We start from the raw sequence: 57,671 nt of genomic DNA, 5'->3' as shown, positions 1-57,671 counted from the left end.
TCGTGCTAGCATGGGCGCCAGCATGGGCTCAAAATACCACAGTGACGGGTCGCGTGCTCGGTGGAAACGGCTCAGCTCAGCCGGGCGTCACGGTGCTGCAAAAAGGCACTAATAATGGCACTAGTACTGACAATGATGGCCGCTATAGCATTCAAGTGCCTTCAGATGCCGTGTTAACTTTTTCGGCTATTGGCTCGGCTACACAGCAAATCAATGTGAGCGGCCGCACTAGTATTGATGTGCGCTTGCAAGACGCTACCACCGACCTCAATGAAGTGGTAGTAACTGGTTCGCGGGCAACGGAAGGCCGATCTAATATCCTGACTACGGCCCCCGTTGATGTTATTTCGGCCCGCGAGATCAAGGCTTTTGCCCAAACAGATATTTCTCAGGTTCTCACTTACGCGGCACCTTCGTTTCAGTCGTCACGCCAAGCCATTTCCGACGGCACCGACCACGTGGATCCGGCCAGCTTGCGCGGCCTCGGCCCCGATCAGGTTCTGGTGTTGGTAAATGGTAAGCGTCGTCATAACTCAGCCCTGGTGAATATCAACGGTACCGTGGGTCGCGGCTCGGTTGGTACCGATTTGAATGTGATTCCTTTGGCTTCTATCAAGCGCGTGGAGGTGCTACGTGAGGGCGCAGCAGCCCAGTACGGATCCGACGCAATTGCTGGTGTTATCAACATTCAGCTGAAAGATGATACGACTGGTGTGTCGGCCAGTGCAACCGGCGGTCAGCACTACGAAGGGGACGGCGAAGTATTTCAGGCCGACGCCAACGTAGGTATTGGCTTGGGCGGCCGCGGCTTTTTGGATGTCAGCGGACAGTTTTTAAACCGAGGCTACACCAACCGCACCTTTGAAGATACTGCTCCACTTATGTACTTGGGTGGCAATGGAGGCAATTACCCCGGTGGAACGGCGGCCGATACAGAGCAGGAGCGGCGTGACCTGAAAGCGCAGGACGATGCCATTGTTGCGGAGCGGGATTTCAATCGCAAAAACATGCGCGTGGGCAACTCCGAGTCGCGCAACTATGGCGGCTTCGTAAACGCGGCCTATCGTCTTGGTGGAACCGTAGAAGCCTACGTGGCTGGCGGTGTTACGCATCGCACGGGTAAGGCAGCCGGTTTCTATCGTTTGCCCAATCAGCTTACCCAGAGCGACTTGACCATCTTCCCCGATGGCTTCCTGCCCTTCATTAACACTACTATCAACGACCAATCGGCTATTGTGGGGCTGCGGGCTACCGTGGGGGGCTTTTCTGCTGACTTAAGCAATACGTACGGCCGCAATGAGCTCCAATTCGATATCTCGAACACCGTAAACGCTTCGCTGCCCCAAGGCCCGGGCATCCGTAATCCAACGGAGTTTTATGCCGGTAAGCTTAACTTCAGCCAGAACACTACCAACTTAGGTTTCTCGCGCAAATTCAATGGAATAGGCCCGTTGGCGACACTGAACGTGGCTTTTGGTGGCGAGTTTCGGGTTGATCAGTTCGAGATCAGTGCGGGTGAGCCAAACTCCTATATTAACGGTGGCCGCCTGATCGGCACCACGCCTACAGCCTCAGGGTCGCAGGTATTCCCAGGCTATCAGCCGTCGGATGAAGTAGATAAGTCGCGTAATAACGTGGCAGGATATATTGATTTGGAAAGTGATATTACCGAGGATCTATTGGTGCGCCTCGCTGGCCGGGCCGAAAACTACAGCGACTTCGGCTCCAACGTAAGTGGTCAAGTAGCCGCGCGCTACAGCTTTCTCGAAGGATTAGCTCTGCGGGGCTCCTTTGGCAATGGCTTCCGGGCGCCTTCGCTCCAGCAGCGCTACTTCACGAATACCAGTACGCAGTTTGTGAGCGGTCTGCCAAACCAAGTTCTAACTGTAAACAACGACAATCCCATTGTGCGCAACAGCTTCGACGATCCTAACCAAAAAGGATTTGGAGTGGAGGGCCTAAAGCAGGAGAAATCGGTGAATTATAGCTTGGGCGTGACGGCGCGCGTGGCCCGAACCATTACCCTGACCGTGGACGCTTACCAGATTGACATTGATGACCGGATCGTATTGTCGTCGCAGTTTGTACGCGCCAACCCTACGGTAAACACGATTTTGGGAACGCTGCCCGTGAGCAGAGTGCAGTTTTTTGCAAATGCCATTGATACGCGTACACGGGGCATCGACATCGTGGCCAACGAGCGCCTGACCTTGGGCGAGAAAAGCCGCTTGGGCATTACAATAGCAGCCAACTTCACGGAGACAAAAGTGCGCAGCTTCAACAGCTCGTCTTCTACCATCAATAACGACCAAACGACTGGCACGACCAACCTGCAAAACACGCTCTTCGATCGGCAGCAGCGGACTCGTCTCGAGTCGGGCCAACCTCAAAGCAAGATTAACCTATCCGCGAACTATGGTTATGGCATCTTCGGAATCGAGGCTCGGGTGGTGCGCTTTGGTGAGATAAAATTTGCCGACGCTGACCCCGCTCGCGCTGAACTCGTTGATCAGACCTTCTCGGCCAAGTGGATTACGGACCTGACGTTAACGGCCCAGATTCTCCCGCAAGTTGGTGTCTCACTGGGCGCTAATAACTTGTTCGACGTGTACCCCGACAAGTTTCGCCTCCACCCGCGCAACAACCCCAACAACTTCTCAGTTGACCCAGCCACTAGCTTCAACTCGGGCCTCGACAACACGAACCGCAACCGCTTCGTGTATAATGCTGGTCAGTTTGGCTTCAATGGCGGTTACTACTTTGTGCGCCTCAACGTGACGCTACCTACCAAATAACTATCGTCATTCGCTTTAATAACAAAAAAGCCCCCAGATACTATCTGGGGGCTTTTTTTACTGTTAAGCTGTTCTATTTAGTTAGCTGTGGCGCGCTGGTGTTAGAGTCCAGTATCTGGAATAGCTCGTCCAGCTTAGGCGTGAGGATAATCTCAGTGCGGCGATTCTTTTGGCGAGCTACGGGCGTTTTAGCCACATCTACCGGCACGTACTTCGAGCGACCCGAGGCCGTTACGCGCTCCGGCGTAACACCGTTGGTAGTCAGTAAACGCGCAATTTCAGTAGCTCGCAGCACGCTCAGGTCCCAGTTGTCCTGCATACCGGCGGTACCTTTGCTGATCGGTACATCGTCGGTGTGGCCTTCCACTACTACGTTCACGTCGCGCTGCTCTTGGAGCACGGCTGCTAGTTTCTTGAGCGCATCCTGGCCTTTAGGATCCACTTTGGTAGAGCCTGATTTGAACAGTAGCTGCTCGGATAGCGACACGTACACTTTGCCATCCTTGAGCTGCACTTGTAGGTCGCTGTCGTTGAAGCTAAGCAAGGCTTTGCTCACTTTGGCGCGCAGGTCGTTTACAGCTTTATCCTTCTCGGCCAAGGCTTGCTGGAGCTCAGCTAGCCGAGCTTCGCGGGTTTTCAGGTCGGCGGTCAGCTTATCGATTTCCGTCTGGCTTTTGCCTAGTTCCGCCTCGCGGCGAGCCAAGTCCTGAGCTACTTTGCTGTAGTCCGCTGATTTGTCGGCTAGGGCGCGGTCGGTGTTTTTGAGCAGCTTTTCAAAGCTGCTGTTTAGCTCGCCGTACAAGTTTTGGGTTTTGCGCAGCACGTTGCCCGTCTGGGTCGAGTCAGCTACCAGGCGCTTATTATCGAGGCGAAGCTGGGCAAGTTCGTCGCTGGCTTTCTTTAATTCGGCTACGGCTTGGCGCTGCTGGCGCTCCAGGTCGGCTTTGGCTTGCTCGGTGGCCGTTTGGCGGGCGCGCAGGTCATCGTATTTTTTGGAGGCAACGCAGCCGGGCAGCAACGTGGCGGCCGTCAGGCACAGCGTCCCGAGAAAGAGCGTAGAAGTTTTTTTCACAATAGAACGGTGCTTAACAAAGAGTTGGGGGGCAAATTTAACTGCGTGCAACACCCCGCAGCAAGGTAACCATGCCTAGCCCCAACTTCCAACCATTCATCCTTCTGAAGAGATTTTCGACCTATATTTGCCCCCCATAGTTTCCCGCTCCCGTCTCACCCAAAAAACCGCGCATGGCCTCTTATTCTGATCACAGCGCCGACACGCAGGCGTTGCTTCAGCACGAGTGCAAGACGATTGATAAAGGCTTGCTGCACCAGCCCGGCCCCGATTTTCTGGACCGTTGCTTTGTGCCTTCCAATCGGACGCCGCAGGTGCTTCGCTCGCTGGGGCAGCTGTATAATCATGGGCGGTTGAGCGGAACGGGTTATATGTCGATTTTGCCCGTCGATCAGGGAATTGAGCATACTGCCGGTGCCTCTTTTGGCCCGAACCCGATGTATTTCGACCCCGAAAATATCATCAAGTTGGCCGTGGAAGGCGGCTGTAATGCAGTAGCTACCACCTTCGGTACCTTTGGAACGGTGGCCCGGAAATATGCCCACAAGATTCCTTTTCTAGTTAAAATAAACCACAACGAGCTCCTAACGTACCCCAATAAGTTCGACCAGATTATGTTTGGGTCGGTGGAAGAAGCCTGGAACCTAGGCGCTACGGCTGTGGGAGCAACAATTTATTTTGGCTCGGAAGAGTCGAACCGGCAGATTATAGAGGTGAGCCAGGCGTTTGAGCGGGCGCATGAGCTGGGTATGGCCACGGTGCTGTGGTGCTATACCCGCAACAACGCCTTCAAAACCGCTGACAAAGATTACCACGTCTCCACTGATCTGACTGCGCAGGCTAATCACTTGGGCGTCACAATTCAAGCGGATATTATCAAGCAGAAGCTGCCCGAAAACAACGGCGGTTTCCGCGACCTAAAATTTGGCAAAACCCACAAGGCCATGTACGAGAGCTTGTCGTCGGATAACCCGATTGATCTGACTCGCTACCAAGTGGCCAACTGCTACATGGGCCGCATCGGTCTGATCAACTCTGGCGGTGAAAGTCTCGGCGCCGGCGACTTAGAGCAAGCTGTTAAAACGGCTATTGTGAATAAGCGCGCTGGTGGGCAAGGACTTATTTCGGGTCGTAAGGCTTTCCAGCGCCCGTTCGCCGAAGGTGTACAATTGCTCAACGCCATCCAGGACGTGTACCTAGACGGCGATGTGACAATTGCTTAGCGTTTCATAGAGAAGGAAAACGGATGAATGAGGAACTAGCTTTTGAACGTTCTTTTTGTTTAAAATCGCCCCCATTTTCTGATTCTCCCTTCTTTACCCCTCATTTCTCATTATAGAAAGTATGTCCTGGTTTAAGCGCGTAGAGAAAGGCATCGTCACCCCGACGGAGCATAAGAAGGAGACCCCGGACGGCTTGTGGTACAAGTGTCCGGAGTGCAAAACCGTGTCGCCCATGGTAGAGCACAAGCGCCGGCAGTATACCTGCGCCAAGTGCAACCACCACGCCCGCATCGATTCGGCCGAGTATTTCGAGGTTCTGTTCGATAATAATCAGTTCACTGAACTTGACGCCGAGCTGTCCTCCGCCGATCCACTACACTTTGTGGATACCAAAGGCTATCCGCAGCGTATTGTAGCCACTCAGCAGCAAACTGGGCTGCGCGATGCTGTGCGCACAGCACACGGCCAGCTCAATGGCCTCGATCTGGTGGTGGCTTGCATGGACTTTAAATTTATTGGCGGCTCAATGGGCTCAGTGGTAGGGGAGAAGATAGCCCGCGCCATCGACTACGCCCGCCAGCACCGCATCCCTTTCCTGATGATTTCAAAATCGGGTGGGGCAAGGATGATGGAAGCCGGCTATTCGCTGATGCAGATGGCCAAAACCTCGGCCAAACTCGCTATGCTATCCGAGGCCGGCATACCCTACGTTTCTTTGCTCACTGATCCAACTACGGGTGGCGTTACGGCTTCCTACGCTATGCTGGGCGACTTCAATATTTCGGAGCCCGGCGCGCTGATTGGCTTTGCCGGTCCGCGGGTTATCAAGGAAACCATTGGTAAAGATTTGCCTAAGGACTTTCAGAGCGCTGAGTTCGTGCTGGAGCACGGCTTCCTCGACTTCATCGTAGACCGCAAGAACCTCAAAGCGCAGCTTACCGATCTGCTTACTATGCTGCGTCCCGCGCCTGAGGTACTGATAGAAGCGCTGCCTTTACAACATAGCCTCCGAACAGCTGGCACTGCCTGAAGCTGAAGACCATAACATCAAAAAAGCCCCCCAGATGCGTAAGAACATTATCTGGGGGGCTTTTTTAGTTGCCAAACCTGATCAAGGAGTTCCAGCAAGGTTTTTGATAGCACTAGTAATATATTCCACGAACTTTTTCAGTCGAAATGCAGTAAGCAGCACTGAAATCATCGATTACCCATTTAATTTCTGTTTCACTAAGTACACTCTCCCATGAAATCCTCCAACTCAATTCTTTCTCTTTTTCTGGCCTTCACCCTGTTCTTAGGCTCTTGCGCTACGTCGCAGCAGGGCACGGCTACCGGCCCCGATACGTCGGCTAACGGCACAGGCCCCCGTAAGACTGGTACCAGCCGTACGGTGAAGGGTGGTGCCATTGGTGCTGGTGCTGGTGCCGTAACAGGTGCTGTGCTAGGGCGTGTGATTGGTGGTAAGTCGGGTACGGCAGCGGGCGCTATTATTGGTGCAGCCGTGGGCGGTACGGGCGGTGCTCTTATCGGCCGTCGTATGGACAAGCAAGCCGAGGAACTGCAGCGCGATATGCAGAACGCCAAAGTTGAGCGCGTAGGAGAAGGCATCAAAATTACCTTCGACTCCGGTATCCTCTTCGATACGAACGCTGCAACGCTGCGTCAGGCTTCGATGACAGAAATCGACAAAATGGCTGCTACGCTACAGAAGTATCCAGACACCAACATCTTGGTGGAAGGCCACACGGATGCTAGTGGTTCGGACGCTATCAACCAGCCGCTCTCCGAGCGCCGGGCGCAGGCAGTAGCTAACTACACTACTTCTAAAGGTGTAGATGCTTCGCGCATCCAGACCAAGGGCTATGGCTCGTCGCAGCCAATTGCTGATAACACCACCGAAGCCGGTAAGCAGGCTAACCGTCGGGTAGAAATTGCCATCTACGCCAACGAAAAGATGAAGAAAGCCGCCGAAGAAGGCCGCCTATAAGCGCCACGCTTTAGCTGTAAATTGTAGAAAGGCCGCCCATTAGGGTGGCCTTTTTTGCGTAATAGGTAAGCTGAACTGTACATGATATTGTCGCAGCTATTTTGGGCTAACCTAAACAGCCTGATTATCGTTTACCGCTCAGATTATCACCGATTTGATCGGACCACCTAACGAGAAAAATCATGAAAACTCTTCGCGTGTATTTTGCTGTGGCTGCGGCCATGCTGTTTTTAGGAAGTAATACTGCTCTGGCCCAAAGCGACACTCAGCCCGTAAAAAAAGGCTGGAGCCGTAAAGGCAAGGGCGCCGTTATTGGCGCCGGTACGGGGGCTGCGGCAGGTGCTATCATCGCCGGTAAAGGCGACCGGGGCAAGGGCGCCGTTATTGGTGCTGGCGCAGGTGCCGTAAGTGGCGCCTTAATTGGTAAGCGGCGCGACAAGAAGAAGGACCCCGTCCGGCACCGGGAGTACACGAAGAAAGACTAGTTAGACCTTGCCAATTGGTTGTTCTAACAAAAGGCTGCCCCGATGAAGGGCAGCCTTTTTAGTTTCTACCAAAATTAACTCAACTATATTCGCTTCAGAAAAAGCCCTTTACGAGTGCGTAAGGGTACTTTTTTGTGGGTGAATAGGATAGGAGCAGGAGTTTGGCAAGGTGGTTGCCTTTCATCTAGCCATGGAAGGTAATTTATTCCAAACCCTTAACCAGCCTTTTACCAACGAATACCAAAACAAACCCCTTTACATTACATCATGAAAACTTCCCGTTCGTACATCGCCTTTATACTAGCCCTGTTGCTGTTAGGGGGCAATTTCGCCCAAGCCCAAGACACGACCACCAAGAAGCCAATGAGCAAAACCGCTAAAGGCGGTCTGATTGGTGCTGGTGCTGGTGCCGTAGCTGGCGGCGTACTGGGCCGCGTGCTTGGTGGCAAAAACAGCACCGCTGGTGGTGCTATTATCGGTGCAGCCGTAGGTGGTGCCGGTGGTGCCCTCATTGGCCGCCGCATGGATAAGCAAGCTGCTGAACTGAAGCGCGAAATGGCCGGTGCCAAGGTAGAGCGCGTAGGAGAAGGCATCAAAATTACGTTCGACTCCGGTATCCTGTTCGCTAAGAACTCGTCTAACCTGACTTCTACTGCTCAAAGCAATATCGCTGAGCTGGCTGCTACGCTGAAAAAGTACGGCGACACCAACGTACTAATCGAAGGCCACACCGACACGAGCGGTAACGACGCCATCAACGATCCTTTGTCGCAGCGTCGGGCCCAAGCAGTTGCTAACTATGCTCAGAGCCAAGGTGTAGACGCTTCGCGCTTCCAGACCAAGGGTTACGGTTCGCGTCAGCCTATCGCTGACAACTCGACTGAGGCTGGCCGCACGGCTAACCGTCGCGTAGAAGTAGCCATTTATGCCAACGAAAAGCTGAAGAAAGCTGCTGAGCGCGGCACCATCTAAGCTTCGCTGATAGATTCCAAAAAGCCCCCCAGAAACTTTCTGGGGGGCTTTTTTGTGCGCGTATGCATCAATATGCCAGCGGGTGCGCAACCTCAGGTTAGCCCAACCGGTACAACCGGCTATGCCAACTACCTACGAGTCGCCAGCCGCTGAGAAAACGCGTGAGAACCATGCAATTCTAAATGGGTTTTATCCGCCGCTGACGTTGGAAACCCCGCGCCGCTCGCCCATGCGCGAGCTGATATCTACGCTGTTATCGCATCGGACTACCCACCACGATGAGGAGCTAGCCTACGATCGGATGCTGGAGGCGTTCGGGGATTGGGAAGGCGTGATGGCTGCGCCGACGGCCGAGTTGGCCCACGCCGTCCGTACCACGCGCTGGCCCGATACCCAAGCCCCACGCATTCAAGAGATATTGCGCCGAATCAAGGCTGAACATGGCGAGATTACGCTGGACTTTCTGGCAGATTGGCCTACTAAAAAAGGGCTGGCTTGGCTGATGGACATGCCGGGCATTGGTCTAAAAACGGCTTCGCTGGTCCTGCTTTTTAACTTTCATAAGCCTGTGCTGCCCGTGGATACGCACGTGCACCGCATTGCTCAGCGCGTCGGCATGATTCCGCCGAAAGCCTCCGCCGACAAAGCACACCAATTATTACTAGCCCAACTGCCTGCCGATGCGCTGGTGTTACTCAACTTTCACAAGCACAACTACTGGCACGGCCAAAAGATCTGCCTGTTTCTGAAGCCCGATTGCCCAAAATGCCCCCTAAAAGGCTTTTGCAACTACTACCAGGAGCATTACGGCCCCGCTACGCCTGAGGCAATGGCTGCCACGCCCAAGCGCTGGGAAGAAGCCTGGGGCAAGCTGCCGCATTAGTCGTCGTTCATAATGGGCTACCTTTGCCACTATGCGCCTCGTTCGACATCCGGTACTCTGTAATTATTACGTCACCTACCGGTGTAATGCACGCTGCTCATTCTGCGATATCTGGGAAAAACCATCGCCCTATATTCAGTTAGAGGATGTAGCCCAAAACCTACGCGATCTGCAGCGTTTAGGCGTAAACGTGGTGGACTTCACGGGGGGCGAGCCGCTATTGCACCGCCAGATTCATGAGTTTGTGGGCCTCGCTCACGACATGGGCTTTATCACTACGCTTACTACCAATTGCCTGCTTTATCCGAAATACGCGGAGCGGCTGCGGGGCAAGGTGGATATGCTACATTTCTCGCTCGACTCGTCGGAGAAGGAAGTGCATGATAAAGGCCGTGGTGTCGCCTGCTTTGATTTTGTGCTGGAAAGCATCCGGGTAGCCAAAGAACTAGGGGAGCGCCCGGATATCCTCTTCACTGTATTTCGAGAAAATCTAGCTCAGCTAGAGGCCGTGTACCGCGACATTACCCAGCCCAATGGCCTTGTCCTCATCATCAATCCGGCCTTTGAGTACAACAGCGTAGCCACCGGCGAACAGCTGACTACCGCCGAGCTGGACTATCTGTCGGCTTTCGGGCGGCGAAAAGGCGTTTATCTCAACGAAGCGTTTATTCAGCTGCGCAAAGATGGCGGCAACCACGTGTCCAAACCGGTATGCCGGGCCGCCAGCACGACATTGGTTATTTCGCCTAGCAACGAGCTGGTACTACCTTGTTATCACCTTGGGGAGAAGAAATTCCCGATTAATGGGCAGCTCTATGAGTTGTATCAGTCGGGGGAAGTGCAGCAGCTAGCGGCGCTGGAAGGCCGCTTGCCCGCTTGCGAAGGCTGTACCATTAACTGCTACATGCAGCCCAGCTTCGCGGTGGAGACTAGCAAGTATTTCTGGCAGGCCCTGCCTAGCACGTTCAGATACAACTTAGCGAAAGGTACTTGGAAGCGAATGCTCGCTCGTTAATGCACCTGCTCAGGTCGTAGCTGCACCATAAACTGACGCAGGGCCTCGGGCTGCTGTGTGCCAAGTAAGATCCGGTCGCCGTTGTGCAGTTCTAGCTGCAAGCCATAGGAGCCAGCAACGTTGTAAGCATAGTTTGACGTAGAGAGGCCTCGAATCCCCCAGCCGCCATATTCGCCCAGGGGGGAATATTTGCGTACATGGGCACTTTTTACTTCTACCCAAGTTACTCGGCGCCAACTCATTGGATAGAGGCGATAGGAAATGCCTTCTTTATCAAAGTGTGTTTCTAGCCGCAAAAGGGCAAAAACACCCATGGTGAGGATAGCGGGCACCACTAACACTAGCCACTTCAAACCGGTTGGGGCCTGCACCCGATCGACCATAAAGAAGGAAACTAAGCCTAAGGCAAGCGGAATGGCTAGGGCGAGCCACCACCAAGGCCGCCAAAACTCCTGACGTTCGGTAAAAAGGGCGGGCAGGATAGGGGCGTTGGTGGATGGCATGATGAATAGATAAGTAGGCGTCGAATCGGGCCTTAATATTAGACTTTCTTTGTTAATCTTTTAAGCCATTCATCCTACGTATGTCCGCTCTGATTTTGCCCGTAAATAGAATTGCTCCCCAGCTTGGCGCCAATTGTTTTGTAGCCGAGAATGCCACAATTGTGGGCGATGTGATGCTGGGAAATGATTGTACCGTGTGGTTCAATACCGTGCTACGAGGCGACGTGAATAGCATCCGTATCGGCGACAAGACAAATATTCAGGATGGCGCCGTTATCCATTGCACTTATCAGAAGGCAGCCACCACAATTGGGGCGCGGGTGAGCATCGGCCACCGGGCCATTGTGCACGGCTGCACCGTGGAAGACGATGTGCTCATTGGCATGGGGGCCATCGTAATGGACCATGCGGTAGTGGGCGCGGGCTGTATTGTGGCGGCGGGCGCAGTGGTGCTAGAAAATACGCAGTGCGAGCCTGGCTATCTGTACGCTGGGATTCCGGCCCGCAAAATCAAGCCCGTAAGCGAGGAGCAACGCGCCATGATTGCCCGCACCGCCGATAACTATGTGCTGTACGCTAGCTGGTTTCAGCAATAGCCCTATACACTACAAAAAAGCCCCCAGAATATTTCTGGGGGCTTTTTTATGATCCTAACGGGAAGCTGATAGCTTACAAGTTCAGTGCTTCGTCGGCCTCTGCCTCACGCTCGGCGGTGGTAATTACCCGAAGCTGCACTAGCTCCACGGCGCGGCGGGAGCGCTTCAACACCCGGAATTCGTAGTTATCGACAACGGCCACGTCGTTTACTTCCGGGATGTTGCCATAAATCATATTGAGCAGGCCGCCCACGGTTTCGTAGTCGTCACCTTCGGGCAGCGGATAGGGCAAGTACTCGTTGGCATCCGAAATGGCGGTGGAGGTATTCACCCGGTACTCATCGGCCGATACTTTCTCTACCACGGGCACTTCGTTATCGTACTCGTCCTGAATTTCGCCTACTAGCTCTTCGATAATATCCTCGATGGTGACGATACCCGACACGCCACCAAACTCGTCGGAGACGATGGCGATGTGCATGTGCTTGCGCTGAAACTGGCGCAGCAGGCGGTTAATTTTCTTGGTTTCCGGCACGAAGTAAGCCGGCCGCATGATTTTGGCTAGCTCTACCGACTCATTCCGCCGAATCAGCTGAAGCAAGTCCTTCACGTAAAGAATACCCACGATATTATCGATGGAGCCCTCGTACACCGGAATGCGCGAATAGCCCTCACTGTACACGGTTTCGAGTACCTGGTCCTGGGGGCATTTATGTCGATGGCGGCAATTTTGGTGCGGGGCACCATGATTTGCTTCACCATCCGATCATTAAACTGAAAGACATTTTCAATTAGCTCGTGCTCCGAATCCTGAATCTCGCCGCTTTGCTTGCTCTGATCGAGTAGCATGCGAAGCTCTTCGGCCGTATGAACTTCCGAGCCGTGAATGGGCGTAATGCCAACGCTTTTCAGGAAGAAGTTGGAAAGCCCGTTCAGTACCCAGATAAAAGGCCGGAATACGAAGTAGAAGAACTGCATTGGCAGCGCCACAAAGAGGCTGACCGACTCGGGCCGCTGAATAGCGAGCGACTTCGGGGCCAATTCGCCAAACACGATGTGCAGTACCGTAATCACGGCAAAGGACGTGGGTAGCGCGATGCGATGCGCTAATTCAGGGTCGGCCTGAAAGCCAACCGCGTCCATGAAAGCGATAATGATTTGGGAAACAACGCTTTCACCGATCCAGCCTAAGCCAAGGGAGGCCAAGGTGATACCGAGCTGAGTGGCCGAGAGATACGCATCCAGGTGCGCTAGGATGCCCTGCGTTACCTTCGCAAAGCGGTTGCCCTCCTGCGCCCGGATGTCTATCTGCGAGGCGCGTACTTTGACAATAGCAAATTCGGCTGCTACGAAAAACCCATTCGCTAACACTAGCAAAATGGTAAAAAGAATATTTAAGGCCATAGTGTCGGAAACTTCGGCTCACGCGGCCAAGTCTCCTATATAACTACAAAAGTACGAGATTCTGTCCAAGCGGTTCGGGCTCTGGTCATATTAGTGCCTGGGGGGCGAAATCAAGCGGTATAAATGTCGTGCGCAACCTCTATCCGCGAAAGTGTGACACTTCCTACCGAACTTTGTTTGCCTTCGAACTGATTATCATCTTATGCTGCCCCAACGAATCCTGCTCTCTTTGCTCCTCCTCCTGCTCGCCGGCGCGAGTTCGATGGCTCAAGTGCTCACGCCTACGAAGCTTTCTACGGCAGTGAGCCAACCGACCGCCAAAGTGGGCGATGAGATAGAGCTAATCGTGAATGCGAAGATGAGCGACACCTGGCACCTCTACGCCACTGATTTTGACCCCGACCTAGGCCCGACGGTGTTCGCGTTCACCTTCCCGAAAAGCGCAGCCTATGCGGTAGTTGGCAAACCAAAATCAGTAGGCTCTAAAAAGAAGTACGACGAAACGTTTGGCGGCGACATCACTTACTTTGAAAAGACCGGCCAGATTCGGCAACGCATTAAGCTCTTACAACCCGGCCCGCTTACCGTTAAGGCTGAGGTAGAGTACCAAACCTGTACCGACGTAGACGGCCGCTGCATTCCCGGCGATGAAACGCTCACTTTTGGTCCGATTGAAGTTGCTGCCGCCGCCGGTACTGGTGCTGTAGTGCCTCCAGCCAACAATCAATCTGCTACCTCATCTGCCTCTGCCGGGCTGAATGCGGGGGGCAAAACGCTCTCCACTTCAACCGTTGCGCCAACTCAGCCAGAGCCAGCCGCGGACTTGTCGCCTACACCGCCTGCTACGGAAGCCCAAGCAGCGGTGGTAGCACCAGCAGCTTCCGTAACTACTGCCTCTGTAGGCGCTGCGGCTCCCGCTACCGATGCTTCCGGCACGGGTAGTATGTGGGGGTTTGGCGTGTTGGCCTTCTTCTCCGGATTAGCAGCCCTTATCACGCCCTGCGTATTTCCCATGGTGCCCATGACGGTATCTTTCTTCACCGGCGGCACCGACAGCCGGGCGCGGGGCATCATGAAAGCCTTGGTTTATGGCTTGTCCATCATTCTGATTTACACCATCATTGGTGTTATCGTAGCACGCTTACTAGGTGAGGACGGTCCCAATTTTATGGCAACTCACTGGCTGCCTAACCTGATATTCTTTGCAGTTTTCGTAATCTTCGGCCTCTCCTTTCTTGGGCTATTCGAGATTACGCTGCCCAATGCGCTCGTGAATAAAGCCGATGCTCAGGCCGATAAAGGCGGCTGGTTGGGCGTGTTCTTTATGGCTTTCACATTGGTGCTAGTGTCGTTTTCGTGCACGGGTCCCATTGTAGCTACTGTGTTGGGTTTGGCGGCGCGTGGTGAAACCATTATGCCGGTAGTTGGCATGTTTGGGTTTTCGTTGGCCTTCGCCTTGCCGTTTACCCTGTTCGCCATCTTTCCATCCTGGCTCAAAAGCCTACCGCGTTCCGGCGGCTGGTTGAATACGGTAAAAGTAGTGTTGGGCTTTGTGGAGCTTATGCTAGCTCTCAAATTCTTGAGCATGGCCGACTTGGCGTATCACTGGGGCCTGCTCAACCGCGACGTGTACCTCGTGCTCTGGATTGTGCTTTCGGCGTTGCTGGGGCTGTATTTGCTAGGCAAGTTCAAACTATCCCACGACAGCGAAATCACCCATTTAAGTGTGCCGCGTTTGCTGCTGGCCATTCTGGCGTTCAGCTTCATGACTTATCTGGTGCCTGGCTTATTTGGCGCCCCCTTGCCGCTCTTGGCCGGCTACTTACCACCTCAGTCGAATCGCGACTTCACGCTGGCAGCGTCGGGGGGCAATTCTGTAGCTCCACTAGCCACTACCGCTGCCAACAAGATTTGTGAAACGCCTCTTTACGGCGACTTCCTGGAATTGCCCCACGGATTAACCGGCTTTTTCGACTTAGAGCAGGCGAAGCGTTGCGCCATCGCCCAAAAGAAACCCATCTTCATCGATTTCACAGGCCACGCTTGCGTCAATTGCCGCAAAATGGAAGCTACCGTTTGGAACGACCCGCAAGTACTCAAGCGCCTCCGCGAAGACTTTATCGTGGTAGCGCTGTACGTAGACGATAAAAAGGAACTACCCAAAAACGAATGGTACACTTCCCGGCGCGACAACAAGAAGAAAAACACGCTGGGTAAGCAAAACGCCGACTTCCAAATAGTAGAGTACGGCGTAAATGCTCAGCCTTACTATGTATTACTCAACGCCGAAGCCGGCAACCGTCCCTTGGTAGCGCCTGTCGCGTATGAGCCTGATGTAGCCGATTTCCTGAAGTTTCTGGATGCCGGCCTAGCCCAATATCGTCGCCAAACCCAGCCAATGGCCGCGCGGTAAAAGGTAAGCTGATTCATCAAAAAGCCCCCAGAAGTACTTCTGGGGGGCTTTTTGATGAAGCTAAAGTTGGAATAAGTCGTCTGGAAGGGGAATAAAAAAGGCTGCACCCACCCAGATGCAGCCTCTCAATTAAGAACGTACCCACCCAGATACGTCCCGGTACTTCCCTTCCCACTTGTAATCCCCAATCAGCTGTAGAAGAAGGGCTCGAACCTTCACAGAGTAGTTAGCCGGCCGCCGGACCAGTTTTTCCCGAATCTCTACCCCGAGAGAGGAGGGCATGTCTACCAATTCCATCATCCTACAAGATGCTCAACCACCTTTCGTGTTTGATTATGACAAATGTAGTAGAACCTTCCGAAAAGTAAAAATATGGTAAGCTTTATCGATAAAATTTACAGTATTTTTAATAAATGATTAGATTTGTTGCAATCTAATAAATGAAAGACCGCAAAAATGGCCCGTGATTACGAACTTGACGATGTAGACCGCAAGATTCTCGCTCTACTCATCGCTGACGCGAAAATGCCCTACACTGAAATTGCCCGCAAAGTGCATGTGTCCGGCGGCACGGTGCACGTGCGCATGGCCCGCATGGAGGAGCTAGGTATTGTGCTCGGCTCCACGCTCCGCGTTGATTATCAGAAGCTAGGCTATGGGGTAAGCGCTTTTCTAGGGATTTACCTTACTAAAAGCTCCGTGTCGGATAGCGTGGCGAAGCTGCTCAGTAAGATCCCAGAGGTTATTAGCATTCACTACACCACCGGCAACTACGGCTTCTTTGCCCGCATTGTGTGCCGCGATACGCAGCACCTGCGCGATGTGCTCCACGACCAAATTCAATTGATTGAAGGCATTGAGCGAACCGAGACGCTTATTTCTCTGGAGGAAAATCTGAATCGCTCTATTCAACTCCTTTAAGCTCACTGCTGCTCCTAAAGGTGCTGTTAAGTACAGATAAGAGTTGAATTGGATTGATCCTTGCGCCACGACCCTACTTAGCTATTGATAACGACTCTATTTGTCACTTCACCGCGATCCGTGTGTATGAAAGTCCTCCTGGTTGCTGTGTTTCTGACCGCTTGGATAGGGCTGCCGGTGCACACACAGGCACAAACGTTGCCGGCTGTTTACCTGAATGCCCGCGACCAGGAAACCGTACCCGACAGCGCCACCCACTACCGGGTGGTAGACTTGCTAAGTGATACTGAATTTGGCGTGCGCGAGTACTCGCTGGCGGGTACGTTGCTGCTGCGTGGCACGCTCAGCGCCATTGAGCCGCCAGTTCGCAATGGCGTCTTTACGTGGCTTTATCCCACAGGCGCCAAAGCCAGTGAAGTACAGTTTCGTGATAACAAAGCCCAGGGGCTGTTTGTAGCCTGGTACGAAGATGGGCGCGTACGCAGTCGGGGAGAGTATGAACTTGGCGAGCGTGTGGGGCCGTGGCTGAGCGTACACCGAAATGGGCATAAACGCTCGGAAGGCAGCTACGAAAAAGGGGAGCCGCACGGCGAATGGCGTTACTACCACGACAACGGCCAACTAAGCGCCATTGAACGTCTATACACGGGCCGTACCCTTAGCCTGACCTATTATCTACCAGATGGAGCGCTCATAACTGGCGCCTCTCAGAAGCGGCAGCCACCAGAGTTTCCGGGTGGAGAAGCTGCCTTGCTGCGCCATATCGCCCAGGCTACAGTGTATCCTAAAGAAGCTCGCCGACGCAATCTGACCGGACAGGTATTCGTGAATTACACTGTGGGCGAAGATGGCCACGTGGGAGATGTGCACGTAGTACGTGGCTTGTCGCCCGAACTCGACAACGAAGCCCGGCGCGTAATAACCAACTTACCTGCCTTCCGACCGGGCCGCGAGTACAATTTGCCCACTGCCATGACGTTTACGCTTGCCATCAACTTCACGCCTAACTTTACGTTGTTCGGCAACGCTCTGCCGCCCCAAGGACCGCCTAGTGAAGCGCGTGCCAGCAACCCCGACACAAATTTTTAAATACGTGTAAGGAGAATAAAAAAGCCCCCCAAACTAAGTCTGGGGGCTTTTTATATAATAAAGGGGGCGCTTTAAGCTACAGTTACCTGAGCGTCTAGCTTTTGGGCCAACACGTGCTTCGGCACGGCACCTACTTGCTTATCTACGATCTGGCCGTTTTTGAATACGAGCAGCGTCGGAATGCTGCGAATGCCAAACTTAGCGGAGGTTTGCGGATTCGAATCAACGTCGACCTTGCCTATAATAACGCGGCCCTCGTATTCGCCGGCCAACTCCTCCACTACGGGACCCACCATGCGGCACGGACCGCACCACTCGGCCCAGAAATCCACGAGCACGGGCTTATCAGAGTTGATTATTTCTTCAAAATTAGAATCGGTGATCTCAATTGCTTTGTGTCCCATGATAGTAGGGGTTGAATGGTGTAGTTATCTGAGTGCTTACGAGCAAACGGGCCGCAAGGTAGCAGATTGCAGTTCAACAAGCCGCACGCCGGAAAGTTCAGATTGTAAAAATAGCTAGTTATCAAATCAAATAAGGCGGTCATGCAGAGCGGCAGCGAAGCATCTCGCGTGCTGATGGTGGATTACTAATCCAACGAAGCGAGCGAGATGCTTCACTCCGTTCTGCATGACGGTCTGATGAGTTATCTAACCTTATATCAACTGACAAGCGTCCATTTCCATCTCCCGCATCTTGTCGATAAACGCTTTCGGCTCGATCTGAAAGCGGCGTGAGAACATGTCGAATGCCAGTTGCTCGTGCGGCTCAGCAAACTGAATTTCAAGGCGCTTTTTGCCGGGAGAGGCGTGAATGGCTTCTTCGAGGCGGTCAATCATAGGGCCGGTAACCGTGCGCAGATCTAAACGAACGCGGACGCCGTTAGCCATCTTCTCTGTTACCTCGTTGAGCTGTTGCATGTTCATGATTTTCAACTCCCATTGATCTTCAGTGCCGTAGCGCAGCGTCATTTTGCCGCGCACAAACATGGGCGGCACCTGATCATTGGCGTAATTGCGGGGGTTGATGATGGGCGCGAAGCGCGTGTACTCGTCGCGGAACAGGGCTAGCTGTAAAGACGAATCATAGTCTTCCAGCGTAAAGGCGGCGAAGGACTGGCCGTTCTTGGTGGTGCGGAAAGCTACGTTGGTAATCAGTCCGGCTACGTTGACTTCACGGTTCTTATACGCGTCGAGCTTTTCTAGAGAACACGTGCAATAGGAGTCAATTTCGAGCTTGTAGTTATCGAGTGGGTGGCCAGAGAGGTAAAAGCCCACCACTTCCTTTTCCCGCCGCAGCTGCTCGGTATTGGTCCAGGGCTCCATATCTGCCACTTTGGGCAGCGGCGCCGCCACGGCACCGAAAGCACCCGCACCAAATAAGCTGTGCTGAGCTGATTCCTTAGCAGCTTGGTGCTGCTGGCCCATGCGCATGGCCTTCTCAATCAGGTTCTGGTCGCCGGAGGGTGCTTCGATGAACTGACGGCGGTGGTAGCGCTCAAACGAGTCGAAGGCGCCGGCTTGGGCCAGGCTCTCGAAGGTTTTCTTATTAACGGCCCGCAGATTTACACGCTTCGCGAAGTCGAACACGTCGTTATAGGGGCCATTTTTCTCGCGCTCCTGCACCAGTTCTTCCACGGCAGCTTCGCCGGCACCCTTCACCGCGGCCAGGCCAAAACGGATTTTGCCCTCCTGGTTTACGTTGAACTTCATGATACTCTCGTTCACGTCGGGGCCCAGTACCTGCACACCTTGCTTGCGGGCTTCCTCGATGAAGAAAGTCACTTTCTTGATGTCGCCCATGTTGTTGGTGAGCACTGCCGCCATATACTCAGCGGGGTAGTTGGCCTTGAGGTACCCCGTCTGGTAGGCTACCACCGAATAGGCAGCGGAGTGGGAGCGGTTGAAGCCGTAGGCCGCAAACTTCTCCATCACGTCGAAGACCTCGGAAGCTTTCTTCGCCGGAATGTTGTGCAGCTTTTTGCAGCCCTCCACAAACTTCTCGCGCTCCTGGGCCATCTTTTTCAGATCCTTCTTACCCATGGCCCGGCGCAGCAAGTCGGCACCACCGAGGGAATAGCCCCCCAGAATCTGTGCGGCCTGCATAATCTGCTCCTGGTACACCATGATGCCCTGCGAGTAGTTCAGGATGGGCTCCAATAGTTCGTGCGGGTACTCTACCTCCTCGCGGCCGTGCTTGCGGTTGATGAAGTTCGGGATGAACTGCATCGGGCCCGGCCGATACAGGGCGTTCATGGCAATCAAATCCTCAATGTTGGTGGGCTTGAGGTCTTTGAGGTACATGCGCATGCCCTCCGACTCGAACTGAAACGTGCCGATGGTGTCGCCGCGCTGGTAGAGGGCGTAGGTTTTCTCGTCGTCGAGCGGAATGTCGTCGATGTCGATCTTGACGCCGTGATTTTTCTCAATCAGGCGCATCGCGTCCTCAATGATGGTCAGGGTTTTGAGCCCCAAAAAGTCCATCTTGAGCATGCCCGCCGACTCAATCACTTTGCCGTCGAACTGGGTGATGAGCAGCTCCGATTCCTTGGACGTGGATACCGGAATGTACTTGGTGATGTCGTCGGGGGCGATGATGATGCCGGCGGCGTGGATGCCGGTGTTGCGCATGGAGCCTTCGAGCTGCTCGGCGAGGCGCAGAATCTGGCCTTTCAGGTTACCCGGCGAGTCGTCGCGCCGAATCATGTCCAACTCCTGTACTTCGGCAAACGCCTTGGCCAGCGTGGTGCCTACTTGCTCAGGCACCATCTTGGTCAGCTCATTGGTCTGGGGCAGTGGCAGCTCTAAGGCCCGCGCCACGTCCTTGATCGACGATTTGGCGGCCATGGTCCCGAAGGTGATAATCTGGGCTACCTGGTTGCGACCATACTTATCTACCACGTAGTCAATGACTTTTTGACGATTCACGTCGTCAAAGTCAATGTCAATATCGGGCATGGAAACCCGCTCCGGGTTCAGGAAACGCTCGAACAGGAGGGAGTACTTAATGGGGTCAATGTTGGTGATGCCCACACAGTAAGCCACCGCCGAGCCCGCCGCCGAGCCCCGGCCCGGACCTACGGCTACGCCCATGCTTCGGCCTTTGTTGATAAAGTCCTGCACAATGAGGAAGTAGCCCGCAAAGCCCATCGTGCTGATAACGTTCAGCTCAAAGTTCAGGCGCTCCTCTACCTCAGCCGTGCGCTCGGAGTAGCGCGGCTTAGGACCTGAAAAGGCCCCCAGGAATGTAAGGTGACGCAGATAGGCGTCGGCGTTGGCGTGCTCGGGCGGAATGGGGAAGTTGGGAAGCAAAATGTCACGCTGGAGCTTGGGCGGCGTGATTTTGTCAACAATTTCGTTGGTGTTGTCAAGTGCCTCGGGCACGTCATGGAAGAGGGCTGCCATCTCAGCCTGGCTCTTGAAGTAGAACTGGTCGTTGGGGAAGCCGAAGCGGGAGCGGGGGCGCGGCATCTGCATTTCCTCGTCGATGCGCTGGAGCTGCCGGCGCACGGCATCGTCGCGGCCGTGGTCGCGGCGCACGTTTTCGAGGGTGTCATAGATGACCTTTTTGTCGCCGCTAACCAGGGTGAAATAGTTGGTCTGGAAGTCGCCGACGGGGATGCTGTGCTCGTCGCCGGTATTCACGCAGAGCAGCAGGTCGTGGGCGGCAAAGTCGGTTTGGTCGACGTAGTGCGAGTCATTGGTGCAAATGACCTTCACGTTGTACTTCAGCGCCCAGCGCAGCAATACTTGGTTGATATCTTCCTGGCTTTTGCCGGTGTTGTCGATGTTCTGGATACCGTGGCGCTGGATTTCGATGTAATAGTCGTCGCCAAATACATCGAGCCACCACTTGAAAATGGCTTCGGCTTCAGTTTCGGTTTTCCAGAGAATGGCTTGGGGCACTTCGGCGCCAATACAGCAGCTGGTGGCAATCAGGCCTTCACTGTATTGCAGCAAGAGCTCTTTATCAATGCGCGGCCACTTGGAATACAGGCCGTCGATGTAGCTCATGGAGCAGAGCTTGGCCAAGTTCTGGTAGCCGGCTTGGTCCTTGGCTAGTAGCAGTTGGTGGAAGCGCTGGTCTTTGCTTTCCTTGCTGAAAATCTTCTTGTGGCGGTCTTCTACTAGGTAAAACTCGCAGCCGACGATAGGCTTTACATTGTATTTACTGGCCTCGGCTACGAAGTTGAAGGCACCGAACATGTTGCCGTGGTCGGTGAGGGCTACGGCGGGCATACCATCTTCCTGCGCCTTTTTCATGAGCTTGCCAATGCTGGCCTGGCCGTCGAGCAGGGAGTATTGGGTGTGGCAGTGAAGGTGAGAAAACGTAGGCATGGCAAGTATTTTAAGCGGACAAGAATCTAGTAAAGATACCCAGCTCTGATCGGAGTTGGAAGCTGAATTCGGCCGTTGCCTGATTTACAGCTAGATAAAATGCCCCCCAGATCGTCGCGCAAGTGGCGGCAAGCACGTAGCTTGCAACCTAATTGTAGTTGAGTTGGTTTGCCTGGCAACTCAGGTGCTACCCAGAGGCGCAATTCCGCGTAAACTAGCGCTGGACATTCGCAAGAATCTATTTTCCATATGAAATCACTTCCCGCCGTCCTCACCGACCCGGTTTATCAAAAGCCTGCTGCCTACTCGTGGTTGGAAACGCAGTTGTTGAAGGTTTGCCAGGATGAGCGTGACTTGCCGTTTGCGCGGCTGCTATTCAATATTGCGCTCACGCTTATTCCGCTGGCCATTCTGCTGTATATCCCGGGCCTGCCGAATTGGATTTGGTGGTCGGCAGCGGTGCTATATCATTTTTTGAACAACGTCACCTTTAAGGGCCCTTTCGGCTTAATGCTGCATTGCGTATGCCATCGCCCCCTGTTCAAAAAGCAGCATGATTGGCTGAATATGTGCATTCCGTGGGTGATTGGGCCATTCTTCGGCCAAACGCCAGAGACGTATTATACCCACCACATGGGTATGCACCACGCCGAGAACAACATGCCCGAGGATACCAGCTCCACCATGAGCTACCAGCGCGACTCGTTTTTTGGCTTTCTACAATATTTAGGCGACTTCGTTACCGTTGGTATTTTTCGCCTGCTGTCTTACTTCGACCGCAAAAAGAAGAAGAAGTTCTACTTCAAATCGATTCGGGGCGAGGTGGCTTTTTTCGCGTGGTGCATTGGTTTGAGCTTCGTGAATTTCCCGGCTACGTTCGCGGTGTTTATTCTGCCCTTCATCATCTCACGAGTGGTGATGATGCTCGGCAACTGGACACAGCACGCCTTCGTGAACCCGATTGATCCGGCTAATGCCTACCATAACAGCGTAACGTGCCTGAACACCAAGTACAACCACAAGTGCTGGAACGATGGCTACCACACCAGCCACCACGTACGCCCCGCCCTGCACTGGACCGAGCACCCCAATCATTTTCTGAAAACGCTGCCCAAATACGTGCAGAACGATGCCATCGTGTTTGAAGGCATCCATTGGCTACACCTCTTCGCCTGGCTCATGACCAAGCGATATGACCTGATGGCCAAACACTTTGTGAACGTTGGCGACCGATATAAGAACGACGAAGAGATTATTGAAATGCTAAAATCACGGACCGTTCGCTTTTCCGAAGAAGCAACGTTAGCCTATAACTGAGCAGAAAGCAGATTTTACTCCAACAAAAAAGGACGGCGCTGAGCCGTCCTTTTTTGTTGGAGTAAAATCTGCAACGACCTACTTTGCTGCACGAATTGTCAGGACTTCTCCTGGCCGCACGTTGAAATCAGGCTTGCCATTCCACTCCATAATCTGCTTAATCGTGACGCCGTACTTGCGGGAAATGGCGTACATCGATTCGCCAGCGGCGACGGTGTGGCGTATGAGGCCCGCGGTAGCTGGTGTCGGCGTGGCTGTTGTTGCTGACTTGGCTGGGGTCGTCGTTGGTTGAGGTGTCGCTGGGCTGGGTGCAGCTGGCGTAGCTGGCTGTGGTGCGGGTGCAGCGGCTGTGGGCACCACGCGTAGTACCTGTCCTAAGCTAAGGGCCGCCGTGGGGGGCAAATTATTCCACGCTGCCAAGTCAGCGGGGCGCAAACCATAGCGCCTAGCTATGCTATACAGCGACTCGCTTTTTTGCACGATATGCTGTCCGCTACGGGGCACATCCAACACCTCAGTAGCCTCGGCAACGACTGGGCTTGTTGGGGCCGGACGGGGTGAAGGGGTAGTGACGGCTGGAGCCGGTTTGGCGGGAGCTGATTTAGTCGGTGCTGGTTTGGAAGACGCAGGCAAATCGCGGAGCACTACTTGGCTAGGGTTTTTTACCACAGGCTCAGCAGTGGTAGCCGTGTCAGCCGTGGACGTGCGGGTGGTGTCTTGTACTTGGCTGGGGGGCAAATTCTGGCTGGACGTCTGAACTGTATCCGTAGCCGCGACTTTTACGGGTGTGGTTGGCTGAGGCTTTACTCGGCTCGTATCCGGCGTGGCAGTCGTGGGGGGCAAATCTGCTGCTTCCGTGGTCACTGGAGTTGCGCTAGGGGCCGGGGTATCAGCCGCAACCACTATACTATCTACCTGGGGCTGTTCTATAATGGACGTCTGCTCAACGGGTTCGGTTGGAGTAGATTCCACTGGTGTCTTCGTTGTAGGCGTAAGAATGCGCCGTGGGCTGGTCGGCGCCGGCTGTGGCGTCGTTGTGGAAGCTGTAGCTGAGCTACTTGCCGGGCGCTCGAAAGCAGCCAAAGCGCGCTTGTCCTGGCTATCCACATACTCCACGGCCACTTCGCGCGGCCGCGTAAACTGGAGCCACAGCATCCGGCCGGGCCGCAATTCTTCGGTGCGGCGCATGCGGTTTTTAGCCAAAATAGCTTTTGTGCGCATCCCGTATTTCTGCCCTACTGTCGTTACGGTTTCACCGGGCTGCGCTACGTGGTACTGCACCGATGACTTATCCCGCTTCTTCTGCACGAAATAGGGTTGGCCTACTACCACGTTGTCGAACGCATACAAATCATTGTATTGCATGAAGCGCCGCATCTTCAAATTGGCCCGTTGCGCCAAGCTTTCCTTCGTGTCGCCGGGCAATGCCACAATGGCGCGCAGGCCGTTTATGCGCACAAAATCAGCGTTTTCGGGGTCTATTTCGGGCTGAGTTAGCAACTGTCCGGCGGTGGCAGTGCGCTGATTGGCGAGTAGGGCGGTGCGCTGCAACTCATCGGTGATAGGCACCAGCACCGTATAGGCTTTGCCGGCTGGTACGGCGCTGCCCCAGGAAAGCCAATGGTTATGGCGAGCCAGCTCGTCGGCATCGGTTTGGAGCGTTTGAGCTATAGAGGCGAGCTGCTGGCCGGGCTGCACCGGAAACTCCTGCAGCACCATAGGCGGCTTCGGATTCTGGCCCACGGCGGGTTCGTAGGCTATTTTGTGCGCTAAGAAGGTAAGAATGTACGGGTGGGTCTTTTCGGAAATCTCCATTTCCGTCGCGTCCACGTCAGTTGGAAGGGTGTAGGGCTTGGTGCCGGTCAGGCCCAGGTTGTAGCTGAGCAGTGTGTTTACCCAGTTGCGATACGTGGCATTATTACGCTTTAAATACGCGGCCGCGCCGCGGGAGGAAGCCACAATGTGTTTGCGCTCGTCCACGGTGCCATCTACCTGCACGCCTAGCTCCGTCGCTGACTCGCGCTTGAACTGCCAATACCCCACAGCATCGTGAATAGATTGGGCTTCGCCCTTCAACCCGCTTTCCTGCAAGGCTAGATAGCGGAAATCCAGCGGAATGCCCTCGGCCTGAAAAGTGCGGTCAATGAGTGGAAAGTAGGCGTCGGCCAGGTCAACACGGGCCTGAAAGGAGGGTTGATAGCGGCGCAAGGCATCCACTTTTTGCTGTACTGCCTGCCGGCCACCAGTTGTCAGGCGCAGACGCATGCCTCCAAAAGCAATCTCGGAAGGAACCGTTACGGCCTGGGCACTGACCAGCAAAGGCAGTATCCACAACAGAAACAGAGATATTCTTTTTTTCATCAGATACTAAATAACACAATCAGTAACGCTCGGCTACGCAGTTTATCTTACAAAGAAGGCAAATCTGCGGCGAAAATATGTCGTTGGCTTCCCTGAGCGACCCTGTAGAAGTAGGCTATAATTCACCAAAAAGCCCCCAGTAGCCAATGCCGACTGGAGGGCTTTTTCTTAGAGCCAGGACTGATTAGCGCGGTACGCCGTCGCCGCGGCGCTCCATCCGCTCACCCGCACCGCCCGTGTTGCTCATGGCGCTGCCGTTACGCAGGTTGTAGGTGAACATAATCATGAAGTAGCGCTGCAAAATATCCGTGCGGGTGTCCTCGATGTAGGCTTCCGTGACGTTGCGCTGAATGCTGCGGTTCTGGCCCAGCAAATCGAAGGCGTAGAGACGAATTTCGCCGCGCTGCTTTTCGAATATCTTTTTGCCGATGCTGGCATTCCAGAGCGCATATTGCTGGTTGAAGCCCGCTGCCAAGCCGCCGTTATAACGGTGTGTAACGTCGGTTTGCAGGGTGAAGCCGTTGCCCACAATCCAGTTAAAGCGGAGCTGACTGTTTTGCGTGAAGTAGTTGGTGTTGAGCTGCGTACGGGCCGTGTTACGGGCTCGGCTGAAGTTGGAGTTAGACGAAACCGTAAAGTCCAGCCGCTCGCTGATGTTGCTGCTTATTACCGCGCCCAAGCCCAGAGTAGGCGTCTGAGAATAGTTGATAACGTCGTTGATCAAGCCGGGCGTGCGGCTGTAGCCAGCCGTAGCGTTCAGGTTCAGGTTCGACTTAATAAAGCCCACCGGCAGCCCGTAGCTCAGCACACCCCGAAAGTTGTATTGCTGCCCCAAGTTGATAGGCCGCGTTAATTGCCCCCCAGCGGGCAGGCGTACCACGCCGCCGTTTAGCTGTAGTTCTGTGTCTTCAGTGGCAATGAAAGTGCTGTTGGTGATATAGTTATCCGTGAAATTGCCGAGTAGCAACGCAAAGAAAGTAGTCGACTTCTCGGGCTTCGCAGCTGAGTAGCGGATGGTGGCCGAGTGCTGGGTTTGCTGCTCCAGCGCGGGGTTGCCGGTGGTGAGCTGCAAGGGGTTGGCGTTGTTTACCACTTCCTGCAGTTGCCCAATGGATGGCGGAGGCGTGTTGGAGCGGTAGTTAAAGCGCAGATTCTTCTCCCGCGAGAAGTTGTAGCGCAGCATCGCGTTGGGCAGGAAATTATAAAAAGAGCGGTTTAGGCTGGTAGTCAGCGGAAATTCCTGGTCGCTGCGCAAGTCAGCTTTCTGGCCCGTGGCCCCCACCATAACCTGTAAGTCTTTCGTTTGGTGGCGGAAGCTGACGCCTACGCCCTGCGTGAGGTAAGTGTTGGTGAATACATTGCTCAGCGCTGGGTTCAGCTCGGCGTACTCACCAACGTCGTCCACAAAATCGAAGGTACGCTTGTCCGAGTCATTGGGCGTGTAAGCCAACGTGTAGTTGAATTGCAGCAGATCCTGCTTGGTCAGTGGCTCGGTGTACTCCAGGCGCGTGCCCAAGTTCCAGCCACTTTGCTCCAGAGTCGAAAACTGGTTCAGCGAATCGGTTTCGGAGAGGGTGAGCAGGTTGTTGTCGCCCTCCCGCTGATTGTAGTTGAGCGTCGCATTAACCGACATCGTGCGCCCCGGCTTGCCGAAGCGGTGGCGATAGAGCAGATCATTGCTCGAGTTGATGCCCGTGAGGGCAGAACGGTAGTCGCTCAGCACGTTGCTGCTGCTTTCGCCGTCGGCGGCCGTGAAGCCATCGAGGTTGCTGGTGCCTTTGTTCTGCTGAATAGACAGGCGCGGTCGGAAAAGGATCGAATTCGCCGAGTCTATTCGGTGCTCCAGGCGCAGATTAAAACGGTGGTTGATGTTGCGGCTGGTCGCCAGCGAATTTTCCGAATATGTTTGGTTAGCGGCTCCGTCGGAGAGGGCAAACTGGCGAAATAGGTTGGTGTTGGCCCGATTCTCCGACAAGTTGAAGAAGTAGCTGCCTGTCACCTGCGTTTTCTTGTTCCACACATCGGAGTAATTGAGGCCGATGGCGTGCGTGGTGGAAATGCCGCCGCTGGGGCTCACTAGAAAGTCGCCGGCGTTGTTGCCGCCACCCCCGGGGCCACCGCCGCCGCCTGGGCGTCCGCCGCCCCCACCGCCAGGCCGTCCGCCGCCTCGGTTGCCGCCGCCACCGGAGCTGCTGGCTACACCCAGCAAATCGTCGGTGGCAAAATTCTGCTCGTTGATGTTGTTCGATTGGGCTACTACCGAAAAGCGACGGTCGCCCTCAAACGAGTTGTAGTTACCACTCACGCGGTAGCGCTCCGGCCCGGCACCAGCCACAAATCGCCCAAACTGACCGGTTTTGAACTCCGGCTTGGTCACGATGTTGATGGTTTTCTCGGTGTTGCCGTCGTTGAAGCCCGAAAACTGCGACTGCTCGCTTTGCCGGTCCAGCACCTGAATTTTATCAATCATCTCGGCCGGAATGTTCTTCAGTACTGCGTCGGGGTCGTCGCCGAAGAAGGGCTTGCCATCCACCAAGATCCGCTGCACATTCTCGCCCTGGGCCTGTACGCGTCCATCCTGCACGGTTACGCCCGGCATTTTGGTCACCAGGTCCTGAGCATTGGCATCGGGGTTGGTTTTGAAAGCGCGGGCGTTAAACTCGGCCGTATCGCCCTTCTGCACCGCGGCGGCCGCGCGGCCGGTCACTTCTACTTCACCTAATTTTATTTGATTGGAACCCAGCAAAATGCCCCCCAGCACCACCGGCGCGCCGGCTACCGTGACGGGGCGACGCTGAGTTTGGTAGCTGACGAAGGAAATGGTGAGCAGATACCGGCCCGGCGCAACCTCGCTGAAGGAAAAATTGCCCCCCGGATCGGTGGCTACGCCTTGCTTGGCCGAATCGGGCAGGTGGATGAGCAGTACGTTGGCGCCCGGCAGAGCCGATTGGTCGGTGGCATCCAGCACGCGGCCACTCACGGTTTGGTTTTGGGCGAAAACAGTGGTTGCCGTAAAAGTCAGCCAGAAGCTGAGTAGCAGGCGTAGCGCCTTTCTCATAATCGATAGATCAGGGGTAATGCGGGCGTAGACGTCCCAGGAGGACGAAGGTTTAATCAGAAATTAAAAAGACCTTCATTTTGCTCATATAGTAGAGGCGTAACTACTAGCTTCTTCAACAAAAAGCCCCCCATATGCTATCTGGGGGGCTTTTTTATAAGGATTGAAACGGATTAAAAAAATCTGCTGACCTCAACACTTAGTTAACCGATGAAGCTTACCGTTGATGTTATAGTTTGCGCAAGAGCAGCAGTCCGTCGCGGAGGGGCAGGAACACGTTTTCTACTCGTGTGTCGGTTTGAACTTTGTCGTTGAAGGCCCGTACCGCGTGCGTATCCTTATCAGCGGGCTTTACGGAGTAGGAGGGCAGGACTTTGTCGCCCCACAGCACGTTGTCGATCAGCAAAAAGCCCCCCGGCCGTACCTGGTCAATAATCAGCTCGAAATACACATCATTATTGATTTTGTCGGCGTCGATGAAAACCAAATCCCAGGTTTCAGTGAGCGTGGGCAGCACGATGCGGGCATTGCCGATGTGTAGGTGAACCCGATCGGTAAGGTTGGCGGCGGCTATGTACCGGCGAATGCGGCTTTCCAGTTCCGGGTTGAACTCAATGGTGTGCAATTCACCCTCGGGCGCTAAGCCTTCGGCCAGACAAAGCGCCGAATAGCTCGTGAACGTGCCAATTTCGAGAATGCGCTGGGGCCGAACCATGTGGCTGATCATGCTTAGCAGCCGGCCCTGCAAGTGACCCGATAGCATGCGAGGGGCCAATACCTGCACGTGCGTTTCGCGGTTGAGGCGGCGCAAAAGCTCTGACTCGGGCGTGGTGTGGGCTTCGGCGTACTGGTGGCGTTCGTCGTCGGGGGTCACAGTTGGAGCTGCTTTTGGGTGATTTCGTGGGCAATATCTCGCTTGAGGTCGCGAGCAGCGCGGGCTTCCTTCGAGGGCTCAAAATAGCGACGCATCAACGTTGAGGTAATTAGCAAGGCTAAGCTGATAGCGCTAATGCCCGTCACGATTAAGTAGGTAATCACGCCGCGCTCATACGTTTCATGGATAAGCATAAAGGCAACCCAAAAAATAGCCATTAGCACCCCAGTAAGCGTCCAGAAGAGGCGCTGAATTTTGCTGGTGGCTTTTACCAAGCGTGGCTTGGCGGGGAGTTTCCACACAAACCAGGCAATAGCTACCAAGCCGATTACGGAGGAAATGTATTGCAGCCACCGATAAAGCGTGAGTGGTCCCACGCGCAGGTTCAGGAAATCGATGCCTACTGTAATAGGACTATTGTTGTGCGTGAAGGCATCCCAGAAGATGTGCGACAGGCTACCAATCAATACGCCCAGAATGAGCCGCTTGCTCCACAGGTTTCGGAGGGGCCAGGGTTGCTCCGATAGTTGACCTAGTCGTGCCCTCAAAAACGAAGGCAGGCTGCGAACCAGCGGACGCTTCACCACCAAATGAAACAAGCCAGCAACTAGTAAGCCCAGTGGCAGATCGAACCAGAATATGCCGACCCACGTGTGGCCGTAGGAACCATAAGGCTTTAAGCGTAGGAAATACTCGAAGTCGGGAGCCATGCTGCCTAGCACTAACCCCGTAACGGACAACCAGCGGCGGGTTTTGGCTAACAAAGGCAATACAAGCGCCGGATGCGAAAGAGTAAAGGGCATTCTGAAGCAATTAGTAACGAAAGGAAAGCACAAGCATATAGCGTACTTAAATATCCGCGGCTGAGTTGGGGGCGCCTTCGGTTAATGGCATTCTTTCCAGCTTAAAGCGCCAGATGCTGAAACCCGATTTGCCCGTTTCCTGCCAATACGCCGTGGTGCGGTACAGGCCATCATACCGGTAGAAAAAATGCCCCCCAGCCTGCTGTATACGGCGCACCACGCGCACGGGCAGGCCGGTAGTACAGTTGCGCGCTAGCTCTAGGTTGGCGCCGGTCAGGGTTTGATCCGCTACTTGTTGGCCAGAAGTGCTGCTGCGCCCACCCTGGCCCGTGTAGAGGATGACGTGGCCCAAGTCCACGTCATCCTCATAGCCTTCGGCTAATACAATGGATTCGGCGCCTAAGCCGCTCCGCGCTCCAATGCCAGCGCGGGTGGGGCGGTGCACGCCAGAGGCACTCAGCTCCAGCCGATTCAGGAACTCGTAGCCTTCCTGAAAACCGGCAACGGCTCCAAACGTGGCAGGCTGCTTGGCCATCCTAGTGCTTTACTCGGGCACGTACTGCAGCACGCTCAGATTGTCTTCACGCAGCACGTCGTTAGCCAGTTCACTCAGTTCGAGGGCGGTGATGGCGCGAATACGGTCGAAAATCTCGGTGAGGGGTTCTACGCGGCCAATGTCGAGGGTGCTTTTGCCCAGGAGTTGCATCAGGCCGCTATTGCTTTCCTCCGACATCGCCAACTGGCCCATCAGCTGCTCTTTGGCTGTGTGCAATTGCAGAGAACCCAAGGGCTTTTCGCGCAGAATTTTTAGCTCCTTTTGCACTAACGCTAATGTGCGCTTCACCTGTTTTTTCTCCGTGCCGAAGTAAATGCCGAACAAGCCCGTGTCGGTGTAAGGCGAATACGTGGCGTCGATGGTGTACACCAGACCATATTTTTCGCGCACACCTAGGTTCAGGCGAGAGTTCATGCCAGGGCCGCCGAGAATGTTAGTTAGCATGAAAAATGGAATGCGGCGCGGATCTTCAATCGCATACGCCGGGCCACCAATCAGGCAATGCGCCTGCGTAATAGGCTTGCGCTCCAATTGCTCTACCCGTTGATAAGAAGAAAAGGGCGTACGCGGCCGGGGACCCAAGCGGGCAGGCAGCGGTGCCAGGTATTTTTCGGCCAAGCGCTTCACTTCCGTAAACGGCAGATTACTCACGGAGCTAAATACAAGCCGGTCGGTGCGGATATTATCGGTCAAGAACTGGCGAAAATCCTGCTGCTGAAAGCCCGAAACGCTCTGGCGAGTACCCAGAATGTTGTGGCCCAAGGCATGATTTCCAAAAATAACGGCGTCGAAGTCGTCGATGATGGCGTCCTCGGGAGCGTCGTGGTACATGGCCATTTCTTCCAGAATTACGCCGCGCTCCTTCTCAATCTCGCGCTCCGGGAACACGGAGTGAAAGGTGAGATCGGTGAGCAGCTCGAAGGCGCGCTCGAAGTGCGTGCTGAGCAGCGAGGCGTAAAAGCAGATTTTCTCTTTCGTGGTGTACGCGTTCAATTCGCCCCCCACGGTTTCGAGGCGGTTGAGAATATGGAAGGAGCGACGCTTTTCGGTGCCTTTGAAGGCCATATGCTCCCAGAAGTGAGCCAGGCCTAATTGGTGCAAGTCCTCATCGCGCGAGCCAATGTCGAGCAGGAAGCCGCAATGCGCGATTTTGGTGTGCAGTACTTGTTTGTGCAGCACGCGGATGCCGTTGGGCAACTCGTGCGAATCGTAATCGGCCATTTAATACGGGCTTGGAGTCTTGAAAACTGCAGAGGGCAACATGGCTAAACGTAACCACAATTTTGCCCCCCAACTAGTAATAACCAGCTATGGGCTCGACTGGTTTCCTTCTATTTTCTGGATGGTGAGAAGGAGCGCAAAGGTACAAAAAAGCCCCCCGCAACGAAGTTCGTTTGCCTTAGTGCTGCGCCGCAGCCCACGCCTCGGCCTCAGTCAGTGCCTCGATGAGCTGCTGGGTTTGAATGCCGCGGGCGCAGTAAAAATGGCCTAGGGGGCATTTTTTGTAGCCATGCAAGCCGCAGGGCTGACAATCCAACTGTTCCTCGATCTGCACCACCCGCGAAAACGGGCTCAGGGGTCCGAAGCCAAAAAACGGCACTGTAGAGCAGAAGACGGCACATGTAGGCGCGCCCATCGCGGAGCACAAGTGCATAGGCGCCGAGTCGTTCACGTAATTAAGGACGGCTCCGCGCATCAGCGCCGCCGATGCCAGCAAGGGAAGCTGACCCGCCAAGTTTACGACGCCCGCCCGGCCGCTTTCCTGGCGCAGGCGCTCACACACGGCGCTGTCGGGGGGCGCACCCAACAGGTACACACTATAATGAGGAGGTAACGCGCGAAGCAGTTTCAGCCATTGCTCCTCCGGAAACTGCTTCGTAAACCACACCGACGTGGGCGCAATGCAGACATAAGGCCCACGACTCACATAGGAGGCCACGATAGCCTCATCGGCGGGGGTGGGGAAAAGGCGGGGAGGGGTAAGTGGGGCTTCCGACTCGGGGTAGAGCAGATGAAGGTTGCGCGTTACCTCATGAATTCCTTGGCCCATGAGGTGGGGCGTAACTTGAGTAAAAGCGAACGAAAGCGGATTTTTGTCGAAGCCAATACGCTTGGGGGCACCCGAAAAAGCGGTAAGGAAACCCGTGGAGGCAAAGCGCTGCAACGTGATAACCCGCTCGTAGTCGCCTGCTCGGATGGTGCGCAACAAGCGCCACAGGTCGCGGTATTTATGGTTTTTCTTGTCCCAGATTAGCACATCGCGCACATGTGGGTGCTGCTCTATCAGGCCCTCGTTGCCTTTGCGGACCAAAAAATCGACGGGCGTATTCGGTTCCGTTTGGCGTAGGCGTTCCAGCAAGGCCGTGGCCAGAATAACATCGCCAATAAAAGCGGTTTGAATAAGTAGAATGGCGCGGCGCGGGTGCGACTTGGGCGGCATCAGAAACGGAAAGGAGCGAATATAGCGGGGGGCGAAAATACCCAAGCTACCATAGGATACAAGCTTATGGCAGACCCTCGAAGACCATATTTGTGATTTTAGGGCTATAACACCAAATAGCCTGCCTAAAGTGCAGTGCATGGCCGAGAAAGAGTACCACCGCCGACCTGATGCACCAGCCTATGTGAAGCCGGAGGAAAAAAGGATCGAATAAGGCGCGTTTTTCGCAAAAAAGCCCCCCGAAAACTTGGGGTGGCCCCCGAGCTTCTTCACGTGACAAAAGGCGAGGTATGCGGCCTTGGGCTCATTCTCCTAACTTGCAACCGCGCCCCGGCGCCTACTATCTTCCTCCCAACCCTTGTCCGTCCTATGCGTTACGGTCCCCTTGATCCCCAGCTTTTTATTGAAAACCGCCGCAATTTTGTGCAGCAGCTGCTTCCGGCGTCGTTGGCCATTTTTCACGCCAACGACACTATGCCTACTAATGCGGACGGCACGATGGCGTTTCGACAGAATAATGACCTATTCTACCTTTCCGGCGTCGATCAGGAAGAGAGTATCCTGCTTTTGTTTCCGGATGCCAAGCTGCCCCAACACCGCGAAATCCTGTTTTTGAAGGAAACCAGCGAGCATATTCTCATTTGGGAAGGCTATAAGCTCACAAAGGACGAGGCCCGCGCCAACTCCGGTGTTCAGACCATTCTGTGGCTCGACAGCTTCCAGCAGGTGCTGCACGCCCTTATGAATGAGGCGGAGAATGTGTACCTCAATACCAATGAGCATATTCGGGCGGTGGTCGAAGTTGAAACCCGCGATGCTCGCTTTATTAAGGAGATAAAAGCGAAGTACCCGCTCCATCAGTACCGCCGCGCGGCGCCGCTGTTGCACCATTTGCGAGCCATCAAGAGCCAGGAGGAAATCCGGCTGATGCGCGAGGCGGCCAATATTACGGAGAAGGCGTTTCGCCGTTTGCTGGGCTTCGTGAAGCCCGGCGTGTGGGAATACGAGATTGAGGCCGAGATTCTGCACGAGTTTGTGCGCAACCGCTCGCGCGGGCCGGCTTACGGTAGCATCATTGCCTCGGGTGCCAGCGCCTGCATTCTGCACTACGTGAGCAACGACCGTCAGTGCCAAGATGGCGACGTGCTGCTGCTCGACTTTGGGGCCGAATATGGCAACTACGCCGCCGACCTTTCGCGCAGCATTCCCGTGAATGGAACGTTCACCAAGCGTCAGCGTGATGTATACGAAGCCGTGCTATCTGTCATGAAGTTTGCCACCTCGCACCTCGTGGCCGGCAATAATATAGAGGACTACCACGCCGCCGTGGGCCGGCACATGGAGCAAGAGCTAATTAAGCTGGACTTGCTCAACGAGGCTGATGTTCGGAACCAAGACCCAGCCGCGCCGCTCTATAAAAAATACTTCATGCACGGCACCTCGCACTACTTGGGGCTTGATGTGCATGATGTGGGGGGCAAATACCGCACGTTTGAGCCGGGCATGGTGTACACCTGCGAGCCGGGCATCTACATTCGGGAGGAAGGTTTGGGCATCCGACTGGAGAATGATATTCTTATTACCCGCAGCCAGCCCGAAGACTTGATGGCATCCATTCCGCTGGAAGTCGCCGACATCGAGCGCCTCATGGGTAGGTAAGAACTCAGCTAGCTGCATTGAGGCTCAACAGCATCAAAAAAGGGGCGCTCCTAGGTGGAGCGCCCCTTTTTTGATGCTGTTTCAACAGGTAAAATCAGTTTTTTTGAAAATTAAAAAAGATAAATATTCCTTTGCTGCCGCATAGGCAAGCCTGAAAATCAGGCGGAAACGCTGTTTCGGTGGAAATAAGTTCAGAAAAATGCCCCCCATTTGAGGTCCTGACAACAACCTTATTCGTAATGGAAAGTATAGGCAGTCAGTTAAGGCTCTTATTCAACCCCGAATAAGCTGCTAAAACCAAAGAAAATGTTTTCACCTAACCTGTATGCTATGAGACACCTTCTAGCAAAATCTGCGGTCTTGGGATTAGCGCTGCTAGCAGCGGCCCCCGAGGGTCACGCTCAAAGCGCGGACCGCAAGACCGGCATTAGCCTTTACGGCAGCACCCTGCAATACCACGGCGACCTGGGCTCGGAGTGGTTCAAGTCCAACAAGATCGAAGGCGGGGGCGGCATCACCCTGTCCCGCTACCTCACCCCGGGCATCGACCTGGGCTTGTCGGCCAACTACGGGGACATGAAGTTCTCCACCAAGGACCCGTTGCGGCTGCCCATCCGCCGCTTCGACGCGAACGTGACCACGATTGGGGTACCCATCAAGTTCAAGCTCAACAACGGCTGGGCCTTGAAAGAGGACGCCGTGTTTGCCCCCTACTTGAGCCTGGCGCCGGGCTTGATGATTGCTTCGTCGGATAAGTTCATCAACACGGGTGTCGGCGGGGAAACCTTCCAAGGCAACAAGGACCACTACGCCGCTTACCTGCACGGGGCAGCCGGTATCGCCCTGAACTTCTCACCTTCCTTCGGCATTTTCGTGCAGACGGGCCAGATCTACGCCCTGACCAACACGATTGACAACGTAGACGAAGGCGATCTGAATGACCGCTACCTCCAGCACTCGGCCGGTATCACCTACAACTTTGGCAAGCCCAAAGATGAGGATATGGACGGTGTGCCAGACCGCAAAGACAAGTGCCCCGCCACTCCAGCCGGCGTAGCCGTGGATGAAGCTGGTTGCCCATTAGATGGTGACGGCGACGGTGTACCGGATTATCAAGACAAGTGCCCCACCGAGAAAGGCTTGGCTAACCTCGAAGGTTGCCCAGACCGTGATAACGACGGTGTACGTGACTCTGAAGATGAGTGCCCAGACCAAGCTGGTACGGCTGCGCTCCGTGGTTGCCCTGACGCTGATGGCGACGGTGTAGCTGATAAGAATGATACTTGCCCTGATACCCCTGCCGGTACGCAAGTTGATGCTACAGGCTGCCCTGTAAACGTTGACCAAGACGGTGACGGTGTTCCAGACAACGTTGATAAGTGCCCTGGCACCCCAACTGGCGCTACTGTAGACTCTACTGGTTGCCGCGTGATTGACCCTGCTTTGATGGAGAAAGTACGTCCTGTACAGTTCGAAACCAACAGCACGGTGATTCGTCGCCAGTCGTATGGTACGCTTGACAACATGATCAAGATCCTAGATCAGTACCCCGAGTACAGCCTGCGCATCGCTGGTCACGCTGATAGCCGTGGTACCAACGAGTACAACCAAGCTCTGTCGGAGCGTCGTGCGGCTTCGGCCAAGCGTTACTTCACCGGCAAGAAAGTTGATCCGAACCGTGTTACTACGGTAGGCTTCGGCGAAGATCAGCCCGCTGCACCGAACACTTCGGCTGCTGGTATGGCTAAGAACCGCCGCGTAGAATTCACCTTCGAGTTCTACATCCCAAGCCAGCCTCAGCCATAATTGCTGATCGGCTTTAGCCCCAAAAAGCGGCGGACCCACTGGGTTCGCCGCTTTTTTTGTGCCTAGCTGCTCCTAAATGCAGCGCGCTATTATGAAAAAGCCCCCAGAAAGTTCTAGGGGGCTTTTTCTAGTTGTAGAAATCTTGGCCATTTAGGTCTGGTTTCTTCTAGTAAAATATGGGTATTGATTACAATGTCTGCTAAACAACACCCTACCCTGATGAATCCATAGAAGGGGGACTCCGGTTGGATGTACAGAAGTCTTCTAACCTCCAGCTTTTACGAAGTGTCTATCGTGGTAAGCTGGCATGCTTTAAATAATAGACTACTAGAGGTTTATTGGGCTGGGCATTGCACCATCACCAATGAGGATCAGATGGTGTAGAAACTCGAATTGTCGCGTTTCTACACCGTTCATAGAAGGGTTATGCAACTGTTCATGATAGTATAGATAATAAAAAAGCTCCCCAGACTAAGTCTGGGGAGCTTTTTGGGTATAAAAAGAGATAATTTCTATTGGGTCAGCTCTCCAACGGCGCCGGGCAGGAATTTTATAAGCTCATCAACCTGGGAGCGCGTAAAGTTGCCGGATACGGCTATCAAGGCAAACGATTCGGGAACGGCTTCCACGTTGCCGGTAGCAACCAACTCTGGCACCCGGTCGCCTTGCTGGCGGATAGCATAGCGCGTGATGGTAGTGCGGGCCGAATCGGCGGATACGGGAATGGAAGTGTATCGCTCGCTGGCCAGCAGGCCGTCTACTTCCTTATTGAGGCCAGCCGCTACCAGCCGCTGGGCCCGATCGGTGGTAGGCGTGAAAGTGAGCATGCGAATTTCGCGCACCGATGTTAGCGCCTGCGCCAGTTCATTATTGCCCCCCAGTTTGCCCAGACGGGCCAGCAACAGACGGGTAGTGAAGCCCGCCGACAGGGTAGTGGCTTTAAAGCCGGACCGGTTCTCGTATTTACGAAAAAACTCCGCTACCGTGCGGGCTGGGGTTTCGGGGCCGCTTGTGCGGCAGCTTACGGTGAGGGCGAGGCCGAGTACGGCGACCAACGAAAGCAAACGTAGTTTGGTATACATAGGGAGGAGCAAAGGTGGTTTGGCTCCCATACGTAGCTTGACGGTGGCCCGTTCAGGTGGCGCTGTTAATCGAAGGAAACAGTGTTGAGAAAAAATACGTCGCGACCTCCACCCCGGGGAGTGCGCACATATTGGTAGCCAAAGGCTAAAAAACGGCTGCCATACCACGCTTGCATGCCCTCATAATTAGTGCTGCTCAGCTTCTCCTTTACCTCTGGGTTGACCGTCTGCAACGGCACCACTAAGTCATTAGGAGTGGGTAAGCTGCGGTCAATTATTTTGTAGTGGATGTTTTCTTCTTCCAAATACGTCATCACAAGGCGTTGGCCATCGGGCATGGGCCGCAGCCGTACTGTTTCCTCCAGCTCATACGATTCCACGTCTTTCAGTACGAAGGTGTTGTCCCAGATTAGGTTGCCGCGCCGGTCGAAGCCGCACACAATGGCGTGGGTCGTATGATAGCCGTCGAACTGCCGGTAGCGGGTGCCTACCATGCCGGGACCGTAACTGTCGCTGCGGTAGCGCGGATAATACACTTCCGCTACCAGCACGTAGCCGTTTTGGAAAGGCAATAAGTCATGCACAAGCAGTCGGTAGCGCAGCGGCAACTCCCGATTGGCGGCGCGGCGCTCCTGACTGCGCTGCCGAATACGGGCTGCTCTGGCGGGCTTTAGGTAATCGAAAAAGTGCTTTAGACGCGTAAAATCATAGAAGCGCAGAGATTGGCGAACGCCGGTTGGAGTAGTGCCGGCCGTGAGATCAGCCGAAAAAATGCCCTGAGAATAACGCGGGTCGCGGAGGGTGTACGTGCCGGCCAGCATCCGGTCGGAGCTGTCGCCGAGGCTGACTTGGGCAGTAATCAGGCTGCGCTCACTTTCGGTTTGGACAAATTCGGAGTTCAGCAATTCACCCTCCGACGAAAGCTGTTTTAGCTGCAAGCGCGATTTAACCCCGTTCGACTGGCGCATAATTACTTCGGCGCGCTTGGTAGCGGAGTCGGTGAGGAAGGTGAGTTCCGTGGTAAGTGGCTCGTACACAGAAGGCAGCAATTGGTGTTTGCCGGTTTTCATATCCAGCTTCACTACCGTCATGTGCTGATCCAGGAGTACCGTCACAAACAGATTGCCCGCCAATACTTTTTGATCCAGCACATCGCGCGTCACCTCCGTATCGAATTTAACAAGGCTTACATCACCGGTGCGACTATCGAGACCAGCCGCTAACAAGCGCTCCGGCGCGTAGCGCGACTGAAAAAGGGCGTACACGGCCGTGGCCTCAGCACTCATCAGCTTGAACTCGTACTCAATCGGAATATCGAGATTCCGCGCGCCCAGATCCTTCAGCTGGTGGTCAAATTTGTGGAAGGTGTAGCTGGTGCGCGAGCCAATAAAAACGTCTTTCTCCACCAGCATCACCACGCTGCTGTCCTCGGGAATGGCCAGTACGTGCACATCCGTATCATACTGAGTAAAAGGTAACTCCAGGCGGGTAGGCTGACTAGGAACGAGGGAAGGCTCGGGCGCCTGGGCAAGCACTGGCTGACCCGCTATTGCTAGAGCCATAATTCCCAGCCACACGACTATTATATTTTTCATAGCTGACATACGCCCTATTCGCTGTGACGCTTAGTAAGATACGACGAAGACGGCATAAAGTCACGTGGTCCAGTTAGTTGCCGGGGGGCTTTTTTTGCGTGATTACGCTGGTAATAAAAAGCCCCCCAGCCCACGCACAAGAGGAAAGGCCAGCTCTACGGATGGTAGACAGGCTTTTTTGCCGAAAATATGGTTCAGTACTTAGCTGCCCAACTCCAGCACAACATCAAACTCCTCGCTGCGCAGCGGCATCACCGACAGGCGCGACTGGCGCAAAAGGCCAATCTGGCTCAGGCGCGCGTCGAGCTTAATGGCGGCCAACGACACAGGTTTAGGTAATGGCTGGTGCGGACGCAATGCCACGGCTACCCAGCCGCTTTCGGGTGGGGCGGTAGCATCGGGGGCGGCGGGAGCAGCTACCTCAGCCATGCCGACCACAGTTTTGTCGGTTACGCTGTGATAGAACAGAACAAGGTCGCCGGGCTGCATCTGTTGCAGGTAATTGCGCGCCTGAAAGTTGCGGACGCCAGTCCAGTCGGTGCGCCCGTCGCGCACAAAGTCAGCCCAGGAATAGGCCGTAGGTTCGGATTTAACAAGCCAGTAATTCACTTCAAAAAACTAAGTCAGCTGGAGATTCAGGAAATACAACACGCAAAAAAGCCCGGCAAAAGACGCTCTAAATTTCTTTAGAATGGCTTTTGCCGGGCTTTTTTGCCCCCCAACAGTAGTCGGAAGGTGCTTAGCGCAGGCGCAATACAACTAGCTTGTCGTTCTCAACGCGCAGCACGCGCAACCGAAAGGGAGGTCGCAGCTCCGCGTTTTCGAGCGTCATCGTCAGGATATCCTGGTTTTCCTTCATGGGTTCCCAGCGACCAATATGCGCCTCTGGGGCATCGGCCGGACCAAACGTGTAGAACATAAACTGGCCATCCTTATCAAAGCGCAGCCCATCCAGATAAATAGGGCCGTAGCGGGGCACGCTGGGGGGCATTATATAGCCCTGGGGCCGGTAAATAACGGTATCACCGGGCCGGGCCTCATGCGAGTTATACCAGGAGCGACCGTAGAGCGGCCCCGTAGGTCCCTCTGGGTTTAGCTTCATCAGGTCGCCTACGTTTTCAGTACAGGCCGCCAATACCAGTGCTACAAAAGCGGTTAGGAGCGTAAGAGTAAAAATGCGCATAATTGAAGATAGAATAGAACAGTACTAGGAGGCGCAAGCTGAACGAAAGGTTGCAAGCCTATTGTGGCAAGCGACGAACTTTCAATAAATCTTTGTCCAGCGACACAATTTCGAGCCTGTAGCCGGGCTCTTCTTTATTATCGGGGGTAATGCGTAGTACCGTCTCACTTTCGGCCTTCCACTGGCCTTTATGCCCTTCGAGGCCATCGGTGGGGGCAATGTCGTACTGCGTGAAGAGACCATTATGCTCGAAGCAGAACCCCGTGCGGCCGCGCGAGGGACCAAACGAATACGTATTAGGCCGATATACTTCCACATCTTCCGTGTCCTCCTCGTGGGCGTGCAGCCAAGTGCCTTCAAGCAAGCGCAACTGCGGCGACTTGCGCGGGTCGGGTTTGCACGTTACGGCCAGCAGCAACACACTCAGGCAGCAAAGCAGAGAAAACAGGCGCATGACAACGGCGTAAGAGTGGGAAATGGACTTGTAAATTAGTGGCTTCTATTTCACCATCAATAGTTGTACCCGAAAACACCCGTTGCCTTTATTAGCCTATATTATTTAAAACATAATATTTCCCAACACTGTACCTTTACTTTCCTTCTCCATCCCCCGCTGGGGGGCAAATTCTGCTTCTGTTTTGGACAATCGCGCCCTGATTCGTGCCTTCCGCCTTGCGGCCTCGCTGCTGGAAGTGCACGATGAAAACCCATTTAAAATTCGGGCCTACGAAGGCACCGCTGCTGCCCTCGAACGCCTAGAGTTTTCGGTGGCCGAAGTAGAGCGCACCGGCCTGCCCGACCGCACGGGTCTGAGCAAAACTGCCGCGGCTCGCGTGGCCGAAATGCTGGACACCGGCTCTTTCGAGGAACTGACGCGTCTGCTCAGCATCACGCCGCCCGGTGTGGTGGAGATGCTGAATATCAAGGGCATCGGCCCAAAAAAGATTCGGGCGCTGTGGCGTGAGCTGGGCGTCGAAAGCCCCGACGCGCTGCGTGCCGCCGCTGAGCGTGATGAGGTAAGTAAGCTCAAAGGATTTGGCAAAAAAACGCAAGACGCCATTCTGCAAGCCCTCGAATTCAATGACCAAAGCCGGGGCAAGCTGCTGTATCCGCAAGCCGAAGAGCTAGCCGCCGATTTGGTTGCCCGCTTGCAGGAGGAACTATTTACGGAGTCGGTAGCGGTAGCCGGGGAAGTACGCCGACGCCTGGAGGTAGTGGAAAATGTGGTGCTGGTAGCCGCTACTACCCAGCCAGAAAAAGCACATAAGCTACTAAACTCCCTGGATGGCCTTACCGCCGACCCCATGCGCTCGGGCCCTTTTGCGTGGCGCGGGACTGCTACAACCTCCGGTGTAAAAGTGGAGGTGCTGCTAGTGGCAAAGGAAGATTTCACAAATCAACTCTTTCTGTTGACGGGTGCCGAGGCGCATTTGTCTGAAATATTTGCCCCCCAAGCTGCGCATGGGCAGCCGGCTACGTTGCGGCAGTTGCTGAAAAAGGAGCGATTCTACCAAGAAACGGCCATTTACGAAAAAGCCGGACTGCAATACGTAGAGCCTGAATTGCGTGAAGGCCTTGGTGAGCTAACATTAGCCAAAGAGCACAAACTGCCCAACTTGCTGGAAGATGCCGACCTGCGCGGTAGTGTGCACAACCACAGCAACTACTCCGATGGGGCGCATACGCTGCGTCAAATGGCCGAGTTTCTGCGGGATGAAGGCTACGAGTACCTGGGAATTTGCGACCACTCGCAGGCCGCGCACTATGCCAACGGCCTCAGCCCGGAGCGCGTGCGCCAGCAGCACCGCGAAATAGATGAACTTAACAAAGAACTGGCCCCCTTTCGCATTTTTAAGGGTATCGAAAGTGATATTCTCGGCGATGGTGCTTTAGATTATCAACCCTCGGTGCTGGCCTCGTTTGACTTTGTCGTGGCCTCCGTGCATAGCAACCTCAAAATGGATGAGGCCCGTGCTACCACGCGCCTGCTTCGGGCCATTGAGAATCCGTATTGTACGATGTTGGGCCACCCAACCGGGCGGTTGTTACTTCGCCGCGAAGGCTACCCAATCGACTATAAGGCTGTTATTGATGCCTGCGCTAAGCATCAGGTTATTATTGAGATTAATGCTAATCCGTGGCGGCTAGATCTAGACTGGCGCTGGGTGCGCTATGCCCTCGATCAAGGCGTGAAACTGAGTATCAACCCTGATGCGCACCACACCAACGGCTACGCGGATATGCGCTACGGCGTGTTTATGGGGCGCAAAGGTGGCCTGACGAAGGAAATGACGTTTAATGCCATGTCGCGGGAGGAAGTAGACACGTACTTTGCCCAACGGAAAGCCAAGATTAAGCCGGCCGAAGAATTCAAAACGACTTTGTTTTAATGGTGGCTCGGCTGCCGTTAAATAGCTTATGAAAATTCTTGTTCTGCGCTTCTCCTCTATCGGCGACATTGTGCTGACAACGCCCGTGGTGCGGGCGCTGAAGCAGCAGGTGGCGGGTGCGCAGGTGCATTTCTGTACCAAGCCGGCTTATCGCAGTATCATCGAGCCAAATCCGTATGTGGCTAAGGCGCATTACCTTACGGGCTCACTCACGGACTTGGTAAATGAGCTGAAAGCCGAGCGTTTCGATTACATCATTGATTTGCATAATAATCTGCGTACCCGTTTGCTGAAGCTGCGGTTGGGAATACCTTCGTCGAGCTTTGACAAGCTCAATCTGCGCAAATGGCTGTTGGTGAACCTAAAGATAAATACCCTACCACAGCAGCACATTGTAGATCGCTACTTAGCTGCTGCCGCGCCCTTGGGCGTGCGCAATGATGGTCAAGGCTTAGATTACTTTATTCCTTCCAAGGATAAAGTGAGCCTTAATACGCTTCCTGTCGGCTTTCAGCAAGGCTATGTGGCCTTTGCTATTGGGGCGCAGCATGCCACCAAGCGCCTGCCCGTCGACCGGATCATTGAGTTATGTGGGTTGTTGCGCCGTCCAGTGGTATTGCTTGGCGGGCCTGAGGACGAAACGACGGGTCATGTGGTGGAACTGGCCTTTGCCAAGCACGCAGCGGCCTCGCCGCCACTCGCGCGGAAAGTGCCCGACAGCCCTTATTATTTTCCTTCGGAGGCCAGCATTGCTAAAGCGCCCCACACTATTATTTATAACGCCTGCGGGCAGTATTCGCTCAACCAATCGGCCTCTTTGGTACAACAGGCGCAGCTAGTAGTGAGCCACGATACGGGTCTGATGCACATTGCGGCAGCCTTTAAGAAAGAGATTTTCAGCATTTGGGGTAATACGGTGCCGGAGTTTGGCATGTATCCTTACCGCACCGAGTTTCGCATTCTGGAAAGGCCAGGGCTCTCGTGTCGGCCGTGCTCTAAGATAGGTTATGAAAAATGCCCCCAAGGCCATTTTAAGTGTATGCGCGAAATTCAATTTGACTTGGATTTGCCCCCCACGCGCGATGGGCGTTGATAGAGTGTTTGCTGGCAACTAACAGGGAGCGTAGGAATGCGAACATGGCCTCTGAGGGCTATATCCTGAAGCTGAATAAAAAAAGAGGGCGATATACGAATATGTTGTTTTAAAAGTTGCAAAGAAGTTGTTGATTTGCCGATAAAACCATATTCTAACCTTTCCTCTTTTACTTCATTTATGCGCCTTTTTACGCTTGGGGCTCGCGCCCTCACGCTGGTTGTGCTGTCCTTATGTACAGCTTGCGGTCCTAACATTTATCTGGCGAACGACTTTCGCTCTTATGCCCCTAAACACAAAACGGTAGCCATTCTACCCGCTTCCGTGACAATGCAACTGCGCCCCAACCAAGCACGCAATACGACAGCGGAGCAGCAGCGCGACCTGGAATACAAAAGTGGTATCGACTTTCAGGAAAAAATCTATGCGTGGTTGTTGCGTCGGAGCCAGCAGCGCGGCTATACAGTTCAATTTCAGGACGTAACGCAAACCAACGCCAAACTGCGTGAGCTCCAGATTCCGTACGAGGAATTGCGTACGCACTCTGCCCAAGAACTTGCTAAAGTACTCGGCGTTGATGCTGTATTGACTACCAGCGTACGCACCACCAAGCCCATGAGCGACGGTGCTGCCTTGGCTGTGGGTGTATTGGTAGGTGCTTGGGGCGCCACCAATCAAGCCAACATTACCGTCAATATCCACGAATCGGACGCCGGTAAGCTGCTGTGGAAGTACGACTACGTAGCTGCTGGCTCGGTAGGAAGCTCGACGGAAGGTATGGTGAACATGCTGATGCGCAATGCTTCGAAGAAGTTTCCTTACACGCCCAAATCCTAAGGTGTAGTAAATCTGACATTCGTGTCAAGAATAGGAGGGCTGCTTCTGTCATTGGGTGGGAGCAGCCCTCTGTGCTTATAGAACTTTATCGCAGTGAGATAATTGAAGGAGAAAAAGAGTAAATTTTAGCTCTCCTACCTATTCCTAGTACTATGGCTGATAGTTCTGTTAAGTCCGTTCTTGTGAAAGTTGGTCCTGATGCTCTGCTAGCTGATGTGCAGGCCGGACGCCATACGTTTGTGCTGGATGAGCCCGAAGGGGTAGGTGGCGAAGACCGAGGACCAACGCCGTACGATATGTTGCTCGCGGCGCTGGGAGCCTGCACTGCTATCACCCTGCGCCTCTACGCCGATCAGAAAAAGTGGCCTCTGGAAGCTATAGAAGTTCGCTTACGCCATCAACGCGTGCATCGCACCGACTGCGAGCAGTGCGAACAAGAAGGCCAGATGCTGGAGGAAGTAGAAAAGGAATTGCGGCTCGTGGGGCCACTCACGCAGGAGCAGCGCCAGCGATTAGAGATAATTTCGCAGAAGTGCCCCGTGCAGAAAACCCTGATGAGTGGCTTGCGCATCAGAACTCAACTGGTGCCCGAAAGCAACTGATTCCTCTTCTAAAACCATTTTTATGGAAGCTAAATCGCCTTGCGCTCATCTTGGTAGCTTAACAGCGATTATCAAGGATGAGCAGTACATCTGCCCCGAATGCGTAGCCCAGGGCGACGAGTGGGTACACTTGCGCGTATGCCAGACTTGCGGCCACGTGGGCTGCTGCGACAACTCCAAAAACAAGCACGCTACTCGCCATTTCCACGCTACCAATCATCCCGTCATCACCTCCGCCGAACCCGGTGAGCGGTGGGCCTGGTGCTACGTTGATAGCGCGTTTGTTGAGTATTAACCTATTATTTATAACGTGCTTGAAAACGGACTTGACCAATACGGGCAAGAAAAAAGCCCCCCAGACAACGTCTGGGGGCTTTTTTCTTCAAATAAAGAAACTAGTTGCTGATCTTATCGAAGCCGCAGTAGCTGTGCAGCGCTTTTGGCAAGTGGATGCCGTCCTCAGCCTGGTTGTTTTCCAGCAAGGCAGCTACAATACGAGGCAATGCGAGGGCCGAACCATTGAGTGTATGCAGAAGCTGAGTTTTGCCACCTTCAGCACGGTAGCGCAGCTTAAGGCGGTTAGCCTGGTACGTTTCAAAGTTACTGGCCGAGCTTACTTCCAGCCATCTGCCTTGGGCGGCGCTCCATACTTCGAGGTCGTAAGTGAGGGCCGACGTAAAGCTCATATCGCCGCCGCAGAGGCGTAGCACGCGGTAGGGCAATTCCAGCTTTTGCAGCAGGCCCTCAATATGGGCCCGCATTTCCTCCAAAATAGTGTAGCTCTGCTCAGGTAAGGCTATTTGGACGATTTCTACCTTGTCGAATTGGTGCAGGCGGTTGAGGCCGCGCACATCGGCACCCCAAGAGCCAGCTTCGCGCCGAAAGCAGGGCGTGTAGCCCGCATTGCGAATGGGAAGCTTATCGGTGGCAATAATCTCGTCGCGGTAAAGATTGGTAATGGGCACCTCGGCCGTCGGAATCAGGTAGAGATTGTCCTGCGCGTCGTGGTACATCTGGCCATCTTTGTCGGGCAATTGGCCCGTGCCGTAGCCCGAGGCCTCATTTACCAGAATGGGCGGCTGCACTTCAAAATAGCCGGCCTCCCGCGCTTCATCCAGGAAAAAATTGATAAGCGCACGCTGTAAACGCGCACCTTGCCCTTTATATACCGGAAAGCCAGCGCCACTGATTTTGTTGCCCAGCTCGAAGTCGATGATGTCGTATTTCTTAATCAAATCCCAGTGGGGGAGGGCCGTGGGGGCAAATCTGGCTTTGTGCCGTGCTCTAATACCACTTCATTCTCCTGCGGAGTACGGCCTGCGGGCACGCTACTATGGGGCAGATTGGGCAGCTTGAGCAGTAGCTGCTGTAAAGCAATTTCTACCTGTCCTAACTCGTCAGCGTGGGTTTTGATATCGGCTTTGAGGCTCGCAGTACGGGCTTTCAGGTCTTCGGCTCCGGCTTTGTCGCCGCTCTTCATCAAGCCACCAATTTGGCGCGCCAACTCATTCGCTTCAGCCTGGGCTGAGTCGTGGGTGGTTTGCAGTTGACGGCGGCGCTGATCGAGGTTGAGAATGGCCGTCACGTCGGCCTCAGCAGTTGGGTAGTACTTTTTGGCTAAGCCAGCCAGCACGAGGTCAGTGTGTTCTTTTAAAACGGAAACTTGCAGCATAGGGCAAAAGTAGGGAAGTAGCGGAAGCTTTTTGTAGTCGGAGCAGTCGTAAATATCAGGCTGCCCTAAACGCCCTACACAAGTAAATAAGCCGGGGCGAACCATTAAAGCAGCGCGAATGTCCTTACTATTGTGGCGAATAGCCCGAAAAAAAGCGTATCTGATTTGGCGGTTTACCCGTATTAGTCTAACATTGCGGCAACAAGCCGGCGGCTGATGCCGGGTCCGCAGTAATTTTTGCTCGCGTACGGCCCGCTTTTATTTCCAGCGCCTCCCGAGTACCCCATTTTCCCTACGTATTCTGTGCTTCGCGCCGCGCTGCGGTTGCCCTTTATGCCCCGGTTGGCCTGTGCTGCTCCCTATCCTGTCCTGTCTGGTATCTCCACCCCCTTCTGCCCGTTTTCCTACTAGTTTAGTTTATGTACAATATTGAAGAATTGAAGGACCGTTTGCTTTCCGAGCTAAAAGAAATAGCGGAAGAGCTGAAGGTTGGTAACTTCAAAAAGCTCAGCAAGCAGGATCTGATTTATAAGATTCTCGATCAGCAGGCCATTATTCCCGCCGATCAGCTTCCCCAGAAAATAAAACCCGCCAGCGCCAAGAATGGAGCTGAGCTGCCCTTTTCGGATGTAGCTGAAGCCAATGCCGTACCGGCAGCCGCACCCACGGCCCCCGCTGCGCGCCCGGCCCCAGCACGCGCCCGTGCTCCCCGAACCGCTGCTCCTGCTCCCATTGTGGCCGTTGATGCGGCTTTGGCAGTAGCGCCGGAGTTAGCGTTGGCTGAAGCACCGGCTATCGCAGCCGCAGCCACTCCCGCCGAGGCTACTGTAGCTGTCGATGCTGAGCCAGCGCCGGACGCTGGAGCCGCCCGCCCAGTAAAGTTGTACCAGCGGCCTGAGCGCCGCGTGCGCAATGGTGTGGAGCGCAACCGCACCGAAGAGATAGCACCTACTTCTTCGAATGGTATCGCTAATGGCATCGATACATCAGGTGGTGATGTGCCAGCTTCGCTAACGCCGGAAGGTGCAGTTGAAGCGGCTGCCGCAGCCCACTCCGAAACGGCTCCTGCGCCTGTTTCCTTTGTGCCTAATGCACCACGCGAGCCGCGTACTGATCATCCTACTGCCCCCCGCGAACGGGAATACCGCGATGGCCGTGAGCCCCGCGAACTTAGAGAACAGCGTGAGCCGCGTACAGATGGCCCTCGCGAGCGGGAATACCGTAACGATGCACCGCGTGAGCCCCGTGATTTCCGGGAGCCCCGCGAACCGCGTGACAATAACCGTGAGAATCGGGAGCCACGCCCGTTGCGCGATGTGCCCCGCGATAACCGCGAACCACGTGAACTGCGCGAGCCTCGGGAAAACCGAGAGCCTCGGGAATTGCGCGAGCCCCGCGAACCAAGAGAGAACCGGGAGCCGCGTGAGAATCGGGAGCCACGGGAAGGCCGCGACCAGCAGCGCCGTGATGACCGCTTCGCAGCCCGCGACCAGCAGCGTGCCCCTCGCCCTGCTGATGGTCAGCAGCCAGCCGGCCAACCCCAGCGTCCGCGTAACGACTTTGATATTGTAGTAGATGGTGAAGGCACCTTGGAGCTCATGCCCGATGGTGGCTACGGCTTCCTGCGCTCGCCCTTCTACAACTACCTCGCCTCGCCCGATGATATATATGTGGCACCACAGCAGGTAAAACAGTTTGGCTTAAAAGCCGGCGATACGGTAAAATGCACGATTCGTCCGCCCCGCGAAGGCGAAAAATACTTCGCGCTGGTAGGAGTGGAAAGCATCAACGGCCGCACGGTAGAAGAAGCTCGCGACCGGATTCCGTTCAACAACCTCACGCCGCTCTTTGCTGAGGAGCGCTTGAAGCTGACGACCAAGTCGAGCTTGCTTAGCACTCGTATTCTGGACTTGTTCGCGCCGATCGGTAAAGGCCAGCGCGGTTTGATTGTAGCCCAGCCAAAAACCGGTAAGACGGTTCTGTTGCAGGAAATTGCCAACGCTATTTCCGAAAATCACCCTGAAGTCTACCTCATCATTCTGCTTATCGATGAGCGGCCGGAAGAGGTGACTGACATGGCTCGCTCGGTGAAAGCCGAAGTACTTAGCTCGACTTTCGACGAAACGGCTGACCGCCACGTGAAGATTGCCAGCATTGCCTTGGATAAAGCCAAGCGTCTTGTAGAGTGTGGTCACGATGTCGTAATTCTGCTCGACTCTATTACTCGTTTGGCCCGTGCATATAACACGGTGCAGCCCGCTTCGGGCAAAATCCTGTCGGGTGGTGTCGATGCCAATGCTTTGCACAAGCCCAAGCGCTTCTTCGGCGCAGCCCGCAACGTGGAGAATGGTGGCTCGCTAACCATTATTGCTACGGCCCTGATTGAAACTGGCTCCAAGATGGACGAGGTTATCTTTGAGGAATTCAAAGGTACCGGCAACATGGAATTGCAGCTGGACCGCAAACTGGCCAACAAGCGCATCTTCCCAGCCATCGACGTACCAGCTTCCGGCACTCGCCGCGAAGATTTGCTCATGGGCAAAGAAGAGTTGAGCCGCATCTGGGTGCTCCGTAAGTTCATGTCTGACATGACCGCCGTAGAGGCCATGGAGTTCCTAAAAGACCGCATCAAAGACACCAAGAACAACAACGAGTTCTTGATGTCGATGAACGGCTAGAGTGTTTCTTAAAATAAAAAAAGCCCCCAGCTATAGTATGGGGGCTTTTTTGTGCTTACTGAATGTAGTGTGTTTGTATACCTGTTGGCCGTACTGCAAGTTGACACTCAATAATACCTACTTGCACCGCGCCTGCATAAGACAGTACTTTGAAGCATGGAAAACACGCCCGACCTCCCCGAACTGCTCTACATCTTTGATCCGCTGTGTGGCTGGTGCTACGGTATGACGCCCGTAATACAGCGCGTGCGCACTGAAATGGCAAGCCAGATTCAGGTGTCAGTGCTCAGCGGTGGTATGGTAACCGGCGACCGAGTGGCCCCTTTGCGCGCTAAGTGGAATTACATCAAAAATGCGCTGCAGGATGTAGAGCGGGCAGCAGGAGTGCGTTTTGGTGAGGCGTATCTGCAGTTGGGAGAGGAAGGCAGCGTTATTCAGAATTCTGAGCCGCCCTGCCGCGCCCTCACCGTTTTTCGGCAGCTAAATACCGACCCCAGCCGTGTCGTCGATTTTGCCCACGATATCCAGCGGGCGCATTATTTTAAGGGCCAGGATTTGAATGATCCGGCTATCTATACTGACCTGATAGCGCCCTATGCGATTGAAGTAGCTGAGTTTGAGCGTCGCTTGGCGCTGCCCGAAACGGCTCATGCTACGCGGCAGGAATTTGCGGCGGTGGAACGTATTGGAGTCCAAGGGTTTCCGACAACAATCTTGCGTGTCGGTCAGCAGGGTTATGTGCTGGCGCGGGGTTTTCAGCCGTATGAAGCGTTTAGCAAAGCCGTACGGCAAGCGTTGCAGCAAGCCACGGAAGAGCAGTAAAATCCTGGAGGAACTCAGCCACCGAAGCCACCGATTCGCACTACCTGCTGTTTTAGCGGCGACCAAGCTATGCGGCGGCCATCCTCTTTGCCAACCAAATACTGAAAACCGATAGAATCGGGGCGGCGGCGGAGGTCGTCCCAAGTCGTGCGGTCGATAGTGCCCGCTTGGTAAATGTCTTTGGTCGTAACGGCTGGCGTGCGAAAGTTTTTATCGGTAAAAAACTCGTCCATGCGGCGCCGTACAAAAGCTTCGCGCTCGGCCTGCGTAGCGGTGTTGTTTTTCATTTCATACACCATAGATGCCTCCAGATCGGCAGCAGATACTACTTCGCGAAAAATCGTTTCGCCACTGGAGTTGGTAATGGTGAAAGTGGCTTCGCCCGCCAGCAGAGAAGGACCGCGTAGTACGAGGCGAAACGTATCATCGGTAGAAGGGGAAGAAAAGCGGTGCCGCCGCTGTACCGTTTTCAATGTATCCGATTGGGCATTGACGGCTGGCGCGCGAGTTGTATCCATAGGCTCGGCCGGGGCAGTAGCACTCGCCGTATCCGATGACTCTATTCGCGTTGGATCGGGTCTGGAACAAGCTCCGAAGACCGACAGCAGTAAAGCGGAGAAGAGAACGTGACGCATATGGGAAGGCAATTTGGAGGCTCTTCCCATACGTAGCCAGTTGCAATACTGTTCCGGGGGGCTTTTTTAAGCAGATTTCTGCGGGTTTGGCTACTGCGTTACCCAATGCCTCAGCACCAGCATCAACACGAAAGCCGCACTCAAACACAGCGACGAAACCTGGTTCATACGCATCGTGCGCTCAAAGCTGGCCGCCGCCACATCCGACCACGCCAGAAAAGCCCAACGGCTAAACAAAGCCACTACTGGACCGGTAGCTATCAGGAAGATAAGTAGGTTGCGAAGCTCGCCGCGCTGCCAATACGTAAAGCCCAGCAATGCGGCGCCGAACAGCAAGCCCACCGCCGCAAACACAAACGTGCCCCGAATACCCAGCACGAGGCTCAAGGTTTGGTCGCCGCGCTGCCGGTCTTCTTGGTGCTGATACACCTGCGTGAGTGGATAGGAACCGCACAAAAACAGCGTACTCACCAAGGCCAGTAGCAAGTTATCGGTAGCTAAAATCTCTTCAAAATTGCCCCCCACGCCCACTTGGGTCATCAGAAATGTGAAGGCACCTTGGAATACCACCACCACTAGCGTACTCACAAATGGATACTTCTTCAGCCGAATACCTTCGTAGCTGTAAGCTTTAGAAATGAGTAAGTAAATGGCTATCAGCCCCGCAAACAACGGACTGAGTAGCCAGGCGCATACCACGGCTAGCACATCGAACAGCCACACCAAATGAAGCAATTCCTCCGACACTTTGGGGGCTTTTTGAGGCCGCCGATGCTGCCTTCGTCGCGGTCGTAATAGGAGTTGTAGCCGTTGGAGGCCGGGTAAGCCAGCACGTGCAGCACCACAAACACGCCCACTGCGCGCCACGGACTATACGGCTGCCGCAAGGCGCTCAGCCCAAACCAGAATACCGGCATTAGGTACACGGAAAAGGGGATGCGCAGCAGCGGCACAGCACGGCGGTAAGCGAGGAGCATAAAAAGTCTGGGTAGCAATTACCTGATAAGGTAGAAAGGTAAGTGAAGATGCATTCCACTCGACAGGATGAAATCTGTTTTCTGGGTTTACGCCTTTTTCGGCCAGCCAACCAAATACGTCACCTGTGAGCCAGACCAATGTTTCACCTTGCCAGTCTGCCACTCGAATTTGCCCCTCGAGTCAGCGCGATGAGCCAATTGTAATAGCTCATCGGTTGGGTACATGCGCAGGATAGATACGGTCCCATCCCAGATGGTGCACAGCGGAATTAGGGGAATAATGAAAGTGAAAAACAGACGACTCAGCCGAAATGGCGGCATAAATGGTGTAGCAAGCACCTGCATGATGGGCAAAATCGTCCAAGCCAGCAGGATTTCGTGCCAGTGTTTGCCGGCGCCCTCAAATACTCCAATGCCAGCACCTTGCCGCACAGCGTCTGCAAGAATAGCCTCGGCCGCTGCGGGCGTAAAGTGATGGAAGGCGGAGAACATGGTCCGAAAGCCGGTGAGGTGGGCGGGCACCGCCGTAGCATCCACGGGCGCTATTTCGTAGCCAATTTGCCCCCCAGAGCTTTCCTGAATGCCTTGCCAAGCGCTGGGCTGCGGGTATAAATCGGTGAGGGTAACGCGCAGGTCGGCCAAGCCGGGCAGCTGACGTAGTGCCCGCGCCACGCCGTCGGTGCCGCCGCCCGCGCCCGCGCCGAGTTCGAGTAAGTGAAGTTGGCCGGTCTTCATCAGCGCCTCCTGTAGTACCGGCACCAGCGGCTGATAAATGCCTAAGCGGCTGGTCATGAAGCGCAAATAGTCCATCATGCCCGCCCGAATGATACTTGGGAACCAAGGCTGGTCTTCAAACTCGAATAAGTGTAGACGGAGCTTCAAGTAATGATTGCGTTAGAGTATTTATTAGTTCGTAGCTGCGGTAGCATTGAGATACTGTAACGGATTTGCTGAACCTAAGGGAGTTGTTTTGGCCTCATTCCAATGTAATTTGCGGTGTCGCGTCTCTACAGGTTCCGAAATTATATTGGTCACAAAGTAGAATCATCCGCTTCCTTAGTTGCGAATCAGGGTAATCTTTGCAACTTTGCAAAACAAAGTACTTTTGTCGATATGAATTCAGCCGTCGATCCGCTCGCCCAGCTTACTGAGATTCGCGCCATCATGGAGCGCTCGTCGCGTTTTTTGTCGCTGAGCGGCCTGTCGGGAATTGCGGCGGGCGTGGTGGCGCTGGCGGGCGTGGGTGTCGGCTACTGGTATCTGGGCCAGGAGTACGGCAGTACCCAGGAATTTGTGCGCGTGATGCAGGCCTCGGAGCAGGAGCGGCTGCGGGCACTGCCGTTTCTGCTGGGGTTAGCGGGGGGCATTATTTTGTTGGCGCTGCTGGTGGCTTTCTATTTTACTCGCCGCCGCGCCCAACAAGCCAACGCGCAACTGTGGAGCGCTATTGGACGGCGACTAGCGCTGAGCTTGGCCATTCCGCTGGTGGCCGGGGGGCTTTTTTGCCTGGCTATTTACCTGCAAGGAGCAGCCGGACTGGTAGTGCCGGGTATGTTGCTGTTTTATGGCCTAGCTTTGCTGAATGCCAGTAAGTACACCTTGGAGGAAATCCGGTGGCTGGGCCTCACCGAAATTGCGCTGGGGCTGGTAGCAGTATTATTTCCCGGCTACGGGCTGATTTTTTTCGCACTGGGCTTTGGCCTGAGCCATATCATTTACGGCCTGATCATGTACAACCGTTACGAACGGACCGCCCGCGCCCTGTGAAGCACAATATTCACATTCTCAACAAAGCCTTCGACCATCGCGTGCGCCTGGGGGTGATGGCTGTGCTATTGGGTCAAAGCGACCCCGTGAGCTTCAATGAGCTAAAAGAAGCCCTCGACCTGACCGATGGCAATCTGGCCAGCCACGTAGCCGCCCTCGAAAAAGCAGGCTATGTGGAGGTGAGCAAGCAGTTTGTGGGTAAAAAGCCCAATACCACTTACATGCCTTCAAAGGAGGGCAAACAAGCCTTTCAAGAGCATTTGAACGCTTTAGAAAAATTGCTACGAGGGTAAGCGCTCTTTTTTTGTCTATTAACTTTGAAATGCAAAGTTCTTTTAAAATGCCAAACATACTTTAGCTGCCTTATTCGCTATGGAAATCTCCACCAATTTCCCCCCCGCCGGTTCCACATCGGCGGCGGCACCTCGTCTGACCCTTTCCACTTTGCAAAAGGTGGCAATACCCATCGGGGCAATCTGGTTCTACATATTATTCTGGGAAGAGCGGCCGGCCCTGAATGTGCTCCTGTATACTTTGTTTGTGCTAATCGTGGGGCTGGTAGAGTTGCCGCGCTACGCTCCGCAATGGCGTTCTAATGGGTTTCGGCTGACGCTGGCCGGCACAATACTTAGCGCCGCCATGATGGCCTGGTACGGCTCAGGGGCAGCGCTATTAGCCTGGCTGGCCTCCTCGGCCATGTGGCTCGGCTACCGCAATCAGCCCCACCTGAAGCTGGTTGTTTATGCGCTACTAACAGCCATTAGCAGCGCTATCCGCACAGTGCCAAGGCTGGCGCAACTGCTCGTTCTGCCGCGCAGCCTAGACGGACGCGTAGAACGGGCCTGGTTCTACGGTCGACTGCTCATACTGCCGTTCGTAGCGCTTTTAGTATTTCACATCCTGTTTGCCGTCGCTAACCCTGTGTACAGTGCGCTCACGGAGCGAGTGCTGACTACAATAGGGGAGTGGGTGGAGGCCTTTTTCGAGATTTTCTCCATACCACACTTCCTGTTTTTCCTGTTTGGCTTGGCCCTGACTGGGGCGGCGCTCGTGAGTGTGCCAGTACATTACTTCGCCGACAAGGAATCACGCTTCGGTGAGTTCATCCTGCGGCAACGCGACCGGGTGGCTTCCTTCGCCGTGCGCCGGCCCGACTTTCAAGCCAAACGCTTCCGAGCGCTCGATTTGCGCAAGGAATACCTCGTGGCCCTCAGCATGTTTGGCTTGGTGAACGTGTTGCTGCTCGTGGTCAATGGCATCGATATCAACTGGATATGGTTTGGCTTCAAGCCCGCCCCTGATTTTGACCTTACGCAGTTTGTACACGAAGGCACCTATGTGCTCATTCTGAGCATTCTCGTGGCAATGGGTATCGTGCTGTGGTTTTTCCGCCGCAACCTGAATTTCTACGAGCGGGGGTTGCCGCTGCTGCGCTGGATGGCGACGGTGTGGGTGCTGCAAAATGCGGTATTGGCCGTCTCGGTGGGGCTGCGCAACTACTATTACATTCTCTACACGGGGCTTGCTTACAAGCGAATCGGGGTGTATTTCTTCCTGCTGCTCACCTTCTTCGGGCTGGCTACCGTGCTGCTCAAAATCTGGCAGCGCCGCTCGGCTTACTCGCTGGTGCGTCTGAATGCACTGGCGGCTTATGTGCTCATGGTGGGGCTGGCCTGCGGCAACTGGGAAATCTGGATTGCGCGCTACAATCTGCGCCCCGAACTGCATGAACTCGACTACGGCTTTCTGCTCAACATGCCCGACCGGGTGCTGCCTGTTCTCGCCGCCCACCCCGAGGTGTTCACCCAGCGCCACCTTGTGCATAAAACCTACGGCAGCTGGATAAAGATGGAACCCGCTACCGCAGCGCAGCGGCTCCAGTGGCGCCTAACCCAATTTGAAGAAAGGCAGCAAGCGCGCAATTGGCCCAGCTACACCTACGCCGACTGGCAAGCCTATCAGCAACTAGCAGGCAAAAAGCTATAAATCAGAAGTCTCAGCTCATTTCATCTCATCCTATCTTCATGACTTTCTCCGATTGGGCCAATTACTTCAGCGCCAACCAAAATCACCTCGATAACCTAAGTTGGGACGATACCTACCGCCTTACCGAACGCGAATTGCGCGCTATTCGCTACTCGTTGCCGCAGTTTCAGCAGGGGGAGCATTCGGAAGGCAAACATCTGTACCAGAAAGCCAAAGACCTCGGCGACCCTGATTATGTAGCGGCTATCCGGCTGTTTATCAGGGAAGAGCAGGGTCATGCGCGGGTGCTGGGGCAGTATATGGCCATTCATCAGCTGTCGCGCCTGTGCAAGTCGAGCGGGTTGGATAAAGTGTTTCGCTGGCTGCGGCAATGGGCCTCCTTAGAGCACACGCTACGGGTACTGCTGACGGCCGAAATTATTGCCGCCGTGTATTATCAGGCCCTTTATCAAGCTACTTATTCTGGCTTACTACAGCAAATTTGTCGGCGCATTCTTCGCGATGAGGAGATGCACCTAAACTTCCAGTGCTTTACGCTAACACAGATTACGCGCGGCCAAAGCGCGCTGCGGCGCTGGGCAACCCGACAGGCCTACCGTACGCTGATGGCCGGCACTACGCTCGTCGTATGGGTTACCTATCACCGCACCCTGCGAGCGGGAGGTTTTGGGCTGCTGGCTTTTGCCGATGCAGTGAGCGTAGAGTTTGGAAGGGTAGAGGAGATGCTGGCCGCGCCGGGGGGCATTTCTGTGCGCGAGCAGACAGTAGAATCACCTGTTTCGGCTAAGCCAAGCCCAACTTTTCAGCCAACCAGTGTGGAGCTTCAGCCACTGTAAGTGAGAAGCAATGTGAAAATTAATTGAACCAGACCACGTATCCATGTGGTTTCATCGGGAAGTCTGGCTACAGGGCCGCGCCTAGTTGGTATATTTGCGTATCCGTCGTCGGTGCCTTCTGCTAGGAGTGGCTCCCCGGCCGCCACGTGTTTTGTTCTGCATGTCCGCTTCCGAATCGCCAAATTCAGTAAAAAAGCCGCGTCGACGCTGGCCTAATATCCTGTCGCGCATGGCGTGGGGGGCTTTTATTGTAGGCTTGGGCATCTTTCTGCTCTATCCTATTCTGGTCAGCACTAACTTCATGTTTCTCTTTGGCAAGTCGCCGGGGCTGGAGGAGTTGGAGAACCCGAAAGTGGAAAAAGCCTCCGAGCTATATACTTCTGATGGCGTACTGATCGGAACCTATTTCCGCGAAAACCGCTCGCCAATCCCATTCAGTAAGATTTCGCCGGTGTTGGTGAAGGCCCTGATTGCCACCGAGGATGCTCGTTTCTACGACCATGCCGGCATCGATCCGCAAGCTATGGCCGGCGCGGTGTGGGCCGTGGTGCGCGGCGAAAAGCGCGGCGGCAGTACCATTACGCAACAGTTGGCCAAAAACCTGTACAAAACCCGTCGGGGCGAAACCGGTGGCGCGCTAGGTTATATCCCAGTTGTAAGTACGCTGATCAGCAAAACCAAAGAGTGGCTGACGGCCGTAGAGCTGGAGCGGCGCTATACAAAAGAGGAAATTCTGCGCATGTACTTCAATACGGTGGAGTACGGCTCGCAGGCCTTCGGTATTAAAGTAGCTGCCAAAACCTTCTTCAGCACCTCGCCCGACAGCCTGAAGCCCGAAGAAGCCGCCATGCTCGTGGGCGTGCTGAATAACCCAACTGCCTACAACCCACGTTTTCACCCCGAAGCTGCGCTCAAGCGCCGCAACTTAGTGCTGACCCGTATGGGTC

At 54.6% G+C, this 57,671-nt stretch carries 49 protein-coding genes and 1 pseudogene (2 of these 50 only partly in view); 27 read left to right on the top strand and 23 right to left on the bottom strand.

Features of this window, described 5'->3' with window-relative positions:
* A protein-coding gene (locus G7064_RS08010; RefSeq protein WP_166073182.1) for a TonB-dependent receptor crosses the window boundary here: on the top strand, positions 1 to 2,795 show its 3' portion. It extends 28 nt beyond the left edge of the window; only the last 2,795 of its 2,823 coding nucleotides appear in the window; its start codon lies off the left edge, out of view; the stop codon is at positions 2,793 to 2,795.
* 73 nt (positions 2,796 to 2,868) lie between these two features.
* On the opposite strand, the gene G7064_RS08005 is transcribed toward G7064_RS08010, so the two are convergent.
* Positions 2,869 to 3,867, bottom strand: a complete 999-nt coding sequence (locus G7064_RS08005) for a flagellar motor protein MotB (RefSeq protein WP_240935812.1) — start codon at positions 3,865 to 3,867, stop codon at positions 2,869 to 2,871.
* 173 nt (positions 3,868 to 4,040) lie between these two features.
* On the opposite strand from G7064_RS08005, the gene G7064_RS08000 reads away from it, so the two are divergent.
* The 7 genes from G7064_RS08000 (at position 4,041) to G7064_RS07970 (ending at position 10,432) form a co-directional block, all read left to right on the top strand.
* Positions 4,041 to 5,090: a class I fructose-bisphosphate aldolase gene (locus G7064_RS08000; protein ID WP_166073181.1), complete on the top strand. Its 1,050-nt coding sequence runs from the start codon at positions 4,041 to 4,043 to the stop codon at positions 5,088 to 5,090.
* Positions 5,091 to 5,211: 121 nt separating this feature from the next.
* Positions 5,212 to 6,120, top strand: a complete 909-nt coding sequence (gene accD / locus G7064_RS07995; RefSeq protein ID WP_133271807.1) for an acetyl-CoA carboxylase, carboxyltransferase subunit beta — start codon at positions 5,212 to 5,214, stop codon at positions 6,118 to 6,120.
* Positions 6,121 to 6,333: 213 nt separating this feature from the next.
* Positions 6,334 to 7,077 (top strand): OmpA family protein, encoded by a 744-nt coding sequence (locus G7064_RS07990; RefSeq protein WP_165963477.1) that lies wholly within the window; start codon positions 6,334 to 6,336, stop codon positions 7,075 to 7,077.
* A gap of 182 nt (positions 7,078 to 7,259) precedes the next feature.
* On the top strand, positions 7,260 to 7,562 hold the full coding sequence (locus G7064_RS07985) for a YMGG-like glycine zipper-containing protein (RefSeq protein WP_240935811.1): 303 nt from the start codon (positions 7,260 to 7,262) through the stop codon (positions 7,560 to 7,562).
* A 267-nt stretch (positions 7,563 to 7,829) separates the two neighbouring features.
* Positions 7,830 to 8,534, top strand: coding sequence for an OmpA family protein (locus tag G7064_RS07980; RefSeq protein WP_166073180.1), 705 nt, complete (start codon positions 7,830 to 7,832; stop codon positions 8,532 to 8,534).
* Positions 8,535 to 8,655: 121 nt separating this feature from the next.
* Positions 8,656 to 9,417, top strand: coding sequence for an endonuclease III domain-containing protein (locus G7064_RS07975; protein ID WP_166073179.1), 762 nt, complete (start codon positions 8,656 to 8,658; stop codon positions 9,415 to 9,417).
* Positions 9,418 to 9,448: 31 nt separating this feature from the next.
* The gene (locus tag G7064_RS07970; RefSeq protein WP_166073178.1) at positions 9,449 to 10,432 is read left to right on the top strand and encodes a radical SAM protein; all 984 of its coding nucleotides are present in this window, start codon (positions 9,449 to 9,451) and stop codon (positions 10,430 to 10,432) included.
* On the opposite strand, the gene G7064_RS07965 is transcribed toward G7064_RS07970, so the two are convergent.
* Positions 10,429 to 10,935, bottom strand: a complete 507-nt coding sequence (locus tag G7064_RS07965; RefSeq protein ID WP_166073177.1) for a hypothetical protein — start codon at positions 10,933 to 10,935, stop codon at positions 10,429 to 10,431. The genes G7064_RS07970 and G7064_RS07965 overlap by 4 nt on opposite strands.
* Positions 10,936 to 11,015: 80 nt before the next feature.
* On the opposite strand from G7064_RS07965, the gene G7064_RS07960 reads away from it, so the two are divergent.
* On the top strand, positions 11,016 to 11,531 hold the full coding sequence (locus G7064_RS07960) for a gamma carbonic anhydrase family protein (RefSeq protein WP_166073176.1): 516 nt from the start codon (positions 11,016 to 11,018) through the stop codon (positions 11,529 to 11,531).
* Positions 11,532 to 11,604: 73 nt separating this feature from the next.
* Here the strand turns inward: G7064_RS07960 and G7064_RS23020 are convergent, their stop codons facing one another.
* Positions 11,605 to 12,183, bottom strand: a complete 579-nt coding sequence (locus G7064_RS23020) for a hemolysin family protein (protein ID WP_317172856.1) — start codon at positions 12,181 to 12,183, stop codon at positions 11,605 to 11,607.
* Positions 12,138 to 12,935: a hemolysin family protein gene (locus G7064_RS23015; RefSeq protein ID WP_317172845.1), complete on the bottom strand. Its 798-nt coding sequence runs from the start codon at positions 12,933 to 12,935 to the stop codon at positions 12,138 to 12,140. The genes G7064_RS23020 and G7064_RS23015 overlap by 46 nt, the downstream gene beginning before the upstream one ends.
* Positions 12,936 to 13,164: 229 nt before the next feature.
* On the opposite strand from G7064_RS23015, the gene G7064_RS07950 reads away from it, so the two are divergent.
* The 3 genes from G7064_RS07950 to G7064_RS07940 all read left to right on the top strand — a co-directional run bounded on the left by G7064_RS07950 (position 13,165) and on the right by G7064_RS07940 (position 17,358).
* On the top strand, positions 13,165 to 15,348 hold the full coding sequence (locus G7064_RS07950; protein WP_317172844.1) for a protein-disulfide reductase DsbD family protein: 2,184 nt from the start codon (positions 13,165 to 13,167) through the stop codon (positions 15,346 to 15,348).
* Positions 15,349 to 15,804: 456 nt separating this feature from the next.
* Entirely contained in the window at positions 15,805 to 16,269 is a 465-nt protein-coding gene (locus G7064_RS07945; protein WP_133271814.1) for an Lrp/AsnC ligand binding domain-containing protein, read from the top strand.
* A 126-nt stretch (positions 16,270 to 16,395) separates the two neighbouring features.
* Entirely contained in the window at positions 16,396 to 17,358 is a 963-nt protein-coding gene (locus tag G7064_RS07940; protein ID WP_166073174.1) for an energy transducer TonB, read from the top strand.
* A gap of 71 nt (positions 17,359 to 17,429) precedes the next feature.
* Here the strand turns inward: G7064_RS07940 and trxA are convergent, their stop codons facing one another.
* Both trxA and dnaE read right to left on the bottom strand, forming a co-directional pair.
* Entirely contained in the window at positions 17,430 to 17,762 is a 333-nt protein-coding gene (gene trxA, locus G7064_RS07935) for a thioredoxin (protein WP_084446370.1), read from the bottom strand.
* A 252-nt stretch (positions 17,763 to 18,014) separates the two neighbouring features.
* On the bottom strand, positions 18,015 to 21,695 hold the full coding sequence (gene dnaE, locus G7064_RS07930; protein ID WP_166073173.1) for a DNA polymerase III subunit alpha: 3,681 nt from the start codon (positions 21,693 to 21,695) through the stop codon (positions 18,015 to 18,017).
* A gap of 249 nt (positions 21,696 to 21,944) precedes the next feature.
* Between dnaE and G7064_RS07925 the strand changes: the two genes are divergently transcribed.
* A complete protein-coding gene (locus G7064_RS07925) occupies positions 21,945 to 23,012 on the top strand; it encodes a fatty acid desaturase family protein (RefSeq protein ID WP_166073172.1) in 1,068 nt (355 codons plus the stop codon).
* A 78-nt stretch (positions 23,013 to 23,090) separates the two neighbouring features.
* Here G7064_RS07925 and G7064_RS07920 read toward each other — a convergent pair whose 3' ends face one another.
* The 7 genes from G7064_RS07920 to G7064_RS07890 form a co-directional block, all read right to left on the bottom strand.
* Complete coding sequence (locus tag G7064_RS07920; RefSeq protein ID WP_166073171.1) at positions 23,091 to 25,373, bottom strand: LysM peptidoglycan-binding domain-containing protein; 2,283 nt, start codon at positions 25,371 to 25,373, stop codon at positions 23,091 to 23,093.
* A gap of 184 nt (positions 25,374 to 25,557) precedes the next feature.
* A complete protein-coding gene (locus G7064_RS07915; protein ID WP_166073170.1) occupies positions 25,558 to 28,431 on the bottom strand; it encodes a TonB-dependent receptor in 2,874 nt (957 codons plus the stop codon).
* 229 nt (positions 28,432 to 28,660) lie between these two features.
* Positions 28,661 to 29,305 (bottom strand): O-methyltransferase, encoded by a 645-nt coding sequence (locus G7064_RS07910; protein WP_166073168.1) that lies wholly within the window; start codon positions 29,303 to 29,305, stop codon positions 28,661 to 28,663.
* Positions 29,302 to 30,108, bottom strand: coding sequence for a DUF4184 family protein (locus tag G7064_RS07905; protein WP_166073167.1), 807 nt, complete (start codon positions 30,106 to 30,108; stop codon positions 29,302 to 29,304). Before G7064_RS07905 ends, G7064_RS07910 begins: the two co-directional genes overlap by 4 nt.
* A gap of 46 nt (positions 30,109 to 30,154) precedes the next feature.
* Positions 30,155 to 30,643, bottom strand: a complete 489-nt coding sequence (locus tag G7064_RS07900) for a YDG/SRA domain-containing protein (RefSeq protein ID WP_166073166.1) — start codon at positions 30,641 to 30,643, stop codon at positions 30,155 to 30,157.
* A gap of 9 nt (positions 30,644 to 30,652) precedes the next feature.
* The gene (locus tag G7064_RS07895; protein WP_166073165.1) at positions 30,653 to 31,885 is read right to left on the bottom strand and encodes a M16 family metallopeptidase; all 1,233 of its coding nucleotides are present in this window, start codon (positions 31,883 to 31,885) and stop codon (positions 30,653 to 30,655) included.
* A gap of 178 nt (positions 31,886 to 32,063) precedes the next feature.
* Positions 32,064 to 33,149, bottom strand: coding sequence for a glycosyltransferase family 9 protein (locus tag G7064_RS07890; RefSeq protein ID WP_317172843.1), 1,086 nt, complete (start codon positions 33,147 to 33,149; stop codon positions 32,064 to 32,066).
* Between the two features lie 324 nt (positions 33,150 to 33,473).
* Here G7064_RS07890 and G7064_RS07885 point away from each other — a divergent pair, with 324 nt between their 5' ends.
* Both G7064_RS07885 and G7064_RS07880 read left to right on the top strand, forming a co-directional pair.
* Positions 33,474 to 34,763 carry an aminopeptidase P N-terminal domain-containing protein gene (locus tag G7064_RS07885; protein WP_166073164.1) on the top strand — a complete coding sequence of 430 codons (1,290 nt, stop codon included), beginning with the start codon at positions 33,474 to 33,476 and terminating at the stop codon, positions 34,761 to 34,763.
* 330 nt (positions 34,764 to 35,093) lie between these two features.
* On the top strand, positions 35,094 to 36,569 hold the full coding sequence (locus G7064_RS07880; protein WP_166073163.1) for an OmpA family protein: 1,476 nt from the start codon (positions 35,094 to 35,096) through the stop codon (positions 36,567 to 36,569).
* Between the two features lie 512 nt (positions 36,570 to 37,081).
* Here the strand turns inward: G7064_RS07880 and G7064_RS07875 are convergent.
* The 5 genes from G7064_RS07875 to G7064_RS07855 form a co-directional block, all read right to left on the bottom strand.
* On the bottom strand, positions 37,082 to 37,651 hold the full coding sequence (locus G7064_RS07875) for a DUF4252 domain-containing protein (protein WP_166073162.1): 570 nt from the start codon (positions 37,649 to 37,651) through the stop codon (positions 37,082 to 37,084).
* A gap of 65 nt (positions 37,652 to 37,716) precedes the next feature.
* Positions 37,717 to 39,246 (bottom strand): hypothetical protein, encoded by a 1,530-nt coding sequence (locus tag G7064_RS07870; protein WP_166073161.1) that lies wholly within the window; start codon positions 39,244 to 39,246, stop codon positions 37,717 to 37,719.
* A 201-nt stretch (positions 39,247 to 39,447) separates the two neighbouring features.
* Positions 39,448 to 39,855, bottom strand: coding sequence for an EVE domain-containing protein (locus G7064_RS07865; protein ID WP_166073160.1), 408 nt, complete (start codon positions 39,853 to 39,855; stop codon positions 39,448 to 39,450).
* A gap of 130 nt (positions 39,856 to 39,985) precedes the next feature.
* On the bottom strand, positions 39,986 to 40,429 hold the full coding sequence (locus G7064_RS07860; RefSeq protein WP_166073159.1) for a hypothetical protein: 444 nt from the start codon (positions 40,427 to 40,429) through the stop codon (positions 39,986 to 39,988).
* A gap of 58 nt (positions 40,430 to 40,487) precedes the next feature.
* On the bottom strand, positions 40,488 to 40,883 hold the full coding sequence (locus G7064_RS07855; RefSeq protein ID WP_166073158.1) for a hypothetical protein: 396 nt from the start codon (positions 40,881 to 40,883) through the stop codon (positions 40,488 to 40,490).
* A 184-nt stretch (positions 40,884 to 41,067) separates the two neighbouring features.
* Here G7064_RS07855 and polX point away from each other — a divergent pair, with 184 nt between their 5' ends.
* The 5 genes from polX to G7064_RS07830 all read left to right on the top strand — a co-directional run bounded on the left by polX (position 41,068) and on the right by G7064_RS07830 (position 45,646).
* A complete protein-coding gene (gene polX / locus G7064_RS07850) occupies positions 41,068 to 42,819 on the top strand; it encodes a DNA polymerase/3'-5' exonuclease PolX (RefSeq protein WP_166073157.1) in 1,752 nt (583 codons plus the stop codon).
* A 28-nt stretch (positions 42,820 to 42,847) separates the two neighbouring features.
* Entirely contained in the window at positions 42,848 to 43,912 is a 1,065-nt protein-coding gene (locus G7064_RS07845; protein WP_166073156.1) for a glycosyltransferase family 9 protein, read from the top strand.
* A gap of 180 nt (positions 43,913 to 44,092) precedes the next feature.
* Entirely contained in the window at positions 44,093 to 44,749 is a 657-nt protein-coding gene (locus G7064_RS07840; protein WP_166073155.1) for a hypothetical protein, read from the top strand.
* Between the two features lie 152 nt (positions 44,750 to 44,901).
* Positions 44,902 to 45,351, top strand: a complete 450-nt coding sequence (locus tag G7064_RS07835) for an OsmC family protein (protein ID WP_166073154.1) — start codon at positions 44,902 to 44,904, stop codon at positions 45,349 to 45,351.
* A gap of 22 nt (positions 45,352 to 45,373) precedes the next feature.
* Positions 45,374 to 45,646 (top strand): UBP-type zinc finger domain-containing protein, encoded by a 273-nt coding sequence (locus tag G7064_RS07830; RefSeq protein WP_166073153.1) that lies wholly within the window; start codon positions 45,374 to 45,376, stop codon positions 45,644 to 45,646.
* A gap of 100 nt (positions 45,647 to 45,746) precedes the next feature.
* Here G7064_RS07830 and serS read toward each other — a convergent pair.
* A pseudogene (gene serS, locus G7064_RS07825) lies at positions 45,747 to 47,023 on the bottom strand (serine--tRNA ligase).
* Between the two features lie 419 nt (positions 47,024 to 47,442).
* Between serS and rho the strand changes: the two are divergent.
* Complete coding sequence (gene rho, locus G7064_RS07820) at positions 47,443 to 49,701, top strand: transcription termination factor Rho (protein ID WP_166073152.1); 2,259 nt, start codon at positions 47,443 to 47,445, stop codon at positions 49,699 to 49,701.
* A gap of 156 nt (positions 49,702 to 49,857) precedes the next feature.
* On the top strand, positions 49,858 to 50,523 hold the full coding sequence (locus tag G7064_RS07815; protein ID WP_166073151.1) for a DsbA family protein: 666 nt from the start codon (positions 49,858 to 49,860) through the stop codon (positions 50,521 to 50,523).
* Between the two features lie 14 nt (positions 50,524 to 50,537).
* Here the strand turns inward: G7064_RS07815 and G7064_RS07810 are convergent, their stop codons facing one another.
* The 4 genes from G7064_RS07810 to G7064_RS07800 all read right to left on the bottom strand — a co-directional run bounded on the left by G7064_RS07810 (position 50,538) and on the right by G7064_RS07800 (position 53,017).
* Positions 50,538 to 51,158 carry a hypothetical protein gene (locus tag G7064_RS07810; RefSeq protein ID WP_166073150.1) on the bottom strand — a complete coding sequence of 207 codons (621 nt, stop codon included), beginning with the start codon at positions 51,156 to 51,158 and terminating at the stop codon, positions 50,538 to 50,540.
* Positions 51,159 to 51,248: 90 nt separating this feature from the next.
* Complete coding sequence (locus G7064_RS07805; protein ID WP_240935808.1) at positions 51,249 to 51,905, bottom strand: UbiA family prenyltransferase; 657 nt, start codon at positions 51,903 to 51,905, stop codon at positions 51,249 to 51,251.
* On the bottom strand, positions 51,860 to 52,135 hold the full coding sequence (locus G7064_RS22290) for a UbiA family prenyltransferase (protein WP_240935807.1): 276 nt from the start codon (positions 52,133 to 52,135) through the stop codon (positions 51,860 to 51,862). Before G7064_RS22290 ends, G7064_RS07805 begins: the two co-directional genes overlap by 46 nt.
* Before the next feature lie 87 nt (positions 52,136 to 52,222).
* Positions 52,223 to 53,017 carry a class I SAM-dependent methyltransferase gene (locus G7064_RS07800; RefSeq protein ID WP_166073149.1) on the bottom strand — a complete coding sequence of 265 codons (795 nt, stop codon included), beginning with the start codon at positions 53,015 to 53,017 and terminating at the stop codon, positions 52,223 to 52,225.
* 231 nt (positions 53,018 to 53,248) lie between these two features.
* Here G7064_RS07800 and G7064_RS07795 point away from each other — a divergent pair, with 231 nt between their 5' ends.
* The 5 genes from G7064_RS07795 to G7064_RS07775 all read left to right on the top strand — a co-directional run.
* Positions 53,249 to 53,902 carry a hypothetical protein gene (locus G7064_RS07795; protein WP_166073148.1) on the top strand — a complete coding sequence of 218 codons (654 nt, stop codon included), beginning with the start codon at positions 53,249 to 53,251 and terminating at the stop codon, positions 53,900 to 53,902.
* Positions 53,899 to 54,195 carry a winged helix-turn-helix domain-containing protein gene (locus tag G7064_RS07790; protein WP_133271841.1) on the top strand — a complete coding sequence of 99 codons (297 nt, stop codon included), beginning with the start codon at positions 53,899 to 53,901 and terminating at the stop codon, positions 54,193 to 54,195. The genes G7064_RS07795 and G7064_RS07790 overlap by 4 nt, the downstream gene beginning before the upstream one ends.
* A 79-nt stretch (positions 54,196 to 54,274) precedes the next feature.
* Positions 54,275 to 55,888: a DUF4173 domain-containing protein gene (locus G7064_RS07785; RefSeq protein WP_166073147.1), complete on the top strand. Its 1,614-nt coding sequence runs from the start codon at positions 54,275 to 54,277 to the stop codon at positions 55,886 to 55,888.
* A gap of 38 nt (positions 55,889 to 55,926) precedes the next feature.
* Positions 55,927 to 56,724, top strand: coding sequence for a ferritin-like domain-containing protein (locus tag G7064_RS07780; protein WP_166073146.1), 798 nt, complete (start codon positions 55,927 to 55,929; stop codon positions 56,722 to 56,724).
* A 160-nt stretch (positions 56,725 to 56,884) separates the two neighbouring features.
* Positions 56,885 to 57,671, top strand: the beginning of a protein-coding gene (locus tag G7064_RS07775; protein ID WP_240935805.1) for a transglycosylase domain-containing protein. It continues 1,577 nt past the right edge of the window; only the first 787 of its 2,364 coding nucleotides appear in the window; its start codon is at positions 56,885 to 56,887; the stop codon falls past the right edge of the window.

The sequence above is a fragment of the Hymenobacter sp. HDW8 genome, assembly GCF_011305775.1.
Taxonomy (GTDB): domain Bacteria; phylum Bacteroidota; class Bacteroidia; order Cytophagales; family Hymenobacteraceae; genus Hymenobacter; species Hymenobacter radiodurans.
Note: the sequence above shows the minus strand (reverse complement) of the source record. Positions and strands in the feature narration are given on the sequence as shown.

Bases quoted from the DNA above. Each gene is read 5' to 3' on its own strand.
- G7064_RS07840 (WP_166073155.1), top strand. From the start codon at position 44,093: ATGCGCCTTTTTACGCTTGGGGCTCGCGCCCTCACGCTGGTTGTGCTG.
- G7064_RS07975 (WP_166073179.1), top strand. From the start codon at position 8,656: ATGCCAACTACCTACGAGTCGCCAGCCGCTGAGAAAACGCGTGAGAAC.
- G7064_RS07915 (WP_166073170.1), bottom strand. From the start codon at position 28,431: ATGAGAAAGGCGCTACGCCTGCTACTCAGCTTCTGGCTGACTTTTACG.
- G7064_RS23015 (WP_317172845.1), bottom strand. From the start codon at position 12,935: ATGGCCTTAAATATTCTTTTTACCATTTTGCTAGTGTTAGCGAATGGG.
- G7064_RS22290 (WP_240935807.1), bottom strand. From the start codon at position 52,135: ATGCTCCTCGCTTACCGCCGTGCTGTGCCGCTGCTGCGCATCCCCTTT.
- G7064_RS07895 (WP_166073165.1), bottom strand. From the start codon at position 31,885: ATGGCCGATTACGATTCGCACGAGTTGCCCAACGGCATCCGCGTGCTG.
- G7064_RS07860 (WP_166073159.1), bottom strand. From the start codon at position 40,429: ATGCGCATTTTTACTCTTACGCTCCTAACCGCTTTTGTAGCACTGGTA.
- G7064_RS07925 (WP_166073172.1), top strand. From the start codon at position 21,945: ATGAAATCACTTCCCGCCGTCCTCACCGACCCGGTTTATCAAAAGCCT.
- rho (WP_166073152.1), top strand. From the start codon at position 47,443: ATGTACAATATTGAAGAATTGAAGGACCGTTTGCTTTCCGAGCTAAAA.
- dnaE (WP_166073173.1), bottom strand. From the start codon at position 21,695: ATGCCTACGTTTTCTCACCTTCACTGCCACACCCAATACTCCCTGCTC.
- G7064_RS08000 (WP_166073181.1), top strand. From the start codon at position 4,041: ATGGCCTCTTATTCTGATCACAGCGCCGACACGCAGGCGTTGCTTCAG.
- G7064_RS07785 (WP_166073147.1), top strand. From the start codon at position 54,275: ATGGAAATCTCCACCAATTTCCCCCCCGCCGGTTCCACATCGGCGGCG.
- G7064_RS07985 (WP_240935811.1), top strand. From the start codon at position 7,260: ATGAAAACTCTTCGCGTGTATTTTGCTGTGGCTGCGGCCATGCTGTTT.
- G7064_RS07830 (WP_166073153.1), top strand. From the start codon at position 45,374: ATGGAAGCTAAATCGCCTTGCGCTCATCTTGGTAGCTTAACAGCGATT.
- accD (WP_133271807.1), top strand. From the start codon at position 5,212: ATGTCCTGGTTTAAGCGCGTAGAGAAAGGCATCGTCACCCCGACGGAG.
- G7064_RS07965 (WP_166073177.1), bottom strand. From the start codon at position 10,935: ATGCCATCCACCAACGCCCCTATCCTGCCCGCCCTTTTTACCGAACGT.
- G7064_RS07855 (WP_166073158.1), bottom strand. From the start codon at position 40,883: ATGCGCCTGTTTTCTCTGCTTTGCTGCCTGAGTGTGTTGCTGCTGGCC.
- G7064_RS07905 (WP_166073167.1), bottom strand. From the start codon at position 30,108: ATGCCCTTTACTCTTTCGCATCCGGCGCTTGTATTGCCTTTGTTAGCC.
- G7064_RS07810 (WP_166073150.1), bottom strand. From the start codon at position 51,158: ATGCGTCACGTTCTCTTCTCCGCTTTACTGCTGTCGGTCTTCGGAGCT.
- G7064_RS07845 (WP_166073156.1), top strand. From the start codon at position 42,848: ATGAAAATTCTTGTTCTGCGCTTCTCCTCTATCGGCGACATTGTGCTG.
- G7064_RS07980 (WP_166073180.1), top strand. From the start codon at position 7,830: ATGAAAACTTCCCGTTCGTACATCGCCTTTATACTAGCCCTGTTGCTG.
- G7064_RS07920 (WP_166073171.1), bottom strand. From the start codon at position 25,373: ATGAAAAAAAGAATATCTCTGTTTCTGTTGTGGATACTGCCTTTGCTG.
- G7064_RS07970 (WP_166073178.1), top strand. From the start codon at position 9,449: ATGCGCCTCGTTCGACATCCGGTACTCTGTAATTATTACGTCACCTAC.
- G7064_RS07945 (WP_133271814.1), top strand. From the start codon at position 15,805: ATGGCCCGTGATTACGAACTTGACGATGTAGACCGCAAGATTCTCGCT.
- G7064_RS07815 (WP_166073151.1), top strand. From the start codon at position 49,858: ATGGAAAACACGCCCGACCTCCCCGAACTGCTCTACATCTTTGATCCG.
- G7064_RS07835 (WP_166073154.1), top strand. From the start codon at position 44,902: ATGGCTGATAGTTCTGTTAAGTCCGTTCTTGTGAAAGTTGGTCCTGAT.
- G7064_RS07990 (WP_165963477.1), top strand. From the start codon at position 6,334: ATGAAATCCTCCAACTCAATTCTTTCTCTTTTTCTGGCCTTCACCCTG.
- G7064_RS07960 (WP_166073176.1), top strand. From the start codon at position 11,016: ATGTCCGCTCTGATTTTGCCCGTAAATAGAATTGCTCCCCAGCTTGGC.
- G7064_RS07940 (WP_166073174.1), top strand. From the start codon at position 16,396: ATGAAAGTCCTCCTGGTTGCTGTGTTTCTGACCGCTTGGATAGGGCTG.
- G7064_RS07900 (WP_166073166.1), bottom strand. From the start codon at position 30,643: ATGGCCAAGCAGCCTGCCACGTTTGGAGCCGTTGCCGGTTTTCAGGAA.
- G7064_RS07780 (WP_166073146.1), top strand. From the start codon at position 55,927: ATGACTTTCTCCGATTGGGCCAATTACTTCAGCGCCAACCAAAATCAC.
- G7064_RS07795 (WP_166073148.1), top strand. From the start codon at position 53,249: ATGAATTCAGCCGTCGATCCGCTCGCCCAGCTTACTGAGATTCGCGCC.
- G7064_RS07870 (WP_166073161.1), bottom strand. From the start codon at position 39,246: ATGAAAAATATAATAGTCGTGTGGCTGGGAATTATGGCTCTAGCAATA.
- G7064_RS07885 (WP_166073164.1), top strand. From the start codon at position 33,474: ATGCGTTACGGTCCCCTTGATCCCCAGCTTTTTATTGAAAACCGCCGC.
- G7064_RS07880 (WP_166073163.1), top strand. From the start codon at position 35,094: ATGAGACACCTTCTAGCAAAATCTGCGGTCTTGGGATTAGCGCTGCTA.
- trxA (WP_084446370.1), bottom strand. From the start codon at position 17,762: ATGGGACACAAAGCAATTGAGATCACCGATTCTAATTTTGAAGAAATA.
- G7064_RS07875 (WP_166073162.1), bottom strand. From the start codon at position 37,651: ATGTATACCAAACTACGTTTGCTTTCGTTGGTCGCCGTACTCGGCCTC.